At 36.8% G+C, this 52,869-nt stretch carries 52 protein-coding genes, 2 tRNA genes and 8 pseudogenes; 27 read left to right on the top strand and 35 right to left on the bottom strand.

The genetic code is table 11. The features are described from left to right. The 3 genes and pseudogenes from NPX99_RS07020 to NPX99_RS07010 form a co-directional block, all read left to right on the top strand. The coding region (locus tag NPX99_RS07020; RefSeq protein ID WP_329957945.1) for a type ISP restriction/modification enzyme at positions 1 to 1,471 on the top strand (1,471 nt) is incomplete at its 5' end. A gap of 1,366 nt (positions 1,472 to 2,837) precedes the next feature. Beyond that, positions 2,838 to 3,361: pseudogene (locus NPX99_RS07015) on the top strand (hypothetical protein). A 75-nt stretch (positions 3,362 to 3,436) separates the two neighbouring features. After that, complete coding sequence (locus tag NPX99_RS07010; RefSeq protein ID WP_269031158.1) at positions 3,437 to 3,967, top strand: hypothetical protein; 531 nt, start codon at positions 3,437 to 3,439, stop codon at positions 3,965 to 3,967. Between the two features lie 673 nt (positions 3,968 to 4,640). Here the strand turns inward: NPX99_RS07010 and NPX99_RS07005 are convergent. Further along, positions 4,641 to 5,402 (bottom strand): annotated as a pseudogene (locus NPX99_RS07005) (phage terminase large subunit); the annotation flags it as partial. Beyond that, on the bottom strand, positions 5,383 to 5,697 hold the full coding sequence (locus tag NPX99_RS07000; protein ID WP_269031157.1) for a hypothetical protein: 315 nt from the start codon (positions 5,695 to 5,697) through the stop codon (positions 5,383 to 5,385). The gene NPX99_RS07000 and the pseudogene NPX99_RS07005, both read right to left, overlap by 20 nt. Before the next feature lie 347 nt (positions 5,698 to 6,044). On the opposite strand from NPX99_RS07000, the gene NPX99_RS06995 reads away from it, so the two are divergent. Continuing rightward, a complete protein-coding gene (locus NPX99_RS06995; RefSeq protein WP_269031156.1) occupies positions 6,045 to 6,425 on the top strand; it encodes a hypothetical protein in 381 nt (126 codons plus the stop codon). A gap of 188 nt (positions 6,426 to 6,613) precedes the next feature. On the opposite strand, the gene NPX99_RS06990 is transcribed toward NPX99_RS06995, so the two are convergent. The 4 genes from NPX99_RS06990 to ssb are packed head-to-tail and all read right to left on the bottom strand — an operon-like array spanning position 6,614 to position 8,238. Beyond that, positions 6,614 to 6,940 carry a type II toxin-antitoxin system PemK/MazF family toxin gene (locus NPX99_RS06990; RefSeq protein ID WP_269031155.1) on the bottom strand — a complete coding sequence of 109 codons (327 nt, stop codon included), beginning with the start codon at positions 6,938 to 6,940 and terminating at the stop codon, positions 6,614 to 6,616. Beyond that, the gene (locus tag NPX99_RS06985) at positions 6,937 to 7,194 is read right to left on the bottom strand and encodes an AbrB/MazE/SpoVT family DNA-binding domain-containing protein (RefSeq protein ID WP_269031154.1); all 258 of its coding nucleotides are present in this window, start codon (positions 7,192 to 7,194) and stop codon (positions 6,937 to 6,939) included. The genes NPX99_RS06990 and NPX99_RS06985 overlap by 4 nt, the downstream gene beginning before the upstream one ends. Before the next feature lie 38 nt (positions 7,195 to 7,232). Next, a complete protein-coding gene (locus NPX99_RS06980) occupies positions 7,233 to 7,745 on the bottom strand; it encodes a hypothetical protein (protein ID WP_269031153.1) in 513 nt (170 codons plus the stop codon). A 52-nt stretch (positions 7,746 to 7,797) separates the two neighbouring features. Continuing rightward, positions 7,798 to 8,238, bottom strand: a complete 441-nt coding sequence (gene ssb, locus NPX99_RS06975; RefSeq protein ID WP_269031152.1) for a single-stranded DNA-binding protein — start codon at positions 8,236 to 8,238, stop codon at positions 7,798 to 7,800. 176 nt (positions 8,239 to 8,414) lie between these two features. On the opposite strand from ssb, the gene NPX99_RS06970 reads away from it, so the two are divergent. Continuing rightward, positions 8,415 to 8,714, top strand: coding sequence for a BrnT family toxin (locus tag NPX99_RS06970; RefSeq protein ID WP_269031161.1), 300 nt, complete (start codon positions 8,415 to 8,417; stop codon positions 8,712 to 8,714). Beyond that, on the top strand, positions 8,692 to 8,997 hold the full coding sequence (locus NPX99_RS06965) for a BrnA antitoxin family protein (RefSeq protein ID WP_269031151.1): 306 nt from the start codon (positions 8,692 to 8,694) through the stop codon (positions 8,995 to 8,997). The genes NPX99_RS06970 and NPX99_RS06965 overlap by 23 nt, the downstream gene beginning before the upstream one ends. On the opposite strand, the gene NPX99_RS06960 is transcribed toward NPX99_RS06965, so the two are convergent. Continuing rightward, positions 8,994 to 9,272 carry a hypothetical protein gene (locus tag NPX99_RS06960; protein WP_269031150.1) on the bottom strand — a complete coding sequence of 93 codons (279 nt, stop codon included), beginning with the start codon at positions 9,270 to 9,272 and terminating at the stop codon, positions 8,994 to 8,996. The two genes, NPX99_RS06965 and NPX99_RS06960, sit on opposite strands and share 4 nt — an antisense overlap. Before the next feature lie 156 nt (positions 9,273 to 9,428). Here NPX99_RS06960 and NPX99_RS06955 point away from each other — a divergent pair. Further along, positions 9,429 to 9,659: pseudogene (locus tag NPX99_RS06955) on the top strand (tyrosine-type recombinase/integrase); the annotation flags it as partial. 5 nt (positions 9,660 to 9,664) lie between these two features. On the opposite strand, the gene NPX99_RS06950 reads toward NPX99_RS06955, so the two are convergent. The 7 genes and pseudogenes from NPX99_RS06950 to NPX99_RS06920 all read right to left on the bottom strand — a co-directional run bounded on the left by NPX99_RS06950 (position 9,665) and on the right by NPX99_RS06920 (position 13,440). Then, complete coding sequence (locus NPX99_RS06950; RefSeq protein ID WP_269031149.1) at positions 9,665 to 9,964, bottom strand: HigA family addiction module antitoxin; 300 nt, start codon at positions 9,962 to 9,964, stop codon at positions 9,665 to 9,667. Between the two features lie 17 nt (positions 9,965 to 9,981). After that, positions 9,982 to 10,263, bottom strand: a complete 282-nt coding sequence (locus NPX99_RS06945; RefSeq protein WP_006924779.1) for a type II toxin-antitoxin system RelE/ParE family toxin — start codon at positions 10,261 to 10,263, stop codon at positions 9,982 to 9,984. A gap of 624 nt (positions 10,264 to 10,887) precedes the next feature. Then, positions 10,888 to 11,709 carry a DNA adenine methylase gene (locus NPX99_RS06940; RefSeq protein ID WP_269031148.1) on the bottom strand — a complete coding sequence of 274 codons (822 nt, stop codon included), beginning with the start codon at positions 11,707 to 11,709 and terminating at the stop codon, positions 10,888 to 10,890. A 141-nt stretch (positions 11,710 to 11,850) separates the two neighbouring features. Next, positions 11,851 to 12,849 (bottom strand): annotated as a pseudogene (locus NPX99_RS06935) (phage late control D family protein). After that, entirely contained in the window at positions 12,840 to 13,094 is a 255-nt protein-coding gene (locus NPX99_RS06930; RefSeq protein WP_269031147.1) for a tail protein X, read from the bottom strand. The pseudogene NPX99_RS06935 and the gene NPX99_RS06930 overlap by 10 nt, the downstream one beginning before the upstream one ends. Continuing rightward, positions 13,091 to 13,195: pseudogene (locus tag NPX99_RS06925) on the bottom strand (phage tail protein); the annotation flags it as partial. The pseudogene NPX99_RS06925 and the gene NPX99_RS06930, both read right to left, overlap by 4 nt. 169 nt (positions 13,196 to 13,364) lie before the next feature. Next, positions 13,365 to 13,440 (bottom strand) — tRNA-Lys (locus tag NPX99_RS06920). Positions 13,441 to 14,232: 792 nt separating this feature from the next. Between NPX99_RS06920 and lexA the strand changes: the two genes are divergently transcribed. Together lexA and rimO are read left to right on the top strand one after the other, a co-directional pair. Beyond that, entirely contained in the window at positions 14,233 to 14,946 is a 714-nt protein-coding gene (lexA, locus tag NPX99_RS06915) for a transcriptional repressor LexA (protein WP_269031146.1), read from the top strand. Between the two features lie 234 nt (positions 14,947 to 15,180). Further along, a complete protein-coding gene (gene rimO, locus NPX99_RS06910) occupies positions 15,181 to 16,494 on the top strand; it encodes a 30S ribosomal protein S12 methylthiotransferase RimO (RefSeq protein ID WP_269031145.1) in 1,314 nt (437 codons plus the stop codon). A 37-nt stretch (positions 16,495 to 16,531) separates the two neighbouring features. Here rimO and ttcA read toward each other — a convergent pair whose 3' ends face one another. From ttcA to NPX99_RS06890, 4 genes are all read right to left on the bottom strand, one after another. Next, on the bottom strand, positions 16,532 to 17,380 hold the full coding sequence (ttcA, locus tag NPX99_RS06905) for a tRNA 2-thiocytidine(32) synthetase TtcA (RefSeq protein WP_269031144.1): 849 nt from the start codon (positions 17,378 to 17,380) through the stop codon (positions 16,532 to 16,534). 295 nt (positions 17,381 to 17,675) lie between these two features. Continuing rightward, positions 17,676 to 18,293, bottom strand: coding sequence for a 30S ribosomal protein S4 (rpsD, locus tag NPX99_RS06900; protein ID WP_269031143.1), 618 nt, complete (start codon positions 18,291 to 18,293; stop codon positions 17,676 to 17,678). 182 nt (positions 18,294 to 18,475) lie between these two features. Further along, entirely contained in the window at positions 18,476 to 19,288 is an 813-nt protein-coding gene (gene murI, locus NPX99_RS06895) for a glutamate racemase (RefSeq protein WP_269031142.1), read from the bottom strand. After that, positions 19,281 to 20,117 carry an RNA methyltransferase gene (locus NPX99_RS06890; RefSeq protein WP_269031141.1) on the bottom strand — a complete coding sequence of 279 codons (837 nt, stop codon included), beginning with the start codon at positions 20,115 to 20,117 and terminating at the stop codon, positions 19,281 to 19,283. The genes murI and NPX99_RS06890 overlap by 8 nt, the downstream gene beginning before the upstream one ends. Before the next feature lie 306 nt (positions 20,118 to 20,423). Between NPX99_RS06890 and sfsA the strand changes: the two genes are divergently transcribed. Genes sfsA through radC form a run of 3 tightly spaced genes read left to right on the top strand, consistent with a single transcriptional unit; the run spans position 20,424 to position 22,775 of the window. Then, on the top strand, positions 20,424 to 21,140 hold the full coding sequence (gene sfsA / locus NPX99_RS06885; RefSeq protein WP_269031140.1) for a DNA/RNA nuclease SfsA: 717 nt from the start codon (positions 20,424 to 20,426) through the stop codon (positions 21,138 to 21,140). Further along, entirely contained in the window at positions 21,133 to 21,963 is an 831-nt protein-coding gene (gene map, locus NPX99_RS06880; RefSeq protein ID WP_269031139.1) for a type I methionyl aminopeptidase, read from the top strand. Before sfsA ends, map begins: the two co-directional genes overlap by 8 nt. Positions 21,964 to 21,980: 17 nt before the next feature. After that, complete coding sequence (gene radC / locus NPX99_RS06875) at positions 21,981 to 22,775, top strand: RadC family protein (protein ID WP_269031138.1); 795 nt, start codon at positions 21,981 to 21,983, stop codon at positions 22,773 to 22,775. 45 nt (positions 22,776 to 22,820) lie between these two features. Here the strand turns inward: radC and NPX99_RS06870 are convergent, their stop codons facing one another. From NPX99_RS06870 to NPX99_RS06855, 4 genes are all read right to left on the bottom strand, one after another. After that, positions 22,821 to 23,033 (bottom strand): DUF3126 family protein, encoded by a 213-nt coding sequence (locus NPX99_RS06870; RefSeq protein ID WP_269031137.1) that lies wholly within the window; start codon positions 23,031 to 23,033, stop codon positions 22,821 to 22,823. A 547-nt stretch (positions 23,034 to 23,580) separates the two neighbouring features. Then, a complete protein-coding gene (locus NPX99_RS06865) occupies positions 23,581 to 24,354 on the bottom strand; it encodes an alpha/beta fold hydrolase (RefSeq protein ID WP_269031136.1) in 774 nt (257 codons plus the stop codon). Then, positions 24,351 to 24,869, bottom strand: coding sequence for a DUF192 domain-containing protein (locus tag NPX99_RS06860; RefSeq protein ID WP_269031135.1), 519 nt, complete (start codon positions 24,867 to 24,869; stop codon positions 24,351 to 24,353). The genes NPX99_RS06865 and NPX99_RS06860 overlap by 4 nt, the downstream gene beginning before the upstream one ends. 219 nt (positions 24,870 to 25,088) lie before the next feature. Next, on the bottom strand, positions 25,089 to 25,664 hold the full coding sequence (locus NPX99_RS06855) for a cold-shock protein (RefSeq protein ID WP_269031134.1): 576 nt from the start codon (positions 25,662 to 25,664) through the stop codon (positions 25,089 to 25,091). A 339-nt stretch (positions 25,665 to 26,003) separates the two neighbouring features. Between NPX99_RS06855 and NPX99_RS06850 the strand changes: the two genes are divergently transcribed. From NPX99_RS06850 to NPX99_RS06830, 5 genes are all read left to right on the top strand, one after another. Then, positions 26,004 to 27,137 (top strand): ABC transporter substrate-binding protein, encoded by a 1,134-nt coding sequence (locus NPX99_RS06850; protein WP_269031133.1) that lies wholly within the window; start codon positions 26,004 to 26,006, stop codon positions 27,135 to 27,137. A 119-nt stretch (positions 27,138 to 27,256) separates the two neighbouring features. Next, a complete protein-coding gene (locus tag NPX99_RS06845) occupies positions 27,257 to 28,333 on the top strand; it encodes a branched-chain amino acid ABC transporter permease (protein ID WP_269031132.1) in 1,077 nt (358 codons plus the stop codon). Continuing rightward, positions 28,333 to 29,391, top strand: coding sequence for a branched-chain amino acid ABC transporter permease (locus tag NPX99_RS06840; protein ID WP_269031131.1), 1,059 nt, complete (start codon positions 28,333 to 28,335; stop codon positions 29,389 to 29,391). The genes NPX99_RS06845 and NPX99_RS06840 overlap by 1 nt, the downstream gene beginning before the upstream one ends. Further along, positions 29,388 to 30,170 (top strand): ABC transporter ATP-binding protein, encoded by a 783-nt coding sequence (locus tag NPX99_RS06835; RefSeq protein WP_269031130.1) that lies wholly within the window; start codon positions 29,388 to 29,390, stop codon positions 30,168 to 30,170. The genes NPX99_RS06840 and NPX99_RS06835 overlap by 4 nt, the downstream gene beginning before the upstream one ends. Beyond that, complete coding sequence (locus tag NPX99_RS06830) at positions 30,157 to 30,867, top strand: ABC transporter ATP-binding protein (RefSeq protein WP_269031129.1); 711 nt, start codon at positions 30,157 to 30,159, stop codon at positions 30,865 to 30,867. Before NPX99_RS06835 ends, NPX99_RS06830 begins: the two co-directional genes overlap by 14 nt. A gap of 108 nt (positions 30,868 to 30,975) precedes the next feature. Here NPX99_RS06830 and gatA read toward each other — a convergent pair whose 3' ends face one another. After that, entirely contained in the window at positions 30,976 to 32,460 is a 1,485-nt protein-coding gene (gene gatA, locus NPX99_RS06825) for an Asp-tRNA(Asn)/Glu-tRNA(Gln) amidotransferase subunit GatA (protein WP_269031128.1), read from the bottom strand. Positions 32,461 to 32,490: 30 nt separating this feature from the next. Continuing rightward, positions 32,491 to 32,778, bottom strand: coding sequence for an Asp-tRNA(Asn)/Glu-tRNA(Gln) amidotransferase subunit GatC (gene gatC / locus NPX99_RS06820; RefSeq protein WP_269031127.1), 288 nt, complete (start codon positions 32,776 to 32,778; stop codon positions 32,491 to 32,493). Between the two features lie 137 nt (positions 32,779 to 32,915). Between gatC and ruvX the strand changes: the two genes are divergently transcribed. Further along, positions 32,916 to 33,395: a Holliday junction resolvase RuvX gene (gene ruvX, locus NPX99_RS06815; RefSeq protein WP_269031126.1), complete on the top strand. Its 480-nt coding sequence runs from the start codon at positions 32,916 to 32,918 to the stop codon at positions 33,393 to 33,395. Here the strand turns inward: ruvX and NPX99_RS06810 are convergent. Then, a complete protein-coding gene (locus tag NPX99_RS06810) occupies positions 33,380 to 35,008 on the bottom strand; it encodes an acyl-CoA dehydrogenase family protein (protein ID WP_269031125.1) in 1,629 nt (542 codons plus the stop codon). The genes ruvX and NPX99_RS06810 overlap by 16 nt on opposite strands. A 128-nt stretch (positions 35,009 to 35,136) precedes the next feature. Between NPX99_RS06810 and NPX99_RS06805 the strand changes: the two genes are divergently transcribed. The 4 genes from NPX99_RS06805 to dprA are packed head-to-tail and all read left to right on the top strand — an operon-like array spanning position 35,137 to position 39,236. Further along, a complete protein-coding gene (locus tag NPX99_RS06805; protein ID WP_269031124.1) occupies positions 35,137 to 36,102 on the top strand; it encodes an aspartate carbamoyltransferase catalytic subunit in 966 nt (321 codons plus the stop codon). Next, a complete protein-coding gene (locus NPX99_RS06800; protein ID WP_269031123.1) occupies positions 36,099 to 37,403 on the top strand; it encodes a dihydroorotase in 1,305 nt (434 codons plus the stop codon). Before NPX99_RS06805 ends, NPX99_RS06800 begins: the two co-directional genes overlap by 4 nt. Before the next feature lie 8 nt (positions 37,404 to 37,411). After that, entirely contained in the window at positions 37,412 to 38,047 is a 636-nt protein-coding gene (gene plsY / locus NPX99_RS06795; protein ID WP_269031122.1) for a glycerol-3-phosphate 1-O-acyltransferase PlsY, read from the top strand. Beyond that, complete coding sequence (gene dprA, locus NPX99_RS06790) at positions 38,022 to 39,236, top strand: DNA-processing protein DprA (RefSeq protein WP_269031121.1); 1,215 nt, start codon at positions 38,022 to 38,024, stop codon at positions 39,234 to 39,236. The genes plsY and dprA overlap by 26 nt, the downstream gene beginning before the upstream one ends. Here dprA and NPX99_RS06785 read toward each other — a convergent pair. Next, the gene (locus NPX99_RS06785; protein ID WP_269031120.1) at positions 39,166 to 39,372 is read right to left on the bottom strand and encodes a hypothetical protein; all 207 of its coding nucleotides are present in this window, start codon (positions 39,370 to 39,372) and stop codon (positions 39,166 to 39,168) included. The two genes, dprA and NPX99_RS06785, sit on opposite strands and share 71 nt — an antisense overlap. Positions 39,373 to 39,637: 265 nt before the next feature. Between NPX99_RS06785 and topA the strand changes: the two genes are divergently transcribed. The 3 genes and pseudogenes from topA to NPX99_RS06770 form a co-directional block, all read left to right on the top strand. Further along, complete coding sequence (topA, locus tag NPX99_RS06780; protein ID WP_269031119.1) at positions 39,638 to 42,226, top strand: type I DNA topoisomerase; 2,589 nt, start codon at positions 39,638 to 39,640, stop codon at positions 42,224 to 42,226. Between the two features lie 3 nt (positions 42,227 to 42,229). Next, on the top strand, positions 42,230 to 44,506 hold the full coding sequence (gene rnr, locus NPX99_RS06775) for a ribonuclease R (protein ID WP_269031118.1): 2,277 nt from the start codon (positions 42,230 to 42,232) through the stop codon (positions 44,504 to 44,506). Positions 44,507 to 44,804: 298 nt separating this feature from the next. After that, positions 44,805 to 45,268: pseudogene (locus NPX99_RS06770) on the top strand (phage integrase central domain-containing protein); the annotation flags it as partial. A 534-nt stretch (positions 45,269 to 45,802) separates the two neighbouring features. Here NPX99_RS06770 and NPX99_RS06765 read toward each other — a convergent pair. From NPX99_RS06765 to NPX99_RS06730, 7 genes and pseudogenes are all read right to left on the bottom strand, one after another. After that, a pseudogene (locus NPX99_RS06765) lies at positions 45,803 to 46,197 on the bottom strand (hypothetical protein). 34 nt (positions 46,198 to 46,231) lie between these two features. Continuing rightward, a complete protein-coding gene (locus NPX99_RS06760) occupies positions 46,232 to 46,366 on the bottom strand; it encodes a hypothetical protein (RefSeq protein WP_269031117.1) in 135 nt (44 codons plus the stop codon). Positions 46,367 to 46,550: 184 nt separating this feature from the next. Further along, complete coding sequence (locus NPX99_RS06755) at positions 46,551 to 47,105, bottom strand: biotin transporter BioY (protein WP_269031116.1); 555 nt, start codon at positions 47,103 to 47,105, stop codon at positions 46,551 to 46,553. Positions 47,106 to 47,141: 36 nt separating this feature from the next. Further along, entirely contained in the window at positions 47,142 to 47,756 is a 615-nt protein-coding gene (locus tag NPX99_RS06750; protein ID WP_269031115.1) for an energy-coupling factor transporter transmembrane component T family protein, read from the bottom strand. Beyond that, positions 47,753 to 48,433, bottom strand: coding sequence for an energy-coupling factor ABC transporter ATP-binding protein (locus NPX99_RS06745; RefSeq protein ID WP_269031160.1), 681 nt, complete (start codon positions 48,431 to 48,433; stop codon positions 47,753 to 47,755). The genes NPX99_RS06750 and NPX99_RS06745 overlap by 4 nt, the downstream gene beginning before the upstream one ends. 37 nt (positions 48,434 to 48,470) lie before the next feature. Beyond that, a complete protein-coding gene (locus NPX99_RS06740; protein WP_442864054.1) occupies positions 48,471 to 49,901 on the bottom strand; it encodes an amino acid permease in 1,431 nt (476 codons plus the stop codon). Positions 49,902 to 50,966: 1,065 nt separating this feature from the next. Next, a complete protein-coding gene (locus NPX99_RS06730; RefSeq protein WP_269031113.1) occupies positions 50,967 to 51,173 on the bottom strand; it encodes a SlyX family protein in 207 nt (68 codons plus the stop codon). Between the two features lie 393 nt (positions 51,174 to 51,566). Here NPX99_RS06730 and NPX99_RS06725 point away from each other — a divergent pair. Beyond that, positions 51,567 to 51,642, top strand: a tRNA-Thr gene (locus NPX99_RS06725). 87 nt (positions 51,643 to 51,729) lie between these two features. On the opposite strand, the gene NPX99_RS06720 is transcribed toward NPX99_RS06725, so the two are convergent. Continuing rightward, entirely contained in the window at positions 51,730 to 51,933 is a 204-nt protein-coding gene (locus NPX99_RS06720) for a helix-turn-helix transcriptional regulator (protein WP_269031112.1), read from the bottom strand. Positions 51,934 to 52,005: 72 nt separating this feature from the next. Next, a pseudogene (locus NPX99_RS06715) lies at positions 52,006 to 52,290 on the bottom strand (lambda exonuclease family protein); the annotation flags it as partial. A gap of 165 nt (positions 52,291 to 52,455) precedes the next feature. On the opposite strand from NPX99_RS06715, the gene NPX99_RS06710 reads away from it, so the two are divergent. Continuing rightward, positions 52,456 to 52,869, top strand: a 414-nt coding sequence (locus NPX99_RS06710; protein WP_269031111.1) for an integrase arm-type DNA-binding domain-containing protein, incomplete at its 3' end; no start/stop codon positions are given.

Here is a 52,869-nt window from a genome sequence, read left to right as displayed (position 1 = left end):
GCGTGGAAAAATATATTTCTATGGTGTTGAAGATTATCTCACAAGAGAAGAAAAGCTTAAGTCAATTACGGAGTTTGGTAGCATTGACGGTGTTACACGTGAACACGGTTGGAAAATCATTACACCAGACGAGCATGGTGATTGGATAAATCAACGTGATGACAGTTTTGAAGCATTTTTAGCTATGGGTGTTAAGAAAGTCCATGGTAAAAAAATCTTTGAGATTTATTCTCTTGGTGTTTCAACCAATCGTGATGCATGGGCTTATAACTCAAGTCGTAAGATTTTAGCAAAAAATATGCACAATACGATTGCCTTCTATAATAGCGAAGTGGAACGTTTTAATGAATCCTATTCACTTGCGAACCGTAAAACACGTGAAAATGCTGTAAATGATTTTGTTAGTTCAGATGAGAAAAAAATAAGTTGGAGTAGTACTCTCAAAAAAGAATTTGTAAGAGGCCAATGTTCTGAATTTGAAGAAACTTGTCTTGTGCAAAGTTTGTACCGTCCTTTTACAAAACAATGGCTCTATTATAATCGCACTTTCAATGAAGCTCTCTATCAAATACCATATATGTTTCCTATGAAAAACATTACCGAAAATAGAGTAATACAAGTTACAGGTATAGGAGCAATGAAAGATTTTTCTGTGTTGATGAGTAATGCTTTACCTAACCATGATGCAATAGAGAAAAGCCAATGCTTTCCATTGTACCTTTACGAAGATGCTGCTGCTTCAAAAGGTAAAAATGCTGACCAATCTCATTTATTTATAAATTCTACAGAAGAAACTAAAGCCGCTGGTTTACAGAGGCGTGATGCCATCACTGATGAAGGATTAGCACATTTTAAAGCTGCTTATCCTTATGAAACCATAACAAAAGATGATATCTTCTATTATGTTTACGGTTTGCTTCATTCAGAAGATTATAGGGCTCTTTATGCTGATAACCTCTCTAAAGAATTGCCTCGCATCCCTTGCGTAAAGAGTGCTGAAGATTTTTGGATGTTTGTTACAGCAGGGCGTGAATTAGGCAATTTGCACGTCAATTATGAAACTGTAGAACCTTATCCCGTAACCTTTAAAAAAGGTGACCCTAAACTTACAGACATTCCTAATCCTGAAAAGTTTTATTACGTTACAGAAATGAAATTTGCTGGGAATGGTAAGGAAAAGGATAAATCTATAGTTATTTACAACAGCAATATCACAATAACAGATATTCCTAAGGAAGCTTATGAGTATATCGTGAATGGTAAACCTGCCCTTGAATGGGTTATGGAACGTCAATGTGTAAAGACCGATAAAAAGAGTGGCATTGTTAATGATGCCAATTGCTATGCTGTTGAGACCATTGGCAACCCTGCTTATCCATTGGAATTGTTTCAAAGGGTTATTACAGTAAGTTTAGAAACAATGAAGATTGTTAAAAACCTCCCCAAATTGGAATTAAGAGAAACTGAATAGACTTATAAAGCATGCTCACATTTCACATGATAGGCATGCTAATTACAAGGGGTATAGAGTCTATATCTATACTCTCTTGTTAAGGATGATTGTGTACACTCTTAAAAGGAGTGATTTACCATGCGCTATTCTAAAAAGAGAAGCCTTGCACTTTTAAACACTTTCATATTGCCTTTAAAAGATTATATCGCAATCTCAAATGATGCCTTTCATATCTTTCAAAAGCTCTCTTTAAAGAGAATTATGCGTATTGATAAGTTGTATTTATCAATAGAGATTATTTTTTGAAGCATTGATAAGACTTAATATATTGAAAAATAATGTTTTTTGTCTTTTTAGTGTTTTTTATCTAAAAACACGAACCTTCAAAACTCAACCCCCCCCTTCAAATTGAATAAGTTACTCTTTATAACATGCCTCATAATCACGAGCTGTCTTTTTAAAAGCTTTAAAGGATTATATACCCTCTCATAAAACATGGTTTAAACATGCACTCTAATCATAATAATTGTCTATATTACTCACATTGCTTTTATACGTGATGTTTCAAAATTTTGAAAAACACTAACATATTGAAATATAATGTTTTTATTTTATCTCAATTTTTTTAAATGGAAGGGGGGGTAAATCAACTGACAAAACTAACAAAAGAGACAAAAGCCCATTAAAAGGTATTTTGATAAGGATATAAGAATTCAAAATGTTTTATAACAAATCAAAACCGCATGATCATATTATCCTTTTGTAAGAATGATGCGGTGCTTATAGAGAATGAATCAAAACAATAGATTTGAATGAAAAGCGCTGCTTATAAAGGCGTGTTTAGTGAACTGATTATAACAAAAATTCACAAAAAATATTCACAAGGCATCTCATAAAAATAATCATGCTTTATAAAGTTAAAAATACGCATCATAAGAAGCGTTTTTAGTTCTTATGAAGTTTAAAAGAGAAAAATAACGCCATTGCGTAATATAGAGTCAAATAGACGCAATAAAATAGAAAATATTGATAGGCATATGACGCATATTTATACACAATATGATAAAAAATAATCATAAAAAAAATACAAAAAATAGCAAAATATAATTGACAATAAATACGTATTTTGATATATAAATACTCAAGTGATCAAAAACACTTAATGATAAGCGGATAGGTTACGATACAACCTTTCCAAAACTTTAAAAAACTGACTGTCTTTTATGCTCTTGTTAGTATATGAAGATTCTGTCGGGTGTGCTTACACCATACAATACCCTTGTGGGAAAAGTGTAAGCAACGGACTTATCACCGTGTTTTTGAACACCCGATGCCCTTATAGGGTTGTCAAATTCAAAAACAATATTGATAAAGAGACACTAGCATGGTTGCTACTGTTAATAAACAAACATCATCCAAAAAATATGAATTAACAACTGAAAACTTTACTTTTGAAGGAATTACTTTGCACCGCATTCGTGCTTTAAGGGATTTCGATGATGTAAAGGCGGGTGACCTTGGTGTTTTATCGAAAATGAAGAGAACCTCTCTCATGATGGCAACTGCTGGGTTTATGGGGATGCTCTGGTTTTAAACCCTGGTCATGTTTCTCAAGATGCCAAGGTTTTTAATAACTCTATTATCGCTGGTTTTGTTTATGGAAAGGCATGCGTTTTTGGAAAAGCTATCATTTTTGATCATGCTCATGTCTATGGTAATGCAAAAATTTATGATCATGCCCGTGTGATAAATCATCTCCATGTTTTTGAAAATGCCAATCTTCACGGCATGATTATGATTTTAGAAAAGACACGTGATGATATTGAAACAAGAGCTTATATCGAACAGTTTTCCCATAATGAATTAAGAATTTTCTGGCTGCGTAATAAAGCCCTTTTAAACATCTAGGGTAATGCGGGGCGCCCCTTTCTCTCAAATTTTCTATTCAAATTTTAACACAATCGAAATTGTGAGGCGTTTGTGATGTCTAAAAAATACCAATTAACCAATGAAATAAAACAATTTAAAAATAAAGTTACTAATAAAGTTACAATACTTTATCGCATACGTGCTTTAAGGAATTTTGATGATGTCAAGGCTGGTGACCTTGGTGGCTTTATTGAAAAGGAAATCAACCTTTCTCATGAGGGCAATTGTTGGGTTTATGATGATGCATGGGTTTATGGACATGCCCGTGTTTCTGAGAATGCAAAAATACGTCATCAGTCTCAAGTGTGTGGTCAAGTCTATGGTAATGCGCAAATTTGTGATCAAGCGTTCATTTCTCAATATGCAAAGATATATGACAATGCGCGTGTTTCTAAAAATGCTTATGCCTATGGCTCTGTTTATGGAAAGGCTCAGGTTTCTCATACTGTCAAGGTCTGGGGTCGTGTTTGTGGGCGTGCTAAACTCAATCGACAAAGTAAGATAAGAGAGGTTCCTCAAAATAAAGAAGTTTCTAAAAGTGATATTCTTATGGAAATTATTGAGAAAATTGAAACAAAGGAATAATCAACAAACGCGGGGGTGCTTTTATGTTTAATGCCATCTCAAAAAAGAAAGCAGTACCAATTTATAGGACGCGGCTTTAAATGGAGGTATTAATATGATTTAGTACAAAAGAAGTTAATAGCAAATGCATATATACAGAACGTATTATATTGCAAGCTCTCTAGTCTCTTTATAAAAACTTATCCAAGATAATATAAATGAATGCTTCTGAAAGCGCTCTTTTAGATCATCACATTTGAATGAAAAAAGCCTATTAGCTCTGTGATGATTTCAAACTATCAATAACAATGCCCTCATTTTTGAGGTGACTAAAATTAGCCAATCCAAATTTGGATTAACCCCTTTCAAAAGAAAACATTTCAAATCTTTGCATTTTAACAAGCTCTCATATTCAATTGCATTTTAACAATGCGATTTATTATGATGAAAAACGTCTTATAAAATTTATGAGATGTTATAAATGATATCTGCTTTTCATTTCATTTGAATGCTCCCATGTGTTATAACATTGGCATCATGATTTGCTTTTTATGCTCTGTTTATAGATGGCTATTGTTTATAAAAAATGGTCAATTGAATCGTGCATAAAAGTGTGGATTCTTAAGTGGATTCAAATAAAATAAATACACTCAAACTATTGACTTTATTGTGTTTTTATCTACAATATCTTATTCTGCATTAAAGGGTCACGAGCAACACGCCCTATCCGCCCCTCCTGCTCGGCTGCCAACATCTCTTTCTGATAGTAAGCACCCTGAACTGCTTTGAGATAATCCCCTTCCCAAATATGCTTATAGCTCTCGGGACGATTTCTTAGATCATCCAAACGCGCTTCATTCAAAATCTTTGGAAACTTCGGATTATCTGACCAGTTGATCTCAACACGCTTGATTGCCTCATTATCAGAAAAGCGAAACCGCTTCTCAACCGGCGCATTCTCACGCAATGGATTCCACGTAACCCATAATTCTGCACGCCATCCCTCACCCTCCTCACGTAAAGTCGGTATCAACGTTTGCCAAGCCGTCTCAGTCACCGGTTCCGCCTCATCAACCCAACAAAGCAAAATACGCCCCATCGACTTAATGCTTGCTATATTACGGTCTAGACCAGAAAACTGAAAGGCGATACGACCATTACGAGATTTAATTGAAGACTCCCCAACCTTATAATAATCCTTTAAGAAATCATGACCTTCAATGGCGCGCTTAATCTCCTCCAAAGAGCTCTCTGCTAGAGAATTCTGAAATTGACGTGCACAAAGGATAGTCCCTGATATCCCTGCCATACCAAATTGATAGCCCTTTAAAGCTGCCATCAAGGCAAATGATCTTGTCTTACCTGAACCCCGTCCTCCCCAAGCCGCACGAACCGCTGCCTTGCCCAAAAAGATTGGTATCAGTTTTGGTACTATATTAATCTGTGCTTTTGTCATCAACCAAAGGTGCAATCTCTACACGCGTTATCGTTTTTATCGCTCCACCATCCTCACCAGTAACCTGCAAAGGCAACACCTTACCAAGCAATGCTAAATAAGCAGCGGGGCATTTGATTGCCTGCTTTTCGAGGTAAGAGATCAAACCATCATCACCATATTTCTTACCAGCACGCTCTGCAGCTTTAAGCACTGCCTCTTTCAGAATGCGTGTCGTTTTGTTTGGCACGCCTTTTATCCGCCCTTGACCAGCCTTTGGTGGCGTTCTTTTTGCGATTTTCTCAGTAGTGTTCATGAGGATTTCTTTTTGTGAAAAGGATAACAAAAAACCCCGCGAATGCAGGGCTCTGAACAATCATATAATAATTCTTAAGAGAAGTTATATCTCCTTCCCTGTAATTTTAGACGCAACTCGACCAACTACAGCAGTGCCATTAAATACGACTTTTGACACATTGTCAACAAAAAAAATCACGATATTGTATATTTTTTCATTTTTTACCTAAATCTGGTATCTTGACTAACCAACAATTCATAATTGTATCATCTAATCGAATCAATTATAAGACCGAAAACTGTTAAGGGGGGGATTAAGAAGAATTTAAATAATATAAAGCATTTAAGAAAGAAAATGATACTGACATGACAGCCAAAAAACCACAAATATCAGAGACATTTCTTAAAGAACGGGGTGATACATATTCTCGATGGAAGGAAGTGCTCAATCTACAAAAAGAAATTCATGAGACAAGAAACGCTGGGGTTGTTTCAAAAAAAGAGATTATATTAATAGCCCTTATAAGCGTATGTTTGGGTCTTATTCTTTCAGTATTAGGCAATGCAGATAAAGACCAGATGGATGCCATAACCGCAATAGGGCTGGTGTGCGTGTTGCTCATATACGTTTCCTTACCAATCTCTTTGGTACTGTACATTGTGATCAAGAGAAAACTGAAAAAAGCTATTGAGCAACTAGACGAAGAAATTGCTAACCAAACCGCAGAAACAAGAAGGGAAAAATGACTATGGCAATACTTGCAATAATATTTTCTATTTTTCTTCCTTACTCTATTATTAAGCACCTAAAGCTGTACCGCAAAGTGACTAAAGCACGGAATTTATTGTTTCAGGAGAAAAATCTGCAGCACAACTGATCATATGTCTTGTCAATTTATGTCTGATTTGAAAGACTGAATCTCATACGTAATTGGTTAACTAAAGATCGTAACGACCTTTGCCAATACCTCATCCATAATAGCTGTTGGCAAAGTTTCTACTTTACGCCCATTGCGCACCACCAAATCGAGAACACGGGGTTGATCGCAACGAATAACACCTCTTGTTCTTGTACCCATAAGCGGCACCGCAAATCCAATACGGCGTGCAAAATTTCCACCGCTTGTGATCGGCAAAATAACGGGTAAACCTGTTGCTTGATTAAAATCATCAGGAGAAACAATGACGACAGGACGATACCCTCGCTGTTCTCGTCCTTGGATTGGTTCCAAATCTACCATATAGATGTCACCACGCCTCATATAAGCTCGCCCCCAATAGCAGGGGCATCAACCCACTCACGGTCTTCAGGTGATTGCGGCTGCGAATAATCAGAAGCAGCTAATAACTCAGCCATCGTGTAGCGCGGCTGGACTGATGGTTCAACAACAAGACGACCATTATCAATAGCCAAACCAACTTCAGTATTTTCAGTCAAGTGAAGAACATCAAGCAATGCAGGCGGAATAGAAAGCATCACTGATCCTCCAACTTTACGTAATTTTGTTGTGTGCATAAAACACCCTCTCTAATATTATATAGAAATATAACATTCTAAAGACTATTTTTCAATGATTTGTTATGCTTTTGCATAAAATATTTCTGTAGCGCATTAAGAACAATACGCAATGAATTTACAAGATGTGGTAACTCTTGATCTTCTATAACAAGATATTGTATTGCTGCATGAAGATTAAGCTGTCGATTTGAAGCTTGTACTTCTTTTATCACTGCTTGCATGCTTAAAAACTGTTTGGTTGCAAATTCGACCCATTTCTCTCTTGCTTTGTCATCAGAAGAGGTTGGCATCTCATCATAAACAGCGCTTGGCAAACCTTTTGCACACGAATAGTCATTTCTCACTTCAAGATATTTTTGCGCGGCATCATACTGGTCTTGAGTAAGCACGCCTTGCAAACAAAGCCGCCCAATATAGGTACTAGCAAGCGGATTTTTAGCCTCTTCTATGGACAAGCCAAAGCGTTTAGCACGCATTTCAATTGCCAATTGATCAACAGGATCTTGACGTACTTTCACCTGTGAAATGTAAGCATTTTTCTCTCTCATACATCCCCTAATCTGTGGAGCCCACATTTTCCCTTTTGTCACATGTTTTCAATCAAAATGGCATGCTGTCACTAAGAGATATACCATAATCAGAAGCACCTGAAGCAGTGGCATAACTTTGAAAAGTGACAGGTGAAGAAGATTGCTCTTTCTTTGCATCAAGCAAATACAATTCGCCTTTGAATTGTGGTAAGATAATCTCTGTTGAGTAACGATCATGACCGTTTTTATCTTGCCATTTGCGTGTCTGTAATTTGCCTTCTACATAAACCTTTGAACCTTTATTCAAATATTGAAGCGCTATTTTTGCCAAATGTGGATTGAAAACTACAACGGAATGCCATTCTGTTTTTTCTATTTTTTGATTGGTCTTTTTATCAGTATAGCTCTCAGAAGTCGCCATACGAAAATTGACCACCTCAGTACCATTATTCATTGTTTTGCTTTCGGGATTAGTCCCCAAATGCCCGATTAGCATCACTTTGTTCAGCATGTTTTTTACCTTAAATTTGTGCTTTAATACGTGCTAAATCTTAGCATAATTTTTATACTTATTCAATTATTTCAATTATTAATAACAGTTTTTTAAAGTGTTGCATTATATTAATTGTGCAAAAAAACATCAATAGTTCAGTTTATTTAAAACTCTTGATATACATACAAAAATGTATTAACATAAGATATGAGTGGGATAAAAATAAAGCAAAAAGTAATCTTAGAAAACACCATGTGAGTTTTGAAATAGCCGCACGTGTTTTTGCAGACCCATTCGCCATGGTTAGACAAGACCGTATTGAAAACGGAGAATATCGTTGGCAAACTTTGGGACTTGTGGATGGTTTTTTACTGCTGCTCGTAGCGCATACTGTCCATGACGATAAAGAGGGCATAGAGGTAATCCGTATTATTTCAGCGCGGCGAGCCAATTCGAAAGAAAGGAAACGTTATGAAGAAGAAAGTTCGTTATGAAATTGATGTAGGTAACTTATCACCTTTGACAGATGAACAGAGAGTTGAAATTGATAAACTGGCTGTAATGCCGGATAGTGCAATTGATCATAGTGATATTCCACCACTCAATGATGCATTCTGGAAAAACGCCGTTCGCAATCCATTTTATAAACCAACGAAAACTGTTACAACAGTACGTGTGGATTCAGACGTGTTAGCATGGCTTAAAAGTCAAGGAAAAGGCTACCAAACACGGATCAATGCTATCTTACGTGATGCTATGATGCGTTCAATACGTTAATATCCACTCCATCTTTTAAGCTTTTCAAAAGACAAAACTTCTATATAGGTTTTGTAGTTCTTATTGTAACCAAAATATCGCATGCCATCGTTTGTTTTAGTTAGATCAAAAAACTTGCAAGATCTTCTCATACTTTCAGTTAAATCGCAGACAATATAGCAGAATCCAGGAATATTTTGAGATGGCGGTATTGGACATCCATTCATCGTAAAAGCTTCACCTTTACGAACTTTTTCTAAATAATCAAAAACATGCGTAACTGGGCTTTTATCCATTGGGTCTATTTCATTTTCTGTTGGTTGTTCGATATTTACGATTATAATGGATTCAAGTGGAAAAGACTTGGTCTCAGAAACTAAAAAAGGACCGTTGTATATATGCTTAAAGTCATAAAAATCAGTTTTTATAAAACTATTATTTTTTTTCAGATAAGCTTTGGAAATGCATTTCGATATGCTTGTAACGCGGTTGGAATAAAAAAATCAGCACACGGTTTGAGAAAATTGGCGGCAACGCGCGCAGCAAATGCTGGTGCTACAGTTTCACAAACGAAAGCGCTTTTTGGCTGGACAGAAGATAAAATGGCTTCACTCTATACCAAAACAGCAGATAGAAAACGGCTAGCAATAGAAGCAATAAAAAAGCTTCAAAAAAATTATTGATGAAATCAAAGCGGCGTTCGAACAGAATCAGAAACCAGAGGACAAATGGGTGGTTGTACCCGTTGCATTGTTTGCCATAAATTATAGTTTGTTTGCATATCTAACCAAAATTTTGCTTTACTAAAACCAGCTAATTCTAATTTAACTGCAAGCTCAGTGCTTATAGAAGCACGACCGTTAATAACTCTTGATAGAGAAGCCCTTGTCATATGGAGATGGTCAGCTAATTTCTGTATTGTTAGCCCCATTTCTTCCAAGAAAGCTACTTTTAGAACTTCACCTGGGTGGGCGGGGTTATGCATCATCCTTTTAATTCCTTTCATCAATGGTAATCTTGATAATCAACAAGCTCAACATCTGTTCCAATAAAGCGAAAGGTAACACGCCAATTGCCATTTACCCATATAGAATAATATCCAGTAAGTTCACCTTTAAGAGAGTGCATTTTAAAAGCAGGTGCATTTAACATTTCAGGGCATGTAGCACTTGTCAAAGCCGTTAAAATAACACGTAACTTTTTTGTGTGGGCTGGTTGAATAGCTTTTGTAGAACCAGTCGTATAAAATAGTTTCAACCCTTTATGTTTAAAACTCACAATCGCCATTACCATTCCTATTCGTATACTATTACTATACGGAAAATGATAATAAGTGTCAAACAGAAAACTGAAAATTCTGATTCCATATTTGAATAAAATGGATACAGATAAGCGATAAAAAGGTTCGGGATAGACAGGAAAAAAGTTAAAAGAATCAATGGAATCAAAATTCCCGAACTTTTATATAACCTATTGATTACATATAAATATAACGCTCCCACCCCCTCCGCCACTTAGTTTTTTCTAACCAATAACTTATTGATTTCACATATGTTTTTTGTAGCTTGCCACTAGGTTTTGTATAATTTGACAGTAGGTTTTGTACCAATTTATTTTTTTTCAAAGGTCTTTTTAAACGTCTCTCAGAGCCGCTTTCGTGAGTCTTATTTTGCCCTGCCCAGAATCATAATTTAAGATGATTCATTTCTTCCAGCAATCTCCTTATTTGACAGCTAAAATAGATAAAATATGCATGCAGAGACCAACAAATTTTGTCTAATTCGCATCATATTTTGTAAAAATAACCTTCTTTTCAAAGGATTTTCATTTTTTCAAAGGGCTCTCAAAGGGTCTTCAAAGGCCTTTCAAAGGTCATTTAAAGCCCCCTTTCATGAATCTTTTTTTCTTTTCCTAAAGATCGCAATTTGAGATGATCAGTTCCTTACCGGGAATCGCATTATTGGAAGAACAGCATGAATAAACTATTCTCACTTCTTTTAATGTAAAGTGACTAAAAGTTTTTCGGATCTCTGGCACATCATTAAGAGACAGAACAAACTTTCCCTTTAATTGGGCAAGTAGTGTGGACATTTTCTGGTAATCCTCTCGCTTAAACAAATCTTTTCCGTAGTAATCTTCAATACCCCAATAAGGTGGATCAAGATAAAACAAGGTCGTTGGCCGGTCATAACGCCTGATAAAATCAAACCAGTCTAAATGTTCAATGGTCACGCCTGATAAACGCCGATAAACAAGCTTTAATAAGCCTTCAAGTTTCAAACTATTAAACCGTGCACCACGGTGGGGATCAGCTCCAAACGTACGCTCTGCAACCTTCCCACTAAAACTCAAACGTTGTAGATATAAAAACCGCAAAGCCAGCTCTAAATCCGTGAGCGTCTTTGGATCTTGCAACGTAAAATGTTGAAACGCCTCACGGCTGGTGATTTGGAACTTCAATAGATCCATAAAAGGATGATAATGGCGTTGTAATACCCGAAAAAAATTCACTACATCACCTGAACGATCATTGATAACTTCAATCGGTGGAATCAATTTCCGTCTAAAGAATATTCCTCCCATGCCAACAAAAGGCTCGGCATAAATGCTATGGGGAATGCCTTCTATAATTTTGGTAATGGTTTTTGCCAACCTGCTTTTGCCACCAATATAAGCAGCAGCTGGTATAATGGGATCAACTGATTTTAATGTTTCCTTGGAAAGTGTATCCATAATTTTTTAATACTCTTTCATCTATACCAGCCCTCTTCTCATTGCTTCAAGTGATAAGAAGTGGCTGCGATGTTAAGAGCTCTTACATCGGACGGGTGTGAATCAAACTAGTCCCGTTGGCTGGGCAAACCAGCCCAGCCTCTATTCTTCTTTGTTGCTTTCCTTTCCCTTCTCTGGTGCCTCTAAGGTAATTTCTGTGGTATAGCCGCTTTGTTTTTCATAGCGGTGAGTCACGGTTGCGGCTTTCCATGGTCCATTGATTTGCTCCCGGAACCCTTGCAAAATGAGAGGTTGATCGGCCATGATTTCTGGACACCCCTCTAAAACCAAAGAACCACTGCCCATGCTACGGCACAGCCGGTCTGATTCTGAGGCGGCAGCGGCTAAAGCTCCCTCTTTACAAGGATAGCAACCACGCAAACGCCGTGTGGGACCTTTGAGATTCGTTTGATATTTGACAGACAGCTGCTTTCCTTGCGAGCGATCAAAGTAGGTTGATTCAACGCAGCCATATTGGGTGCGTGGCTCGAGGGTAAATTCTCAACTGGAACAATCATGCTTGGCAAGAGTGATTGCCGGTAAATTGTTGCCGCTTAAAAATAAAAACTTATTGTCCTTGATTAAAAAACGTGCCTGCATACGCTCTGCAAGGCGGGTTAAAAAATCAATTGTAGATTGATCAGTACGCACCACATAAGGCAAAGCTTGCTTATAAAATTCTTGGTCGACTTTGGCTTGATAACCATGGCGCTTGGCTAAGCTTTCAACAATCTCACCAATGGTTTTATTGTCAAAATGCTCACTTGTCTGTTCTTTGAGTTCCCCACGCATGGCACTTTTGCCACAAAGGCGCAAAATCTCTCCATCACTGCCCCCGATACTGACAACAGATTCGACAACAAAACGCCCCATAACCGCACTGATGCTGTCCTGATAACCAAACATCACCTGCAGGGTGCTGTTCTTTTGCGGAACCTGTAAATCATTGCCACGATCGTCAAACTCTGCTTCAAATCTATCGGCTTCATTGCCAGCATGATCAGTAATGGTCGCATTTAAAAGACGCTGGTAAAAAACCTCATGCACGGGTTTGTCTCCAACCTTAACCACAATAAAAGGATAGGTCCGCCTTAATCCCATAACCGCTTCACTCTGCTTTGAGGAGGAACAAAGACAAATTCAGGCAAGGTGATCTCTAACCCCCGTGGCAAAACAGCACCATATTGGGCAATCCCTGGATTGGCTATCAAGGTGGCTTCGAGATAGCCGTTGAATGCCCAAACTTGAGAACGGTTCTCTAACAAAGCCATGGCATGTTGATAATAAATGAGATCGAGAATCATATCCTCTAGCTCTACAACAACATGCTTTTCTAGTAGCTTCATGGTGTATATCCCACCTGATGTTTTCCTTGCGGTCTTACCCCATCAAAAAGTGGCAACAAACTGATGGAATAGCGAATGTACTGTGATTGACCAGAGCGGCTAAATAATTACCCTAAACTGGCAAATCTGATTCCATAGATGAGCAAAATAAGTGAGAATAAATGATTAAAAAAAACCGCGAGAAAGATCAAAATCAATAAAAATAAATCCACTGAAGAAAGAAATTAAGATTCCCGCACTATAACATAACCCATTGATTTCATTTGAAAGTGGTGAGCGCGCAGGGATTCGAACCCTGGACCTACTGATTAAAAGTCAGTTGCTCTACCAGCTGAGCTACGCGCTCCCACACAAGCTATTTCACTTGCAGAAATTGAGTGAAACATACGGTCGACTTTTCATTTGGTCAACACCTTTCGGAAAAAAATATTATTTTCGGTTCAGTTATCAATACTTTTCTGTTTTTTTTCCTTTCATCAACAGTGTAATATATAATTTTTCTCTTTTTTGAGTTTCAATAAAAAGAATATTTAAGCATAAAAATGATTCATAATTTCTAAAACACAAAAGAGTGAATATCTTAAAATTATGAGAGATCTAGGAATATATGTAAAATAGGAAACTTGGTTTTATAAATAATAAAAAAAATAATGGATTTACTGTCGTTGAGTATATAGATATCAATCAGAAGTCCAACATAATTGAAATGATATTAAAAATATCACTCATGACGATAAAAAACACAGCTAATATTTTAGCTATAAATAAGTGCACTGAAAATAAAAGGATAAAGATAATATATGAAATGATTTCGAATATATAATGAGGCTAGCATCTTTTTTAAATCAGCGGAATTCGTTTAACTAAGCTCCTTATAACAGAGATTACAAAATTATCTTTCCAGAGGAAGTAGATAATTCTTCTCCAAAGCGAATTTATAAATTTATCTTAAGAAAATTCATCACATTAAAAAAATAAATCATAATTTAAATATATTTTAAAAATAAAAAATTTATATTATAAAATACTTATTATTATTTTTAATTATAATTAAAAATAAATTATTTTTTATCTATAAAATTGTAAAATATTTTCAGATAAAATACATTTTATATCATGTTTTTAATTGGAATATTGAATGCTGACATGTAAACAATATGAGCTCCTCTTGTTTATTCACAATCATATGAAAGAAACAGGTATTTCTCCTTCCTTTGAGGAAATGAAAATTGCATTAGAGCTTTCTTCAAAGTCTGGCATTCATAAACTCATTATCGCATTAGAACAAAGAGGTTTTATACGCCGTTTGCCAAATCGTGCCCGTGCAGTAGAAGTGATTCGACTTCCTGAAAAAATAACCTTTAATCTTTCTTTAGCGCGTAAAATTTCTCCTAGTATGATAGAAAAAAATAAAAGAAGAATATCAAAAAGCTTTAACGCTCTTGATAATTTTGAAGTAGAAGAGAAAAAAAGTGTCATTATCCCTATTATGGGGCGCATTGCTGCAAGTGTGCCTGTCTCCGCTGTATCACAGCAAATAAATACGCTTTCTTTACCAGAAGATATGATTCATTCCGGTGAGCACTATGCTTTAGAAGTCAAAGATGATTCTATGATTGAAGCTGGTATTCTTGATAAAGATATTATAATTGTTAAACGTCAAACGACAGCAATATCAGGTGAAATTATTGTTGCATTTATTGATAAAGAAGAAGCAACTTTAAAACGTTATCGACGAAACGGAGCCTCTATTTCTCTAGAAGCTGCAAATCATCACTATGAAACACGAATATATGGATCAGAGCATGTACAGATACAAGGTAAACTTATCGGACTTATTCGCAAATACTAAATAATAAAAATATTTTCCTAACTATAATTCACACATTCAGTAAAAAATTATTTGGTATTCTTTCGTATTATACTACACTCCTTGATATAAATATTGCACGCATAAAACATTATAAAACCAAATGACGTCGTAAAAAATTGTCTTGCATATCTATCAAAGATAAAGCACATTTTTATTCTTAATGAAGTGAAAATAGCCAACAAAATTTATTGTTATAAAGTTGCAGGATTTATCATGGCAGCACCCCGTATTAGTTTTGTTTCTCTTGGATGCCCAAAAGCACTGGTAGATTCTGAGCGAATTATTACCAGACTCCGATCTGAAGGTTATGAAATTTCACGTAAACATCAAGGTGCTGATCTCGTTATTGTGAATACTTGTGGTTTTCTTGATTCTGCACGCAATGAATCATTAGCCAATATCGATGAAGCTCTCAAAGAAAATGGAAAAGTTATCGTAACTGGGTGTCTTGGTGCTGATCCTGATGTTATTCGTCAAACACACCCTAATGTGTTAGCCATTACGGGTCCACAGGCCTATGAAAGTGTTATACAAGCTGTTCATACAGCAATTCCTCCAGTTCACGATCCCTTTATTGATTTAGTTCCTCCACAAGGTATTCGCTTAACACCTCGCCATTATGCTTACTTAAAAATTTCTGAAGGATGTTCTAATCGATGTAGTTTTTGTATTATCCCTATTCTACGCGGTAATCTTACTTCACGCCCCATCAAGGATGTTCTTCACGAAGCTGAAAAACTTGTGCAGGCTGGTGTAAAAGAGCTTTTGGTTATCTCACAAGATACGAGTGCTTATGGCGTTGATATTAAATATCTCGAAAGTTCTTGGAAAAAACGCACAGTAAAAACCAAATTTTTCGATCTTTGTCGCGAATTAGGTAATATGGGCATTTGGATACGCATGCATTATGTTTATCCTTATCCTCATGTTGATGAAGTTATTGAGCTTATGGCGGCAAAAAAAATTCTTCCTTATCTGGATATCCCTTTTCAACATGCATCACCAACAGTTTTACGTAACATGAGACGTCCTGCTCTTATGGAAAAAACAAATCGTAGAATTGAAAAGTGGAGAAAAATTTGTCCAGATCTCACCTTACGATCAACATTTATTGTAGGTTTTCCAGGTGAAACGAATGAAGATTTTAATATGCTTCTCGAATGGCTAGAAGAAGCAAAAATTGAACGCGCTGGTTGCTTTAAATATGAACCAGTAAAAGGTGCTATCGCAAATGATTTAGGATTAGAAAAAATTGCCGAAGAAATGAAAGAAAATCGCTGGCATCGTTTTATGGCAAAACAACAACAAATTTCTACTCATCTTTTAAAGAAAAAAGTTGGAAAGAGACTTCAAGTTCTCATCGATGAAAGTAAAGGAAAAGTTGCCAAAGGTCGCAGTCAATATGATGCTCCAGAAGTAGATGGTGTTGTACATATAGCATCACGACGACCATTACGTGTTGGTGAATTTGTCTCCGTAAAAATTGAAAAATCAGATGCTTATGATCTTTATGGTATTGCAGTTTAAGGGGCAGGTTTAGGCTTATTATGCTTAGCAGTTAGCATTATAATAAGCTTTTAAAATCAAAAAAATTCTTATCAAGTAAATGGCTTGGACGAACATTTGTCAAAGCCCGAATCATAGTATCCTTCCGTCCTGGCATTCTTCTTTCTATATCTTTGAGCATTTCTTTCATTGCATTGCGTTGTAAACCATCTTGGCTTCCACAAAGATTGCAAGGAATGATAGGAAATCGCATAGCTTGAGAAAATTTTTCCATGTCTTCCTCAGCAGCATAAACAAGAGGGCGCAAAACAAAAAGATCTCCTTCGTCGTTTATAAGCTTTCCAGGCATGGCAGCTAATCGTCCACCATGAAATAAATTCATAAAAAATGTTTCTAAAACATCATCACGATGATGTCCAAGAACTAATGCAGAACATCCCTCTTCACGTGCAATACGGTATAAATTACCACGTCGTAACCGAGAACAAAGCGAACAATATGTTTGCGTATCTGCCAATTTATCTGTGACAATAGAATAAGTATCCTGATACTCAATGCGATATGGAATTTTATAAGAGTTTAAAAAGTCTGGAAGAATATGCTTTGGAAAGCCCGGTTGTCCTTGATCAAGATTACAAGCTAGAATTTCGACAGGTAAGAGACCGCGCCATTTTAAATCAAGAAGAAGTGCTAAGAGCCCGTAAGAATCTTTTCCGCCCGATAAAGCAATCAGCCACTTTTTTCCTGAAGAAAGCATGGAAAAATCATCCAATGCTTGCCGCATATGGCGTAAAAGCCGTTTGCGCAATTTATTAAATTCTACAGTTGAAGGAGCAATCCGAAATATTGGATGACAATCATCAGCTTCCCTCGCCAAAGAATTAGTTTTTTCTACATTCTTTTCCATTGCTCGATATTCGACTTAAAATATTACCCATCATACCATCATTCTGCACATAAATATCTTGTTCTGCAAAAACAACAGAAATAACATAGTCTAAACGAATGTCCATTGAGCGATAAAACGAGGTCTGTAAAAAGGAATGGAGCTACATCAAACGACGCTGTTATAAAATATAACAACAAACTTGACATAGCACCATTCACAAAAAAACTCGTTAGCTTTTAAAAAATACAAAGCAGCACTAATATTTTCGAATGTATAACAAAACGAAAGAGAACAACATTCCCTTATAAAGAATTTAACGAGAATAAAATTCAACAACCAAATTGGGTTCCATCTGCACAGCATAAGGAACATCCGCAAAAACAGGAATACGCGTAAATGTTGCTTTCATTTGATTATGATCTGCTTCAATATATTCGGGCACATCACGTTCTGCTAACTGCACGGATTCCAAGACCAAAACAAGCTGTTTTGATTTTTCACGCACCTCAATAACATCACCTGGTTTACAACGATATGATTGAATATTCGTGCGCCGGCCATTCACATTAACATGACCGTGATTGATAAACTGGCGAGAAGCAAAAATTGTAGGCACAAATTTTGCACGGTAGACAACAGCATCCAAACGCGATTCTAAAAGCCCAATAAGATTTTCACCAGTATCACCGCGACGCCGGGCAGCTTCTTCATAAGTTTTACGGAATTGCTTTTCTGAAATATCACCGTAAAACCCTTTCAACTTCTGCTTAGCACGTAACTGTACACCATAATCAGAGAGCTTCCCTTTACGGCGCTGACCATGTTGACCTGGCCCATAATCACGACGATTCACAGGAGACTTTGGACGTCCCCAAATATTTTCTCCCATACGCCGATCAATTTTATATTTTGTTGTTTCGCGTTTACTCATCGCATTTCCTTTAAAAACAGAACATAAGATCATAGTAAGATCTCAAGGAAACGCGCCCTCCTCTGCCTTCAAATCAAAAGACTGACAGGATAGCTTAACATATAATTAAGTAAAGCCACCCACGGGACACGTTAATTAATGCCATTTCCTCGAAAGAAAAAGCTAGAGTAGCTTTATTGATCTCAGATCCCAAAGTCAACTCCTGTGATGATATTTAAGTTAAATCTTTTTAACAAATGTTCTGTTGAAGAAGTTATATTTTGTGTTGTAAATAACGCGAAGTCTTTATGCTTCTTTATAATTTCTGACTGCACTCTTTCCGCTAATAATGATCTTGTGTGTTTGGCTACAGCTTTTGCCGGATCAATCCATTCAACGGGCCATAAAGCTTGTTCATGAAAAAAATGAATTAAAAAAGGGTAATGTGTACAAGCTAAAACAATAATATCCGTATATTTACCATTTTTTTCAACAAAACAGGGAAGAATTTCATGACGTAATTCCTGCAAATTAATAGGTTTTCCGCGCAAATAATCTTCAGCAAATCCAGCAAGTTTTTTACTTCCAACAAGCTGAACATGACATTGAGCAGCAAAAGAATTGATTAATTCATGTGTATAAGAACGCTTAACTGTTGCAGGAGTGGCTAATACTGAAATAAAACCAGATTTTGTTTGTTCGGCTGCTAACTTAATTGCAGGAACTGTTCCTACAAAAAGGATATGAGGAAATCTCTTTCGTAAATCTGCCATTATTAGTGTAGAAGCGGTATTACATGCGATTACACATAAAACAGGGTTATAGAGTGTTAAAAGATTTGCAAAAATCTTTAAAATGCGTTTTTTTAAAATATTTTCTTCCCAATTTCCATAAGGAAAACCCGCATCATCAGCAACATAAATAAATTGTCTTTCAGGAATAAGAAGTCGCACTTCTCTCAACACTGTTAAACCACCAATACCACTATCAAAAAAAAGAAGAGGCCGTTCATCCATCAGTTTTCACACTTGTTTTTATTTTTTTACGTTCACGATCTGCGGGCGCACCACTTCCTCGTGGGAACTTAGGCGAAAAATGATCCAATGAAGATATAATTCCCCGTAGCAAACGAATCTCAGATTCACTAAAATGAGCGCGTGTAAAAACAGAGCGCAGATTTGTAAGCATCACCTCTTTGCGTTCTTGAGGTCTAAAATACCCACGGATATCCAACGCGTTCTCTAACTGAGATAAAAAACCATGAAATGTTGCTTTATTCGCTGGCTCCATCTCTACTGCACGAAAAGCCGTATCGCTCATGTCTTTTAAACCTGATTTCATCCATTCATAAGACATCAACAAAACTGCTTGCGCAATATTGAGTGAGGCAAAAGCAGGATTAACTGGAAAAGTAATGATTTCATCGGCTAGACTGATTTCATCATTTTCTAGTCCCCACCTTTCTCTTCCAAATAAAATACCCGTTTTATGCCCAATATTTTCACGCTGACGTAATACACTTGCTGCTTCAACAGCACTTTTTACAGTTTTAAAACCACATCTTTCACGTGCGGTTGTAGCAAAAACATAATGCAAATCTGCAATTGCATCAGGTAACGTATCAAAAATGACTGCATCGTTAATGACATGATCTGCTTTACTCGCAGCAGCTATAGCTTTTTCATTTGGAAAAACTTCTCGAGGCTTGACTAATCGAAGCTTAGAGAGCCCAAAATTTGCCATCGCCCTTGCTACCATACCAATATTTTCAGGCAACTGCGGTTCAACTAAAATAATAATTGGACCATTTGTCAAATTTTTACGATTCTTATTGGTTCCAGCCATCAATTCTCCCTAACTTCACGTATTATGTTTTTATTATTATTTTTTTGAACATAACCTTCTTTTAAAATACTCCCTCAAATAACCTTTTTAATAACAAATTATGGTCAATATTATTTTTTGATTCAAATTTTATTGTAAAGCAACAACTTTAAAAATTAATAACGGTTTATGAAGAAAAATAAACTTTGTCGCTTAGAGTAGTTAGGTAAATTTTTATGCATTTTAAATGCCTTATTGAAGCGTGTTCTAAAACTTATAAATAACAATCTGGTTGAATTATAAAAACATAAATTCTAAGAAAGGAATATGCTCTTTATTTCCAAACTTTTTCCTGCAAAACTTATCCGTCGTTATAAACGTTTTCTTGCCGATGTTAAGTGGAAAGGTCAAGATATCTTTACCGTTTCAGTTCCGAATACAGGATCGATGCTTGGCTTGACGAATCCTAATTCTAATATTTGGCTTTCATATAACAATAATTCCAAGCGAAAATACGCATATCAATTAGAAATTGTTGAAACAAATAATACTTTAGTTGGTATTAATACGATTTTATCCAACAAGCTTGCATTAGAAGCAATTCAAAAGGGTTTATTACCAGAATTGAATGGATACAAAACTATTTTGAAAGAACAATACTATGGTACGCAATCACGCATTGACTTTCTTCTGTGCGATGGCATCATCCCTGATTGTTATCTAGAAGTCAAAAATGTTCATTTTATTCGCCAAAAAGGATTAGCAGAATTTCCTGATACAGTGACAAAACGTGGTACACGGCATCTTGAAGAGCTTATAAAAGTTGTGCAACAGAAAAAACGAGCTGCTATGCTTTTTGTCATTCAACGGGAGGATTGCTCAACTTTTACAATCTGCCATGACCTTGACCCAACCTATGGACGTACATTTGATTTAGCGCTAAAATCTGGAGTAGAATTTTATGCTGTAAAATGTCACGTAAGTACAGAAGGTATTTTTCCGATTCATCGAGTAGAAATAGAAAATAGAAAAAGTAATGATTGACTATATTGAATATAATAAAATACCCCTAAATTTTAACGGACAAATTCGTATTTTTGATGATTACGCTTTTACTAAAATGCATGAAGTTGGTCGTATTGCTGCGGAATGTCTTGATTCACTTATAGATGTCATTAAACCTGGTGTAACGACACAAGAAATTGATGATTTTGTCTTTACTTTTGGAGCAACGCGAGGAGCCCTTCCTGCTGACTTGAATTATCACGGATACGGACATTCATGCTGTACATCCATCAATCACGTTGTTTGTCACGGTATCCCTAATAAAAGACCCTTACAAGAAGGTGACATTGTTAATGTTGATGTGACCTTTATTCTCGATGGATGGCATGGAGATTCAAGCCGTATGTACCCTGTTGGAAAAATTAGACGAGCTGCCGAGCGTCTCCTAAAAATAACCCATGAAAGTTTGATGAGGGGAATTTCTGTAGTTAAGCCGGGAGCAACCACTGGTGATATTGGTGCCGCCATTCAACAGTACGCAGAATCTGAACGCTGCTCGATTGTCAGAGATTTTTGCGGACATGGAATTGGCCAGCTATTTCATGACGCGCCCAATATTCTCCATTATGGAAATCCTGGAGAAGGAATAGAACTAAAACAAGGCATGATATTTACAATTGAGCCAATGATCAACCTCGGTAAACCACAGGTTAAAATTTTATCTGATGGTTGGACAGCTGTTACACGCGATCGATCTCTTACTGCACAGTATGAACATACAATTGGTGTAACAAATGAAGGATGTGAAATTTTTACGCAATCTCCTAAAAATATTTTTTATATTCCAAATTCATATGCCTAAATAAATGTAGAAATGTCATGGCTAAAAAAACAAATAAAAAGGAAGACATCCAGAGCAATCATTTTGCATTAACACCAAGTTCTTCGCTTAATCCAATACCAGAAATAAAAAATAAAAAAGCTCAGAAAAATTTACAAATACATAAACATTATCAAGGACATCGTGAACGTCTCCGTAAACGCTACTTAAAATCAAAAGGAAATGCGATTGAAGATTATGAATACCTTGAATTATTGCTTTTTCGCACTATCCCCCGAGCAAATACAAAACCAATAGCCAAGAGTTTGATCGCACGTTTTGGTTCATTAGCCGATGTATTGGGTGCTGATATTGATCGGCTTCAAGAAGTCGAAGGATGTGGTCCGGCAACTGCAACCGATTTAAAAATTATTTCAGATGTTGCTGGACGTCTTGCTCGTGCAGAATTATTTAAACGTGATATTTTTTCATCATGGGATAAAGTATTAGCTTATTGCAAAGCTGTCATGGCTCATGAAACACGTGAACAATTTCGTGTCTTATTTCTCGATAAAAAAAATGGTTTACTGGCTGATGAAGTGCAACAAACTGGAACCATCGATCATACTCCTGTTTATCCCCGTGAAGTAATCTGCCGAGCTTTGGAATTGTCCGCATCAGGACTTATCTTAGTGCACAACCACCCTTCTGGTGATGCCACGCCTTCTCAAGCAGATATAACTATGACACATAGAATAAAAGACGCAGCAAATGCATTAGGCATTATTGTTCATGACCACCTTATCATCGCACGAAACAAACATACGAGCTTTAAAGCATTAAGACTTATATGACTTTCATTTAAATAAAAAAGACTTCATTCAATGATTTGCAACGAATCAATTTTCTAAATCAATATCCAATATAGCCATTGAAAAATTGTATGATAGTTCATCCTCATCTTCATCTCGATAGATAACACCTAAAAACTCATCCCCAATATAAACTTCACAAGAATCATCCTTTTTAGGCCGTGCCTTCACTTGTAATGCTGAATTTTGGAATGTGTTTTTTAAATAATTATCAAGTTTTTTTATTTCATCAGCATTCACAATGCTCTCCTGTTTTTTGAGACTTTTAAATTAATGCCTAAACAGTTAAATAAGCTACTCTTAAAATTCTATAAAAATAATAAACAATCTTAGTTGCAATTTTTACTTATATTACCTATATTTGAAATAATATTATTTTGGTGTATTGACTGAGGGGTCTTTATTAAAGAATCCTACGGTCGTTAAATATATTCGTATAGTTTCAAAAATAAAAAATACAGTTAGAAAACCGCAATTTCTAAATAATTTTTATTTTATCCCCAATTTTGGCAGTTACACTTACAAGCATTTTTCGAACAAATATTGAAAATATATCTTTTACAACTGCTTTATTGATCAAAAGATTCTATTACATCATAAAAAATAATTTTCTTTAACTATTTTCAGAACACGCTTGTTAAAGCTATAAGAAAAAATCTCATTCTACACAAATACATAAAACAAACTAACAAAAATTTATTATTATTCCTTCATCTATCTTAATCTATCTTACCCAAAATAAAAAATATTGGGTAACTTTGCAAACTCCAAAAATTGCGAATAATTCTTATACGATAGGATAACGAGAAAGAAAATCGATAACGCCCTTTTTATAGACCTTATCTCCCACAGCAAGCATATGATCTCGATCTGGGATTGGCAATGCTTCACCACAGGGCAATAAAGCTGCTAATGGCTCTGCTTCACCACCAATTTCATCTAATGAACCAACAGCAACAAGTGCAGGCTGTTTTATTTTATAAATCTCAGATGCTGTTAACTCCTGCTTTGAGGTGATAATACAAGCAGCAAGAGCGCGCCTATCACTTTTAGTGTGGTCTGCAAATTTACGAAACATCAAAGCACGTGGATTAGTAATCGTGGAAAGCTCTTCTGCTAAAAGAGCCTCAGCGACAGGTTGCCAGTTTCCTGCTCCTGTCACCATACCAATCCCTAAACCACCAAAAATAACACTGTGCACATATGTTGGATACAAAAGAGCCATAAATGCGCTAATTCGAGCTCCCATAGAATATCCCATAATATGTGCTTTAGGTATTTCCAAATGCCGCAATAATTTCATGGCATCGCCTGCCATGGCTTGAGGTGTATAAAAGCAAGGATCATAACTTTTAACCGAATCCCCATGCCCGCGATTATCAAGAGCGATCACACGATATCCGGCTTCCGTAAGAGTACGAAACCAACCTGTTGCATACCAATTCACACGTGCGGAGGATGCAAAGCCATGAATCAATAAAATGGGTGTTCCCGTTCCCTCTTCTCGATAAGCAAATCGCAAACCATCATATTCGAAAAAACAAATATCCTCCGCTGTCATTTTATATGATCCTCACACTTTCCACAAATAGCGGGATGGAAAACACGCTGTCCCTTCTCTATTTGTTTTTCAGAAACTTCACCAGCATTAACCTCAATTGCAAAAGCAGCAGGAATTTTTGATGAAATAACATTTGTTGAAAATGGGATCGTTTTTTCAACAATCGACACAATAACCCCCTCAGCATTTAAAAAAATCATATCTAGAGGTAAAGGTGTATTTGCCATCCACAAAGAAAATTCTTGTTTATCCTCTAACGGATTATTTCCCTGCTGTTTAAAGAGCATTGCGCGATCACGTGGGAAATGAGTACGATACATTAAACCAGCCATTCCCTGAGACCGCGTAAAAGCAACCTCTACTTTGTAAGAGACCATCCCTTGCTTTGTTTGTATTTTTAAAGGAACTGGATCAACAGGGATCTCTATAGGTTTCTGTGCTACAGTCATACCCACTCCTAATGCGAAAAATAGCGACAATGTAACGATAATTCTTCTTCTAAAAAGCTTTAACATTTTTATCTCCACAGAAAACAATTCGCTAACTTTGTTTTACAAAATAAAAATACAAAGATTGACCTTCTTATCGCACTCAATGCAATATCTAAATCTATCTAAATTTGATTTATAGCTTCATAGATACAGATGCTCTTACTCATCTGATTTCATATTGCTTACGGATACCCATCTCACTTAAAAAAGAAAGAGAAACATATGACTTCACAGTAATGAAGTTTAATGTGTCGCAAATGGAGCCCCTATATCTGGGTAGATTTCCGCCGTCATCAAGCCTTTTTCTCCTTTACCAAAACGTACAAGAACAACTTGACCAGAACGAAGCTCTGCTAAACCAAAACGGCGCAAAGTTTCCATATGAATAAAGATATCTTCTGTGCCTTGCCCACGGCTAAGGAAACCAAACCCTTTATCGCGATTAAACCACTTAACAATTGCGCGCTCTAAGCCACTTTCCGGAGTAACAACAACATGCGTACGGGCTGGAATTTCTGATGGATGAATTGCTGAAGAGCAGTCTATGGATTTTACCTGAACGCATTTCAACCCTCGTTCAGTTTTTTCCACAGCACAAATAACTTTAGCGCCCTCCAAAGCCGTTTGAAAGCCATCCCTCCGCATTACCGTAACATGTAGTAATATATCGGGAAAATGAGGCAAATCAGGTACAATAAACCCATACCCCTTACTACCATCAAACCACTTAATGACACCACTGATTTCAATAATCTCACCACAAGCACCTATACTGTCCTCAGATAGGGAACAATCCTTTAATGCATCCTTAATCGTCATAATAAAACGTGATCCTGTAGTTCTAAATTGTACGACATTGATTCTCTACGTTTAAGTAAACATTGCTCTTGCCTCAACACGCAAGCCCCAAGATAAGATTTCCCCATATTGTCATACCTCCACTGTTAATATCAAAACGAATATTCGTAAAAGTGTTTGCTCGTACGCCTTACATATTTTACAAGAGATGTCTTACAATAAAGAGATAATATAAAAGATTTTTCATCAATGCTATTTTCATTCATGGGTAACTTGCATGTTTCATTCATGGGTAACTTGCATGATGAAGAACTTCAAGATAAGGTGCGAAAACCACAACTCAATTCAGGAAAGTGCACAATGTTATTAAAGAAAATCCTTACTACAGTTGCAGCTACCATGGCACTTGTAACAAATGTCTATGCGAATGAGCCTATCAAAATCGGTGTTTACCTTCCGTTAAGTGGTCAAAATGCATTTGGAGGTCAGCTCGAAATTAGAGGTATAGAATTGGCACATAAAAAGGTCCCAGAAATATTGGGACGTAAAGTAGAACTTATTATTATTGATAATAAATCTGATAAGGTGGAAGCAGCTAATGCTGTCATGCGTTTAACCGCAAGTGAAAAAGTGAGTGGAATCATTGGCACTTATGGCTCTTCACTTTCATTGGCTGGTGGAGAAATATCTGAAAAAGCAAAAACTCCAACCATTGCAACATCTTCAACAAATCCACTTGTTACACAAGGTAAAAAATATTACTTTCGCGCTTGTTTCATTGATTCCTACCAAGGCATCGGAATTGCAACTTATGTGCGTCAAACTTTACATGCAAAAAAAGCGGCTGTTCTCAAAGATATCTCAAGCGATTATGCAATTGGGCTTTCCAGTTATTTTACGCGTGCTTTCAAAAAACTAGGTGGTGAGGTTATCTCAAATTTAAACTACAATTCTGGAGATCAAGATTTTTCAGCTGTTCTTACACAGATTATAGCGCAAAAACCTGATATCTTATTTATTCCATCTTACTTTTCTGAAGGTGCTATTATTATGAAGCAAGCGCGCGAACTAGGTGCAAAGTTCAAAATTATGGGTGGGGATGCTATGGATAATCCAGAAACCATTACGATTGCAGGAGAAGCTGCAGAAGGTTTCTTACATACGACACTTCCCTATAGTGAAGACATGCCGAATATGTCAACAGCTGCACAAGAATTTACAACTGAATGGAGAGAAGCTTATCCTGATAAAGAACCAAATATCAATTCTGTTTTAGGATACACGAGTTATATGATGTTTATGAAAGCTATTGAAAATGCTGGTAGTGCTGATCGTGAAAAAATCACTCTAGAACTTAGCAAATTAAAAGATTTTCCAACACCTTTTGGTGATATGTCTATGGACGAAAATCATAATCCTAAGATTCCTATTGGTATAATTGAAATAAAGGGGGGAAAACGTGTCTATTTAGATGAAATCAAACCTGCTTTTTAAAAAATCAGCAATTTTTTTAGTTAAAATTCGAGAAATAGTTGAGGGTTTTTCCTCAATGAGAACTTGATGGTTTCTTGTTCTATATCCTGTATGAATGAACAAATGTGGAAGGATGAGAGATGAGCACTGAAATGTTCATCCAGTATTTTTTTAATGCACTGGCATTGGGATCTCTTTATGGACTTATCGCTATTGGTTATACTATGGTGTACGGTATATTGAGACTCATTAATTTTGCTCACGGTGATATTTTTATGCTGGGAGCATATTTCGTTTTCTTTTCCACAATTAGCTTTATGCCTGCTTGGGCTGCTATTCTCCTTCTTCTACTAGCAGTCCTTACTTATTATGCGGTGTTTATAGGATTCAAAAGGCGCCCTTCAACTTTTTGGAGTGGTGTTTTTTTAATCCTTGTTTTAGGGTTTATTTATTATTTTAAAATTGCCCCTCAAAACTTTACACCGATTTGGATATTGTCCTTGTGTTTTTCCATTTTTATCACAAGCGCGGTGGGTGTTACTGTTGATCAATTCGCTTATAGACCTCTACGCCATGCTCCTCGTATCTCAGTGCTTATCGGTGCAATAGGAGTTTCATTTTTTATTGAAAATCTCGCTACTGTACTCTTTAGTGGCGTCCCCAAAGGTGTGAAACAACCGGATTTCCTTGTAACACCATTTCTATGGCATTTAGAAGCAGGAGCAGGTGGAATCATTAGGATTGCTCCCATGTCTTTGATTGTTCCCATGGTTTCGTTTGTCCTCATTGTTTCTCTGTTATGGATTATCCATAAAACAAAACCTGGTCTTGCTATGCGTGCAATCTCACATGATATTGAAACCACGCGTTTGATGGGGGTTTCTGTCAATAAAGTCATTGCATTTACATTTGGCATAGGTTCAGCACTTGCTGCTATCGCGGGGATTATGTGGTCGTTACGCTATCCTCAAATTCATCCTTATATGGGTGTTCTTCCTGGACTTAAAGCCTTTATCGCTGCCGTTATTGGAGGCATTGGCTCTATTCCAGGAGCGATGTTGGGAGGATTATTATTAGGGTTTATTGAAATTATGATTATTGCATTCTTTCCCGCATTATCTGGATATCGAGATGCTTTTGCTTTTGTTTTATTGATTCTGATTTTATTAATAATGCCTACCGGATTAATGGGCAAAAAAAGTCAGGAGAAAATCTAATGGTAAAATCAGTAACAACTTTTCTATCCTGTATCAGTATTTTGATTCTTATTGGTTTTTTATTTTATGCTGATAACCATTTTAATGATTATACACTTCGTATCATCAATCTTATTGCTATTAATGCGATATTGGCCATTTCGCTTAATTTGATTTACGGTTTTACCGGTATGTTTTCTCTAGGGCATGCTGGATTCATGGCCATTGGTGCTTATGTATGTGCGATTTTACTTCTTTCCCCTGAACAAAAAGAAATGATGTGGATTCTTGACCCTATTGCTGAACCATTACATCATCTACAGTTTCCTTTTTTTATTGCCGTTGTTATCAGTGGTCTTTCTGCTGCAATTGTCGGTCTATTAATTGCTCTTCCTGTCTTACGTCTAGGTGGTGATTATCTTGGAATTGCAACATTGGGTTTTGCAGAAATTATTCGTATTGTTATTACGAATGCCTCATCTATAACAAATGGCTCTTTAGGAATTAAAGGAATCCCTCAAAATGCGACATTATGGTGGAACTATGGTTGGTTAGCCTTTACAGTTCTCTTTATTATCCTCTTACTACGAAGCAATACTGGTAACGTCTTACGTGCTATTCGTGATGATGAAATCGCTGCAAAAACAATGGGAGTTAACGCTTTTTTTTACCGGAGCTTTTCCTTTACTGTTGGTGCATTTTTTGCAGGTATAGGAGGAGCATTGATGGCTGCTCTTATTTCAACGATTGATCCAAAAATGTTTAATTTCCTATTAACATTTAATATTTTAATGATTGTTGTTGCTGGTGGACTTGGTTCAATTACAGGAAGCATTATTGGCAGTATTATTATTACCGTCATGCTTGAATGGCTTCGCATTATTGAAAGTCCTTTTGACTTAGGTTTTATACATATTCCAGAGACACCTGGGCTGCGTATGGTTGTTTTCTCTCTTTTATTGCTCGTCATTATTTTGTTTTGGAGAAAAGGGTTGTTGGGACAACATGAATTCTCATGGAATGGAATTTATAGCTTTTTAACACATAAGAAACTCTCTAATACTGAGGGAAAACTATGAACGACACCATTCTTTCTCTTAATAATATCGTAATGCGTTTTGGCGGCTTGGTTGCTGTCAATAATATTAATATGGCAATTAAACGAGGAACAATTACTGGATTAATTGGTCCGAATGGAGCAGGAAAAACAACCGTTTTTAATATGATTTCTGGGTTTTATGCTCCAACAAGTGGAACGATTCTTTTTGATGGTAAAAAAGTTTCTGGAGCTCCCCCTTATATTATCTGCAAGCGTCATATTGCACGAACATTTCAAAATATTCGCCTTTTTTCAGGATTAACAGTTTTGCAAAATGTTATGGTAGGAGCACATGTTCGACAAAAATATCCATGGTTTTCTTCCGCGTTGTTTTTTCCAAAAGCAATAAAAGAAAAAAGAGAAATTCGTAAAAATTCAATGGAGCTTCTTGAGCGACTACAGCTTGATCATCTTGCCAATCAATCAGCAATGACCCTGCCCTATGGTGTACAGCGACGCCTAGAAATTGCCCGTGCGTTAGCCACAAAGCCAAAACTGCTGCTTCTTGATGAACCCGCTGCTGGTATGAATCCACAGGAAAGCGAGGATCTTAGAAAATTCATAGCAAAAGTGCAGAAAGACTTTGATCTTACGATTCTCCTTATAGAACATGATATGAAAGTTGTTATGGGACTTTGCCAATATATTTTGGTAATGGAATATGGCTGTTGTATTGCCAATGGCACACCAGATGAAGTTCGTAACAACCCTAAAGTTATTGAAGCTTATCTTGGCGGAGATGTTTATGGATATTCTTAAAATCAAAAACCTTCACGTTCATTATGGTGCTATTAAAGCTATCCAGAACCTTTCTATGTCTATAAAAAAGGGAAGTATAGTAACTTTAATCGGCGCCAATGGAGCCGGAAAAAGTAGCATTGTGCGCTCTATTGCAGGACTTAATCGATCTGTTTGTGGAGAAATTACCTATAAAGGCGAATCAATTATTAAAAAATCACCAGAAAAAATTCTACGATTAGGAATTGCTCTAAGTCCTGAAGGGCGTCGCATCATGCCCCACCTTACTGTTTTAGAAAACCTACACCTAGGCGCTTATATTCGCCATGATAAGATAGGGATTGCTCGTGATATTGAATGGGTCTTTGATCTCTTTCCGCGTCTACGTGAAAGAGCAAAGCAACTAGGAGGTACAATGTCTGGTGGTGAGCAACAAATGCTTGCTGTGGGCCGTGCACTCATGAGTAATCCTGATATGGTAATCTTAGACGAGCCCTCCCTAGGTTTAGCCCCCCTCCTTGTAAAAGAACTTTTTTCGATTATCCAAAAAATTAATAATATGGGAAAAACCATTCTTCTTATTGAGCAAAATGCATTTGCTGCGCTTTCTATTGCTGACTATGCTTATATTCTCGAGGTCGGACATGTTCTATTTCATGGTGAAGGTAAAATGATGCTCTTTGATCCACGTGTTAAAGAAGCATATCTTGGCGGATGAAAACTGTACAGTCTTTAAAAACGAAGAGCATCCTTTTTAAAACCTCTCCTTGATTCAAAAAAATAACGCTTTTTGATAAAATTTCTTTCATAAACTCCTAAGAGCTCTTTATGACCACCATTTCTTTGCGCTAAACACGCCTGCTGCTTGTTCTATAATATGTGCTATCTGAAAAATCACTTCTTCAGCAAAAGGCTTACCAATCAATTGTAATCCAAGTGGTAAACCATTTGATGAGAGACCAGCAGGAACAGAAATGCCTGGTAAACCAGCCATATTAACAGGTACAGTAAAAATATCATTGAGATACATTGCTACAGTATCATTTTTTATTTTTTCATCAGCAATACTAAAAGCAGCGGTTGGTGTTGCCGGTGTGAGGATAGCATCAATACCAGAAGCAAAACATTGATCAAAGTCACGCTTTACCAATGTTCGCACTTTTTGAGCTCTTAAATAATAAGCATCATAATAACCTGATGAGAGAACATAAGTACCTATCAAAATACGACGTTTTACTTCATCACCAAAACCAGATGAACGGGTCTTTTCATACATTTCAATAACGTCTTTACCTGGTATACGAAGGCCAAAACGGACACCATCATAGCGTGCCAAATTAGAAGATGCTTCTGCAGGAGCAACAATATAGTAAGCAGGCAAAGCATATTTTGTATGGGGTAATGAAATATCGCTTATTTCAGCACCGGCTTCTTTTAAGCAACTTATTCCTTTTTGCCAAAGATCAATAATTTCAGAAGACATTCCTTCCATATAGTATTCTTTCGGAATACCAATTTTCATTCCTTTGATTGATTGACCAAGATAGCTTTCATAATCAGGAACTGGTAAATTAACAGAAGTGGAATCTTTTTCATCAAAAGAAGCCATAGATTTAAGCAAAATAGCACAATCGCGGACATCTCGCCCGATAGGGCCTGCTTGATCAAGCGATGAGGCAAAAGCGATAGTTCCCCACCGTGAACAACGCCCATAAGTTGGTTTAATTCCTACCGTTCCAGTGAATGCTGCTGGTTGACGTATTGAACCGCCTGTATCTGTCGCCGTTGCACCAGCACAAATCTGTGCTGCAACAGCAGCTGCAGAACCACCTGAAGAACCGCCCGGAACAAGTTTTTCATCGGAATGATTTTTCCTCCATGGACTAATAACCGGACCATAATATGACGTTTCATTGGACGATCCCATAGCAAACTCATCCATATTAAGTTTACCTAACATAACGGCTCCATCTTGCCATAAATTAGCGGTCACCGTTGATTCATAACGCGGTTTAAAACCATCAAGGATATGCGAACAAGCTTGAGTATGAACACCATACGTTGCAAAAAGATCTTTAATCCCCAACGGAATTCCTTCTAAAACTCTCCCCTGCCCTCTACCTAATCGGCTCTCTGATTCAGCAGCCATTTTTCTTGCTTGTTCTGCTGTTATTGCCACATAAGCGTTCAAAGTTGGATTAGCCAATTCAATCGCCTTTAAATAAGCTTCTGTTAATTCAGTTGCTTTAAACTCTTTTTTTATGAGAGCATCACGGGCTTGTGCAATTGTGAGAGTTGTTAAATCGGTCATATTGATTCTCAAGTTTTTAAAAGACAAAAATTACTCAACGACTTTTGAGACAAGAAAAAAATTTTCTTCCGTAACAGGTGCATTTGCTACGATATCTTCTGCTATATCCCCATCTGTGACACTATCCTCTCGCATTCGTAAAGCCATTGGTATCACGGATGTTAATGGTTCAACACCACTGATATCGACTTCACTCAATTGTTCTACAAAACCTAAAATGACATTGAGTTCTTTTGTCATACGTTCAGCTTCATCATCATGGACAGCAATACGCGCTAAATGTGCTACTCGCTTGACTGTTTCCTTATCAACAGACATACTGTGCCTTTCTGCTTCATTTATTTTATCTTATATTGGCTATACAAGGCTGTGTTTGTAAGCGCAAGAATATTGATAACACAAACAAAGAATATCAGTATAAACTTGAAAAGAAAAAGGCTTAAATTAGAAACCATATGGCTATTATTGATATAAATGAAGTTATGACACATCTTTTGCCTGGACAAACAATAGCAGGTTTAGATTTGGGCACAAAAACCATCGGAATTGCAATTTCTGATAGGGGGTTAACTTTTTCAAATCCACGTCCTGTATTTCAACGAAAAAAATTTATGGAAGACGCTCACACACTTATAAAAATTTTTGATCGTGAAAACGTGGGGGTTATTATCATTGGTCTGCCTCTTAACATGAATGGAAGCAGAGGCCCTCGTGCTCAAGCAACCAGAACTTTTGTAAGCAATATGGGAGCACATACACAAATTCCATTTGTTTTTTGGGACGAACGCTTATCAACAATCGCCGCAGAACGCTCTCTTCTCGAAATGGACGTCTCACGTGCTAAAAGAGCAACCCGAATTGATTCGGCTGCTGCCGCTTTCATATTGCAAGGTGCTCTCAACAGAATTAAAAACCTTCATCATATGGAAGGATAGAGAACATTTAACAAATGTCCTGCATTATATCGTGCAATGAGCATTCCATAAGATGATCTCCATTGTCCTCCAAGACGGCTTTCCATATAGGCATTTGCCACATGCTCTATATCTGTAGAACGTAATGAGGCAGCAGCTGCTGCATAGGCTACTTGTTCGACAAAAAATCTTCCTGCTCCCTCATTTGCCGTTGCCATCTCTACAGCAGATTTAATAATCTCCATTGCCCGTGGACCCGCTGGCCCAATATCAACAGCAATTTTTTCTAACAATTTCTGAAATAATCCCGGTGCTTTTTTAGCAATGAGAATTGCATCCTTTACCAATTGATTAGCAGAATTATTTCTCACAATCCGTGCAGGGGCATTACACAACATTTGTGATAATGGATTGCCCTCTATAAAGCTTTCAATACCAAGTTGTGCAATAATTTCGCCAATAATAGGTATAACTAATTGGCTTACGTGATAAGCAATAATAGGAGTCATAATCCGTGCAAAAGCTGCTTCAGAGCGATCATTTGCAGCATTGTCAAATGCACGTGCTAAACGTAAAACCAAGGCTTGTGCCGCAGCAATATCCAGTGCAATATCTGCAAAAATACGTTCTGTCAGTGGGGGCAAAGGTTGATCTGGCATTTTTTGCCGAAAGAAATCTATGCCAAATTGAAGTGCAGCTCGCAAAACACCTGCTGATACGATAGATTGATCAAAACGCATCATTGTTTCAATATCTTTAATGACTTTAAGCCCTTCTCCAACATTTCCCAAAAGCCAACCGTAACTCCCCTGAAAATCAACAACACCTTCTGGCGTTAAAGATTCTCCAGAACGCTGCATCAAATGACGAATTGATATAACACCATTTAATGTACCATTTTCTTGCATACGTGGAACTAAAAAGCAGCTTAAATGGCCATCTAATTCTGCACTAACAAGATATCCATCAACTATAGGATTAATAACATTGGTTTTTGAAATATTTAAACGATATAGATCACGCCCAACTTTTTCATCGAAAGAAATTTTCTTAACAGTTGGAAAATTAAAAGCGTGTTTTTCACGTTGTTCGACATCATCAAAAGCATAGGTCAGTGAAGCCGCTTTTTTGCTGTTAATCGGCTTGGATGATAAATCATATTGACGTGACAAAAGTACATTTTGCCATTTTTTGAAGAGCTCAACATCACTAATTAAAACTGCTATAGCGGCACTTGTTATAAGAACCTCATTTAAATGCCCTGTTTCTAAACTAGCCGATAAAGCCAAGCGAATAGCACGCGCTTGATAGCGTACCCCATTTTCTGAGGAGGTATTTTCCCAAAGTGAAGTAACCAAACCTGCTTGTCTAGAATATTGTTGAAGAGCTTGATAAGAGAAATGTATCTCTAATTTTTCTGTTGGCTTCCCCCACTCATCATTATAGCGCAAGACTGGTCGATAACGATTCGCTAAAGAGGCAAGTTCCCATGCTTCACGACTTGCTACAAAATCTCCTATTTCTTCAAAACTTGCTAATAAAAATTTAGGCAAAGTAGAAGCAACACGAAACATAAGCGTATCACTGAGAAACGCATTTTTTTTGCGGATATTTTGCGCAGACACAGCACTCATAGGCATATTCCTATTATTCAAATCATTCATATCATAGACTATTTGTCGTTTTGCAGTTAAAAAACATTTACTATATTCAAACAAAAATGCTTGTTTAATCTGTTTAGAGAGAGATAGAAAAGAATGCTATGACTCAAGATACTTTTTTTCCCCTTTTCCCCCACCAACATCTTTTAGGCATTAAAGGTTTGCGTGTGCAAGACCTTAACACATTGCTTGATCGTGCAAATGCAAATGTTCACCTCTCTCAAAAAATTGATAAAACAAAATCTATATTATATGGACGCACTCAAATTAATCTTTTCTTTGAAGCTTCCACGCGCACACAATCCTCTTTCGAATTAGCAGGCAAACGGCTAGGAGCAAACGTGATGAGTGTGGCTATTGGCACCTCATCTGTAAAAAAAGGGGAAACATTGATTGATACAGCCACAACCCTCAATGCGATGAAACCAGATATACTCGTTATTCGCCATAGTTGTGCTGGAGCAGCTGCCTTGTTAGCGCAAAAAGTGGATTGTTGTGTCATTAATGCGGGTGATGGAGCCCATGAACACCCTACACAGGCTTTATTAGATGCTCTCACGATTAAAAGAACCAAAGGTCGTATTAAAGGATTAACTGTTGCAATTTGCGGAGATATTTTGCATTCACGTGTTGCGCGTTCTAATATCCTCAGTCTCAATGCTTTGGGAGCTCAGGTTCGTGTCGTCGCACCTTCAACACTCTTACCTATAGGAATTGCCGATATGAGTGTTGAGGTTTTTAACACGATGAAAGAAGGTCTTAAAGATGCTGATGTCATTATGATGCTACGCTTACAACATGAACGTATGACCGGTTCTTTTATTCCCTCTATTCGTGAATATTTCCATTATTTCGGCTTACATAAAGAAAATCTGGCTTATGCCAAAAACGATTGCATCATTCTGCATCCTGGCCCAATAAACCGTGGTGTAGAAATTGCATCTGACATAGCAGATGGACCACAAAGTATGATTCACACACAAGTAGAAATGGGGATCGCTGTGCGTATGGCTGTCATGGAGACTTTATTGGCTTCACGCCTTAAAGCAAGTGGAGAAAAAAAATGACCAAGCCAATTGTTTTTCAAAATGCTCGCATTATTGATCCATCACGTACAATCGATGAAATTGGCACTGTCATTGTTGAAAATGGACTGATTACAGCCGCTGGGAAAGAAGCCTTTAATCAAGGAATCCCCGAGGGGGCAGAGGTTATTAATGCACAAAACAAAGCAATTTTACCTGGACTTGTTGATGCCCGTGTTTTTGTTGGAGAACCAGGAAATGAACGCCGTGAAACAATTGCGTCAGCAAGCCAAGCGGCAGCAGCTGGTGGTATTACGTCTTTCCTTATGATGCCAGAGACACATCCCGTTATCGACAATGTAGCGCTGGTTAAATTCATTAGGCATACAGCACAAGAAATGTCATCGGTTAATATCTATCCCGTTGCTGCGATCACTCAAGGTTTTCAGGGACAAGAAATCACCGAATTTGGCCTGCTAAAAGATGCAGGGGCAGTTGCCTTTTCTGAAGGGAAAAAAACACTCCAAAATTCATCTGTTATGCGGCGTGCAATGACCTATGCACGTGACTTCGATGTTCCACTGATGCACGAAACACAAGATAGGGACCTCTCAGAACAAGGCGTTATCAATGAAGGACTTCTAGCAAGTTGGCTCGGTCTTTCTGGAATCCCTCGTGAAGCAGAAGTCATCTCACTTGAAAGAGATTTGCGCTTGGCCGCATTGACACAAACCCGCTATCATGCCGCACAAATATCGACAGCACTCTCTGTTGATGCACTTCGCTTAGGAAAACAACGAAGTGAGAAGATTTCAGCTGGCGTATCCATTCATCACTTGTCTCTTAATGAAAATGACATTGGTGAATATCATACTTCTTTTCGTTTTATGCCTCCATTGCGTACAGAAGAAGATCGTAGAGCAATGATTGAAGCAATAAAAGATGGAACAGTGGATATTATTGTCTCTTCTCATGATCCTCAGAGTCTTGATACAAAACATTTACCATTTAATGAGGCATCTGCTGGTGCCATTGGTATGGAAACCTTATTGAGTGCTGCTTTACGCCTTTATCATGATGAAAGCATCTCCCTTCTACGTCTCACTGAACTTTTGTCAACGACGCCCGCAAAACTCTTTGGACTCAATGCAGGAACACTCAAAAAAGGTGCTTATGCAGACCTTATTTTACTTGATCTTCATGAACCATGGGTCGTTTCTACAGAGAAGTTGTATTCATGTTCAAAAAATACACCTTTTGAAAATGCCCCCTTCCAAGGACGTGTTCTTGAAACCTTTGTCAAAGGGCGATCAATTTTTAAAGTCGATCAACAAACGAAATGAGATTTTTCATGAATGAAGGTGAAATATTTTTTCAATTTTATACATGGTTTGTTTTTCTGTTGTCTTATCTCATTGGTTCTATCCCATTTGGTCTACTTTTTACGCGTTTGGCTAAACTTGGCGATGTGAGAACTCTTGGTTCTGGAAATATTGGAGCTACAAATGTTTTACGCACAGGAAATAAAAAAGTTGCGGCTCTTACACTTGCTTGCGATATCTTGAAGGGAACTGTTGTTGTTCTTATAATAAAATTTTTAAGTAATCCAATAGAGAATGGTATTGTTATTTCACTGGCTGGCTTTTTTGCCTTCTTGGGACATCTTTTCCCCATATGGCTTAAGTTTAAAGGCGGCAAAGGTGTTGCTACCTATCTTGGTGTGTGCTTAGGGCTCTACTGGCCAGCAGCAATTGTTTTCATTGTTGTATGGATGGTGATTTTTTTATGCACACGCTATTCTTCATTATCCGCACTCATTGCTGTGGTTATCACTCCAATCTTTTTTTATTTTTCCTATCCTTATTTCTATGCGCATTGTATGCTGCTGTCTATGAGTATATTGGTGATTATAAAACATCACGCCAATATCGTTAGATTATTAATTGGGAAAGAAAACAAGATTGGCACGCAAAACGGGGACAAATAAAGGAATCCTGCTCACAGATCGTCAACGCCTAAATTGGTTACGGTTGTTGCGGAGTGAAAACATTGGAGCAGTAAGTTTTCGCAATCTCATTGATCATTATAAAACAGCAGAAAATGTTTTAGCTGCACTTCCTGAACTGAGTAGAAAAGGTGGGCTTTCTACATCTCTTCGGATAACAACGATAGAAGATGCAGAAAAAGAAATGCAAGAAGCCGAACGATTAGGTATTCGCTTTATCGGTATAGGAGAACCAGATTATCCAGCCTTTCTTAAGGTGATAGAAACATCACCACCGCTTATTGCCATAAAAGGTAATGTTTCCGTTTTTCAGAAACCTTCTGTTGGTATTGTAGGATCTCGAAATGCATCAGCAGCCGGAAGAAAACTCGCTGCTCAATTTGCTCATTTTCTTGGAGAGGCTGGTTTTACAACAATTTCTGGACTTGCTCGTGGAATTGATAGCATTGTGCATCAAGCAAGCCTATTAACAGGCACAGTCGCAGTAATGGCTGGTGGTATTGATCATATCTATCCTCCTGAAAATAAAAAACTCCATGAAGATATTATCGCTCATGGAGGAGCAATTATTAGCGAAATGCCTATTGCTTGGAAACCCCGCGCTATCGATTTTCCAAGAAGAAACCGTATTATTGCAGCTCTCTCACTTGGACTGTTGGTTGTAGAAGCAGCTACACGATCAGGTTCCTTAATTACCGCACGTCAAGCTGCCGAAATGGGACGTTTGATCTTTGCCATTCCAGGATCTCCACTTGATCCAAGATCTATTGGCACAAACAATCTTATCAAAGATGGCGCGTTGCTCACCACACATCCTTCTGATATTATAGAAGCACTTACACCATTAACCCCAACTCCTACACATTCTCAACTCAATTTTTTTGAGGAATCAGCTTCTTTACAATTCGAAAAGGAGTGTTTTAATTTACCTGATGAAAAAGCCTGCAGCCCCTCTCCATTTCGAGATGATAAAGAACGCACAGCTGTTCTTTCCGCTCTTTCAACAACACCAATTGATTTAGACACACTCAGCACCCATTCAGGTGTTTCACTCCCAAATCTTTACCTCTTGCTGGTGGAGCTCGAGCTTGCTGGAAAACTCATTCGACACTCTGGTGGTTATGTGTCATTGTCGAGTTTGGATCTTCTCCAAGAGCCTCAGCACTATTAATAATGCTTTGTCCTTCTTTGGCAACCATATCCAAAAGCAACGCCAAAAGCGGGCTATGTGCTTGACGCGCCATTTGATTCATTTGCTTCGACATATCTGTAATATATTGGATAACTTTTAAATGATTTATAAACATAATCCTCTATCCCTGAGTATTTCCCCTCCTGTTTCTCAATAGACGTTATCTTAGTATTTCGCCGTATGTTATTGTATTAACAGTGGAAAATAAATCGTGTAATTCTATATAGGGTGTATTTTAATAATAACAATTACAAGTTGTACAATATTAATGTTTTTTATATGGCTAATGTTTTTTTATGTGCTCTTAATAAATTGCCATTAGCTATTCCTATGAAAGGAGTTTATAAGGAAGATTTTTATTTCAACATTCGGGTAAAATTATGAATATCGTTATCGTTGAATCTCCAGCAAAAGCAAAAACAATTAATAAGTATCTTGGATCTCAATACAAAGTCGTCGCATCATTTGGACATGTTCGTGATTTACCTGCAAAAGATGGCTCCGTTTTACCCGATCAAGATTTTTCTATGAAATGGAGTGTAGATTCTACTGCTACTAAGCGCTTAAATGAAATAGCAAAAGCCGTCAAAGAAGCCGATAGTCTTATTTTAGCAACGGACCCTGATCGTGAAGGGGAAGCCATTTCATGGCACATTCTGGATATTCTTCGTCAAAAAAAAGTTTTAAAGGATAAACCTGTTAAACGGGTTGTCTTCAATGCTATTACCAAAAAGTCTGTCCTTGATGCCATGAGCAATCCGCGTGATATTGATACATCACTCGTGGATGCCTACCTTGCACGTCGTGCTCTTGACTATCTTGTTGGTTTTACACTTTCTCCTGTTTTGTGGCGTAAACTTCCCGGTGCACGTTCAGCTGGTCGCGTTCAATCCGTTGCTTTGCGTATTATTTGTGATCGTGAGTCAGAAATAGAACATTTTATTAAAGAAAATTATTGGTCTATTACAACAAACTTAAAAACTATTCGAAATGATGGTTTCCAGGCAAGATTAACAATGTTTAATCAAAGAAAGATTGGCAAGCTTGACATTCAATCTCAAGAACAAGCAGATCAAATTCGCATTATGTTGGAGGAAGCAAAATACCGTACACTCAGTGTTGAAGCAAAACCAACAAAGAGAAATCCTTCTCCTCCATTTACAACATCCACTTTACAGCAAGCAGCCTCTTCAAAACTAGGATTTTCAGCCTCTCGTACTATGCAAGTTGCTCAAAAACTTTATGAAGGTATTGAAATGAATGGTGAAATGGCAGGGCTTATCACTTATATGCGTACTGATGGTGTACAAATAGCACCAGAAGCCATTGAGACGGCACGAAAAGTGATTCATGAAACCTTTGGTAATGACTATATTCCTGAAAAAGCACACCTCTATTCAACAAAAGCAAAAAACGCACAAGAAGCGCATGAAGCTATCCGCCCAACAGATTTTCAACGCACTCCCGATCAAGTCCGAAATTTTCTTGATAGCGATCAAGCAAAACTTTATGAGTTAATATGGAAGCGCGCTATTGCTAGCCAAATGTGTTCTGCTGAAATTGAACGTACAACGGTTGAAATTGAAGCACAGAAAGGAGAAAACTGCGCAAATTTACGTGCAACGGGCTCTGTTATTCGTTTTGATGGCTTTATTTCTGTCTACGCTGATCAACGAGAAGAAGAAAATAATGAAGAAAATGAAACAGCACGTTTGCCGCAAATTAACGTAGGCGAGTCGCTTACAAAAGAAAAAGTTGAAGCTATACAACATAGCACAGAACCACCTCCCCGTTATTCTGAAGCTTCCTTAATTAAAAGGCTTGAAGAACTAGGAATTGGCCGACCTTCAACCTATGCATCTACATTGTCCACACTTTGTGATCGTGGATATATTGTTATGGATAAACGAAAGCTTATCCCTGATGTGAAAGGACGCATTGTTACCGCCTTTCTCGAAAATTTCTTTAATCGCTATGTAGAATATGGTTTTACAGCAGATCTTGAAGAAAAACTGGACCTTATATCGGATGGAAAACTTTCTTGGAAAGATGTAATGCGTGATTTTTGGGATGAATTTAACGCATCTATTACCAATATAAAAGAACTCCGTATAACCAATGTTCTTGACGTTTTAAACGTAACATTAGCACCTCTCGCCTTTCCTATCCGTGAAGATGGAAGTGATGTCCGTTCTTGTCCGCTTTGTTCAAACGGTCAGTTATCTTTAAAATTAGGCCGTTATGGTGCATTTGTTGGTTGTTCTAATTATCCTGAATGCAAATATACCCACCAACTTGGAACAGACACAGGAGAAGAAACTGATGCCATGCGTCATGATGAACCACTTATGCTTGGTATTGATTCTCAAACAGGAAAAGATATTTCTCTTCGTAATGGTCGTTTTGGACCCTATGTTCAACTTGGTGAAGGCAAAGAAGCTAAGCGTGCGGGGCTACCAAAAGAATGGAAAACAGACAATATAACTCTTGATAAAGCCTTGTCCTTACTCTCCCTCCCCCGTGAAATTGGTGCGCATCCTGAAACAGGAAAAATGATCACAGCAACCATCGGACGTTATGGCCCCTATCTGTCACATGATGGCAAGTCTGCTCCTCTTCTTCATACAGATGAAGTTTTTGATATTGGTATTAATCGCGCTGTTACAGTGCTTGCTGAAAAACAAGAGAATAAAACAACGCGCAGCAGAACATCCCCCGCAGCACTTGCAACATTAGGGGAGCACCCAAATGGAGGCGCTGTTACCATACGCAATGGACGATATGGTCCATATGTTAATTGGGGCAAAATTAATGCAACATTGCCAAAAGATAAAGAACCAATTAGTGTAACACTCTCAGAAGCGCTAGAACTTATATCAGCAAAAGAATCTGGTAAAAAAACAACCGGGAAAGCTTCCAATAAAAAAATAACAACAAAAAGGGTTTCTTCCAAAAGAAAAGAGAAATGAATTTTGGCTACAGGCGCAAAAAAAACAAAACATTTACAATCAGTTAATGTGAATCCCCTGCCCAGCAAGGCGGAAATTCTTTTCTTTATTAATGAGAATCCTGACCGATCAGGTAAACGTGATATCGCTAAAGCTTTTAACTTAAAAGGCGATTCTCGTATCTGGTTGAAAAGTGTATTACGTGAGCTAAAAGATGAAAACCTCATATCAAAACAGCGTAAAAAGGCAATAAACAAAGGAAAGTTACCACCGATTTCTTTGGTAAAAATTAGTGGACGTGATAAAGATGGAAGTTTGATTGCACAACCTCTTGAATGGGAAAATGATGAAAAACCAAATGTTGAAATACATTCTTTTCATCGCATAAAAGGAACAAGTGTTGGTGTTGGAGATCATGTTCTTGTAAAAATTTTTCGTAATAAAACGGACTCCTCTTATACAGGGCGTCTTATTCGTAAGGTTGATGTATCACCAAAGAGTATATTTGGGGTTGTGCGAAAATTAAAAACGAATCAATGGCGCCTTGACCCTATAGATCGTAAAACGAACGAGCTTATTATTGATATCTCCGACACATCTTCAAAAGTAAAGATAGAATCTGGCGATTTTGTTGAAGTCGAAATTAAAAAAAATACTGGTTATGGACTGAAAAGCGCACAAATAAAGAATATTTTAGGACATATTGAGAGTGAAAAAACGCTGTCAATGATTTCTCTTCTTTCAAAAGGAATTCCCTATATTTTTCCTGAAGATGTTCTTGAGCAAGCAAAACATATAAAACCTGCCAAGATAGAAAATCGTGAAGATTGGCGACAATTGCCGCTTGTTACAATTGATCCTCCAGATGCAAAAGATCATGATGATGCCGTTTATGCAACAAATGATAAAGATCCTGCAAATCCTGGCGGTTGGATTATTGTCGTCGCAATTGCGGATGTTTCTTACTATATAAAAACGGGAAGTGCTTTAGATAAGGAAGCATTAAAACGGGGAAATTCTATTTACTTTCCTGATCACGTTGTGCCAATGCTACCAGAACAAATTTCTAACAATTTATGCTCTTTACGTGAAGGAAAAGAAAGACCGGCTTTAGCTGTTCGTATGATTTTTGATTCAAAAGGTCATAAACTAAGACATAGTTTTCATCGAATTATGATGCGTGTGGTAGCTAAGCTCTCTTATCAAGAAGTACAATTAGCCACTGAGGGAACAATAACAAAAAAAACTGCTCCTCTTATAGAAAATGTCTTACAACCATTATGGCAAGCTTATGGGTGTTTAAAAATCGCACGAAATCGCCGGCAACCGCTGGAACTAGAGTTAGAAGAAAAAAAGATTATTCTTGATCAAAATGGATGCATCAAAGATGTTGTAAGTGAGGCATATCTAGAAGCACATCGTTTGGTTGAAGAATTCATGATACAAGCGAATATTTCCGCTTCTGAAACATTAAAAGAATATCATCAGCCCCTCATTTATCGTATCCACGATAAACCCTCTCTTGCAAAACAAGAAATACTGCGAAATTTCCTTCAGAGTTTAGGTATATCACTCTCTCGAGGTGTAGAACTTACATCAGCACGCCTGAATAGCATTTTAGCAAAAGTCATGAATACCCAACAACAAGAATTGGTCAATCAGGTTATTTTGCGTACACAATCTCAAGCCGAGTATAATCCTAAAAATATCGGACATTTTGGTTTGAACTTATGCAACTATACACATTTTACATCACCGATCCGTCGTTATGCTGATCTTATTATTCACCGCGCACTCATTAAAGCCTTAAAATTAGGGAATGATCCATTAACGGAAACACAAGAACAAAATCTTGCTGAAATAGCTACCCAAATCTCTTTATATGAACGTCGTGCAATGATAGCTGAAAGAGAGACCATTGATCGGCTTATTGCACATTATTTAACCAACAAAATAGGTCGTATTTTCACAGGCCGTGTTTCTGGTGTTACAAAAGCGGGTCTTTTTATCTCACTAGATAAACTCAATACGGATGGTTTTGTGCCTATTTCTACTCTTAAAAATGATTATTATTATTTTGATGAAGTACAACATATTCTTGTAGGAAAGCGTAGCCACAAAGGCTATCAACTCAGTGATAAAGTAGAAGTGAAACTGATAACAGTACAGCCTTTTGCTGGTGCTTTATGCTTTGAGCTCTTAACAAAACCTCGACCCATAGCTTTTTCATCTACATCCTACCATAAGAGCAAATTCATAACGAAAAAACGAAGACAACACTTTTATGGGAAAAACTATTAATTAAATATAAAAATAATAAAATAGAAAAAATTTAAACAGATAAATAATATTAAATTTATTTTTTATGTATAAAATTATATTTATATTATTGAATTAAAAATAATATAAATATAGATGAGATTTATCTGTTAAATAAATTGAAAAATATATGTTTATTTCATTATAAATAAAAACTTTACATCAGTCGAATGAAAAAAAGCATAATGAAGCTCTCTTTATACTAAAGAGTTTTGAAACTTCTAACTGATTTTTTATCTGCAACCATTACAATCATTGGTATTATTAGAAGAGCATTGAACAAGACATTGCTTTAGATACTTTTGAACATCGTAAAGCAGAACTCAAACATGATAGTAAAGATAGAGGCTGGTTTCACATTTAAAACTTCATATTCTTCCCAAATTAGGCTGTCTACCGGTTTCAGAAATTACACAAACCGATATACGCAATATGCTTACCCCTATCGGCATCAAAAGCTGGAGTAGCTCGTGCTGCACTAAACCATCTTAATCTTTGTTTCAAACATGCTGCTGCATCGGGATTGGGTGTTGATTTACAAACAACAGAAAAAAACTCTCTTAGGGAAACAACGCCATAAAATCAAAAATATACCTGTTATGGATTGGAAAAGATATACTGGCTTTTTATAAAACACTTTGCAAGACATCAACTATAACACAACTTGTTTCGCGATTGCTTCTTACAGCTGTTCATAGCAAACCCTTGTATCATATCCATAAAGATCAAGGTGAAGATGATATATGAACCATTCCTGCTGATTGTCTCCAACCAAAGTATTAAAGGCTTATCTATAGAAATTGAGATTCGTATTGTCAGCTAACCATGCACACCTTCTTGTTTGAAAAAATACAGCATATTCCCCAATACCATGCCACCGCAGCTGGTCCATAAAGTTCTAATCCCGTTTTATCATAATCATACACCAAATCTTTTTCTTCTTGTGTGGAATTGGTCAAACCCCAAAAGTTATTTTCCAAAAACTTTTGATACCCTGCGACCATCAGCCCTGATATAGCAAGTCTGCTTGAGGAAAGATAACAAAATAAATCGGATCATTTTTATTTTAGCATGTTGAACCGCATAAACAGCGGCCTTTTCAGGCAGTGTAAAATCCCATCAAATGAAACAGGAACCGTGCCATCAGCGTTCTGTAAATGCTGCTTATCCTCAGCTGTTAAAGGATGCGATTGGAGAAACAATCCTGCCATTTTAAGCGAAAGCAAAAATAGCAGGGCTGTGCATTATCACCAGTAAGACTTAAGGTGCGCATTCATCTTATTCTGGATGCTTTTTACAATAAGGGCTATTCAAACGTCTTTCAACACTTCTTTGAGGCATAACAGCACCAGACAGCACCAGGGCGATAAACGGGAGGTTGTCCTCTTTAAAAGTATAACACCACACCCCTCTCCATCATCTTTATAGCGGAATCCTGCTTGAATCATACAAGCATCAATTATTGCTTTTGCATTAATGCTTAGCTTTCTATTTTCTGGTTCATCATCATAAGGCGTTGGCATTCCACATTCTAATAGAGCTTTTCCTACCGCAGTAAAATCTGCACTTGGTTTCTACCACATACTCAGAGCTCCTAGAGCAGGCTGAGCGATATTAGATCTAGCGATACTTAATAAAGTGCGTGTACTTAATAGTTTAAACGGTATATTCATTTTTTTCTTCATCAATAACCTAAACCTACATTATCTAAAATCGAATAAACTGAATAAATCGGTAGAGTATGAGAGGTTCCATAACGCCCATACACTCTTTACTCGCCTTACCATAACAATTATCGGTACTAGGATCAGCACCAAATATCGTTTCCCCTTGCTCTTTCATTGGAAGTGCTAGTGGAAATAATAAATAAAGTGGATTGAACTCCACCTTATAAATAGTCGGCGGATTGTGGCAAAATCCTATAGCAATGGGATTAAATAGATGATTTTGTAAATAAATATGATCTTTTTTCCCATCACTTACAACATGTTCTTTTATCTTACATATTTTCTTTGTTTAAGTGAAATTACCCTTTTCTGGATACAATAAGAGGGACAGATTTTTTAACTGTAAGCGCTACAAAGGATGCTATCAACACTTTCAGAAAATCGCCAATCAAAAAACCTGATGTACTTATTAAAGCTGTCAGCAAAGGAGTCTGAGTAACATAAGCCATCCATGGTATTCCAAAAAGGAAAACAATCCCAACACCACCTACAGCATTTATTACAAACAATGTTATAAAATTTAGCCGCCGCCAAAACAACTCAACCATAAAACCAATAAAAAATGCAGCAAATGGAAAACCTATCAGATAACCACCCGTAGCTCCTAAAAAAACACTCATTCCACCACGACCATTAGGCAAAAGAGGTAACCCAATTGCAATAAGAACAAGAAAAAGAAGCGATGCTAAAGCGCCTCTTTTTGCTCCGAGTATAGATCCTGCTAGCATCGGTCCCATCGATTGTGCTGTAATAGGAACTCCAAGAAGAAAAGGAAGGAAAATAGGAGGAAATAAACCCAAAACTGCATAAATAGCAGCAAATAGGGCGATATAAGATAAATCTTTTGTATTCATTAAATTATTCCTTTACTGTAAATGTTTATATCGACACTAGACTTTACTATCAGTAGTACTGTCATAACAGCGTGCTTCTAAGGCTTCAGCTACCTCTGAAGCCATCTTGATAGTTCGTATAATAAGGGGCATTGCAAGAGCGAAAATGTTGCTATCAAATCCGCGCGCGCGCTGTGCTTCACGTACTTCATAAAATTTCTCACTCAAAAGAGGGATAAACCTGATCGCCATGGAGATAACCATACTTACTTTTGATGGGTTTATACCAAAACAACGAAAATGCTGAAGCCCTACTTGAATCGAGTCAACCATATCTGAAACTTTTGTCGTGAATGAAATAAGTAGTGATAAAGAAAAAAGAATAATAAGGCGTAATACAACCTCAACACCTTCAAGCCAATTCTTAAAAAAAACTTGAAAAACAAATATAAGTATTAAAAATAAGCTCATAGATTTAAGCTGTTTTACAACATTGTTGAAAGAGATCTTTGCAACTCTATACAACAAAGCCACAAACAATAAAAACAACGAGAGCACAGCTACAGATGAAACCATGAATAGAGTGGTTCCACATACTGCAAGAAATAACAATTTAATACTTGGTCTAAGCCTATGCAGAAATGTATCTTGATGAAGATATAAGCCAATCACGACATTCTTCTCGTATATTCTTTGATAGCAACAAAAGGTACATCATCAACAACTATTTCCCCCTTATCAAAAACCAACACTCTATCAAACTTTTTCAAAAACTCCAAATCATGTGATACGACAATCGCCGTTTGTGATAATTCTTCTATAACTTGCGTAATACGACGCTTATTTTGCAAATCAAGTAATGTTGTTGGCTCATCAAAAATAATATAATCGGGTTTCATCGCTACTACACCCGAAATGGCAACTAATTGTTTTTGTCCACCACTTAATAAATGAACCGCATGATTTCTGAAAGCTTGGAGATCATAGCGTTGTAGAATTTCATCTACACACTCTTTAATTTCATCTTTACTAAGTTTTAAATTCTTAAGACCAAATGATAAATCTTCTTCTACTAATGGCAAAACAATTTGATTATCCGGATTTTGAAAAACAAATCCTATTTTACGCTTTACTGCTTTTGCATCACGCTTTGTATCAAGCCCATCAACGCTTACAAAACCATGAGATGGTAACTGCAACCCATTGATAAGACGAACAAATGTACTTTTTCCAGAACCATTTGCACCAATAATAGCGATTCGTCTTTCTGTAAGCTCTACAGTAATATCTCTTAAAACGCACAAATCACCAAAAATTTGTGTAACATTATTAAATTTTATGATCCCCAAGGCTTCTTCCAATCACTCCCCTTATGTTACTCTAATGCTATCTCTTAAGCTTATAGCCTAAAAGCAAAAGCAAACACCACAGAGGAATGATAATAACCGACAAGCTCATATCAGGCATCTGTGCAGGAATATATGATTCAAAAAAGGTTACTCTCATTCCTAACATATCAAAAATTTGAACCATTAACCCATCTTTTCCAAAGCCACTTAAAAACATAATGCAAAATAATAAAGCAAGAAAGAAGAGGCAAAGATAGTTAGCGTAAGGATATAGGCCAAACGCATAAATAAACGATCCTTCTTTGTCCTTATGTGCTCTTCTAAACTTTAAATGAACGATAACAATAATAGCCCAAGTAATAACTGCTGCTGCGGTTGCAAGAGCCATAATCCGCATAAAACTATTATCGGGAACAAGAACATTAACAACAACAATTATCGCAGTACACAACGATGAAAAAAGGATCGCAACATAAGGAATATGAGCAGCATTAAGCTTACTAAAAATACGTGGTGCATTTTTTTGTATTGCTAAACTATAAAGCATGCGACCATTGGAATAAATACCACTATTATAGACCGAAATAGCAGCCATAATCACCACAAAATTCAAAATATGTCCAGCTGCGGGAATTCCAACAGTTGTAAAAATAGTGACAAAAGGACTACCATCTTTTCCAATCGTATTCCACGGACTTATCATCATAATGACGCCAATAGAACCAACATAAAAAATGATAATTCTCCACATTACTTTACGAATAGCAATGGGTATTGTCTTTCGTGGATTTGATACCTCTCCCGCAGCAATACCAATTAATTCTGTTCCTCCAAAAGAGAACATCACTACGCATGTAGCCAAAACAACCCCTGTTACACCATAAGGAAAAAAACCACCATGGGCCCAAAGATGATGAACTCCCACTTGATATCCATCTATTCCGGTGAGAATAAGAAAAATTCCAAAAATAATCATACCAACAACGGCAATCACTTTAATCAAAGCTAGGAAAAATTCAAATTCGCCATAAAAACGAACATTCAACAAATTAACCAATGTTACAAGCAAAAGAACGATAAAAGATGACTTCCAGTGATCAATCAAAATCCAATGATCAAGATAAAATCCCACAACCGTAAGTTCAGTCATACTAACAAGAATATAAAGAAACCAATAATTCCAACCTGTTATGAAACCAGCTATCCCCCCCCAATATTTATAGGCAAAAAAACTAAAGGCACCTGATGTTGGCTCTTCTACTGACATCTCACCAAGCATTCGCATGATGAAATAAATAATAAGTCCTCCAAAAAGATATGCTAGAATAGCTGAAGGTCCAGCTAATTTTATAGACTCTGTTGACCCATAAAAAAGACCTGTTCCAATAACCCCACCTAAAGCAATCATTTGAATGTGACGATTTTGGAGATTACGCTTCAATTCATTGTGCTTTTCCTCAAACATCATTCCTCCCTCATCATCTTTGTTATCTTTATCTTTGTTAAATTTAATCTAAATTTTTAAGATAAAATACCCCTCGCTTTTACGCATCTTTTTCAAGAAAATAGGAGCAATGTAAACTTTTTTGGGATCATAATGCAACCCCTTATTTTCCTATGTATTATGTAAATATTCCGCTAAAATTATAGGAAGAAGTATGCTCCGCCCTTTATTCAAATTAATGACTTTAATTTTCTTTACACTAACAATTATAATATTCGCTATTGATAGTATACACTCTGTGAGAACATCACATTGGGTCACCACCCCTTTTAATAAAGTGCTAGCAAACTTTCTGCAAACAGACATCTATTGTCTTAACCAATTTCTACATAATACCGTACCAACTTTTTTATCTTCAATTTGTATTACTTTTACTTGTTTACCAGCATGGATTATCTTTAGTGCTTGCGCAATAATATGTCGCATCTTGAATTACGAGAAACATAAACCTTTTTATAAAAAAACATATATAGAAGGAAAATATATTTAGAATTGAAAAAATTCCTTTAAAATTTATTGTATCATATACAACACACCTTTGAGAATTTTATTCTATCAAAATGGCTGAATAGGAATAACTTAAAAGCGCCTTATTTGCATAATATCCACTCAGCTCATAATTGCTATAGAGAACTGCAATGTTTACTCATTTTCATTAATTTTCTGTATTTAATCTTTTTATTCCATCTATAAGGAAAGCCTGTACAGAGAGAAAATATGTTAAGAGCTGATTACTAATTTCCTCCTCGAAAAGTTTATTCTGTTTTTCAGTACCATGAATTGCATATGGGAAATGCCTTCCGCAGTAAAGTTAAAATTTTTTTCAAATAATGAAAGGAAATTCTGAATTCTTATAAAAGGCTATCTTATACTCTTAATAGAGCGCTTTAAATAAAAAACTGGGCACTAAATAACTATAATTGCGACGAAAATTCACATCATTATAGTTTGCACTTTATTATATTTTGAAAAAAATCAAAACGTGATTACTGGAAAAATTTGAAAACTTCAAAAAAATATCTAACACCTCTATTGATGAGATGAAGATAGAATAATATCCTCAAAAACTTTCTGTTCTTCTAAATCCGAAAATTTCTTCATTAAAACATTAATTTTTTTAGATACCTCATTCAAACTTTTCCATTGTTCCGTTACCACGTAAGAAAGCTCGTCAATAAGCTTTTCCTGATAAGTTAGCTTCGTTTCTAATTCTATTAGCCTATTTTCATCCGACATGACTTTTAACTCCATCTTAAATAGAAAAACATATTTAAGTTATTAAGTCCTCTTTTTATTCTTATTTTTATAAGAATGAGAAGTCATTTTTCCACTCATTCCACTGATCTTATCTTCATATAATAAAGGTTGATGATATTTTTTACTCCCCTAATCATTCAGTCAATATTTTTTTCTTTGATAGAAGAAAATATCTTTATAAAAATATCCTGCCATCATTTTCTCCTCTCCAAAGAAAAATATTGTTCTGTTCTTAAGCCCTTGTATTTCCTTCCTCCTCCCTCAATAATTACAGCATATTATAAATTATTGAAAAAAATGCATACTTGCTTTTGTATGTACTTTTGGCTATTACCCTCAAACTGGCTGTTATCTCATTATATATAAACCTAGGCCGCATTAGCTCAGTTGGTAGAGCACATCATTCGTAATGATGGGGTCGCTGGTTCGAATCCGGCATGCGGCACCACTTTTTGCTTTGAATATATTGAAATATATAGATTTTTTCTTTAATTGGCAATTTTCAGACCACCTTCTACAATTTATACAACTTTATCTATATTGTTCTTATTTGCTCCTTATTTTTCTTTGGAGTGAATGCCAAAATCTCTTTCTTTCTCCACCTCACTGCTCTATCTAGTTTATAGGGTTCAGGAAATGCTCCTTGAAGCACCCAATTGCGAATCGTTGTTGTTGATACGCTAAAAAGCTCTGCACATTCGCGTGTCGTCACATATCTATCGCCATCATCAAATATCATCTCATGACCTTTCACTCTTTTATGTTATATAATGGGTGGGGGTGCTGGGAGGAGAGAGCACCCCCCATAGAGTTAAGCAGCTTTTGTCAAAATCTTTTTCATGTCTTGCTCTATTTCTGCTAAAAAGGCTTCAACAGCTTTATTAATCTCCTCAATGTGTTCTTCATCACGGAGGATGCGTTTGATTTTCATTCTCAAACCAGTAGATCTGCCTAAAAATTGCAGATTATAACTAATGAAATGACACCATTTGCGTCCTGTGCATGCCATTTGGAATTGCATCCGTGCGTGATATTCAGGCTTGATTTCGTCATACATAAAAAAACGAAGATGCGTCGTTGACTGTGAACAACGCATTGATTTATAAAGATAATTTACTGTTTTGCATATTGAATTAGACCCCCGAATATCCTAAGATTCTCTCATCTCAAATCATTTCATTTTGAATCAATCAAAACCATCCCCTTGCACATCACAAGCGGGGCTGATGTGTGGGTAAAAACTCTAAAGAAAGGAGTAAAAATGCCTCTTATGAATCGTCTTAATGCAAGGGCTGTCGCAACATTGGGGGCTGGCAAATATAATGATGGTGCCGGCTTGTTACTTCATAAGCGTAAAGATGGTGGTGCTCAATGGATTTTACGTTATACCATTCACGGTCGCCGTCGCGAAATGGGCTTGGGTACTTTAAGAGATGTCTCTTTAAAACAAGCCCGTGAATTGGCAACTGGGTGGCGTTCTGTTTTGCGTGAAGGTCGTGACCCCATTAAAGAACGTGAGAAACAAAAACGCGAAGCAATGCGTAATCTGCATTATTTAAAAGATATTGCTTTAGATACTTTTGAAACGCGTAAAGCTGAATTAAAAAATGATGGGAAAGATGGAAGTTGGTTTTTACCTTTAAAACTTCATATTCTCCCCCAATTAGGCTGTCTG

This window comes from Bartonella sp. 220B, assembly GCF_026930205.1.
Lineage (GTDB): Bacteria > Pseudomonadota > Alphaproteobacteria > Rhizobiales > Rhizobiaceae > Bartonella.
The sequence above is the reverse complement of the archived record's forward strand: the minus strand, read 5'-3'. Positions and strand labels throughout refer to the sequence as shown.

Bases quoted from the DNA above. Each gene is read 5' to 3' on its own strand.
- NPX99_RS07010 (WP_269031158.1), top strand. From the start codon at position 3,437: ATGTCTAAAAAATACCAATTAACCAATGAAATAAAACAATTTAAAAAT.
- NPX99_RS07000 (WP_269031157.1), bottom strand. From the start codon at position 5,697: ATGAACACTACTGAGAAAATCGCAAAAAGAACGCCACCAAAGGCTGGT.
- NPX99_RS06995 (WP_269031156.1), top strand. From the start codon at position 6,045: ATGACAGCCAAAAAACCACAAATATCAGAGACATTTCTTAAAGAACGG.
- NPX99_RS06990 (WP_269031155.1), bottom strand. From the start codon at position 6,940: ATGAGGCGTGGTGACATCTATATGGTAGATTTGGAACCAATCCAAGGA.
- NPX99_RS06985 (WP_269031154.1), bottom strand. From the start codon at position 7,194: ATGCACACAACAAAATTACGTAAAGTTGGAGGATCAGTGATGCTTTCT.
- NPX99_RS06980 (WP_269031153.1), bottom strand. From the start codon at position 7,745: ATGAGAGAGAAAAATGCTTACATTTCACAGGTGAAAGTACGTCAAGAT.
- ssb (WP_269031152.1), bottom strand. From the start codon at position 8,238: ATGCTGAACAAAGTGATGCTAATCGGGCATTTGGGGACTAATCCCGAA.
- NPX99_RS06965 (WP_269031151.1), top strand. From the start codon at position 8,692: ATGAAGAAGAAAGTTCGTTATGAAATTGATGTAGGTAACTTATCACCT.
- NPX99_RS06960 (WP_269031150.1), bottom strand. From the start codon at position 9,272: ATGGATAAAAGCCCAGTTACGCATGTTTTTGATTATTTAGAAAAAGTT.
- NPX99_RS06950 (WP_269031149.1), bottom strand. From the start codon at position 9,964: ATGATGCATAACCCCGCCCACCCAGGTGAAGTTCTAAAAGTAGCTTTC.
- NPX99_RS06945 (WP_006924779.1), bottom strand. From the start codon at position 10,263: ATGGCGATTGTGAGTTTTAAACATAAAGGGTTGAAACTATTTTATACG.
- NPX99_RS06940 (WP_269031148.1), bottom strand. From the start codon at position 11,709: ATGGATACACTTTCCAAGGAAACATTAAAATCAGTTGATCCCATTATA.
- NPX99_RS06930 (WP_269031147.1), bottom strand. From the start codon at position 13,094: ATGAAGCTACTAGAAAAGCATGTTGTTGTAGAGCTAGAGGATATGATT.
- lexA (WP_269031146.1), top strand. From the start codon at position 14,233: ATGCTGACATGTAAACAATATGAGCTCCTCTTGTTTATTCACAATCAT.
- rimO (WP_269031145.1), top strand. From the start codon at position 15,181: ATGGCAGCACCCCGTATTAGTTTTGTTTCTCTTGGATGCCCAAAAGCA.
- ttcA (WP_269031144.1), bottom strand. From the start codon at position 17,380: ATGGAAAAGAATGTAGAAAAAACTAATTCTTTGGCGAGGGAAGCTGAT.
- rpsD (WP_269031143.1), bottom strand. From the start codon at position 18,293: ATGAGTAAACGCGAAACAACAAAATATAAAATTGATCGGCGTATGGGA.
- murI (WP_269031142.1), bottom strand. From the start codon at position 19,288: ATGGATGAACGGCCTCTTCTTTTTTTTGATAGTGGTATTGGTGGTTTA.
- NPX99_RS06890 (WP_269031141.1), bottom strand. From the start codon at position 20,117: ATGGCTGGAACCAATAAGAATCGTAAAAATTTGACAAATGGTCCAATT.
- sfsA (WP_269031140.1), top strand. From the start codon at position 20,424: ATGCTCTTTATTTCCAAACTTTTTCCTGCAAAACTTATCCGTCGTTAT.
- map (WP_269031139.1), top strand. From the start codon at position 21,133: ATGATTGACTATATTGAATATAATAAAATACCCCTAAATTTTAACGGA.
- radC (WP_269031138.1), top strand. From the start codon at position 21,981: ATGGCTAAAAAAACAAATAAAAAGGAAGACATCCAGAGCAATCATTTT.
- NPX99_RS06865 (WP_269031136.1), bottom strand. From the start codon at position 24,354: ATGACAGCGGAGGATATTTGTTTTTTCGAATATGATGGTTTGCGATTT.
- NPX99_RS06860 (WP_269031135.1), bottom strand. From the start codon at position 24,869: ATGTTAAAGCTTTTTAGAAGAAGAATTATCGTTACATTGTCGCTATTT.
- NPX99_RS06855 (WP_269031134.1), bottom strand. From the start codon at position 25,664: ATGACGATTAAGGATGCATTAAAGGATTGTTCCCTATCTGAGGACAGT.
- NPX99_RS06850 (WP_269031133.1), top strand. From the start codon at position 26,004: ATGTTATTAAAGAAAATCCTTACTACAGTTGCAGCTACCATGGCACTT.
- NPX99_RS06845 (WP_269031132.1), top strand. From the start codon at position 27,257: ATGAGCACTGAAATGTTCATCCAGTATTTTTTTAATGCACTGGCATTG.
- NPX99_RS06840 (WP_269031131.1), top strand. From the start codon at position 28,333: ATGGTAAAATCAGTAACAACTTTTCTATCCTGTATCAGTATTTTGATT.
- NPX99_RS06835 (WP_269031130.1), top strand. From the start codon at position 29,388: ATGAACGACACCATTCTTTCTCTTAATAATATCGTAATGCGTTTTGGC.
- NPX99_RS06830 (WP_269031129.1), top strand. From the start codon at position 30,157: ATGGATATTCTTAAAATCAAAAACCTTCACGTTCATTATGGTGCTATT.
- gatA (WP_269031128.1), bottom strand. From the start codon at position 32,460: ATGACCGATTTAACAACTCTCACAATTGCACAAGCCCGTGATGCTCTC.
- gatC (WP_269031127.1), bottom strand. From the start codon at position 32,778: ATGTCTGTTGATAAGGAAACAGTCAAGCGAGTAGCACATTTAGCGCGT.
- ruvX (WP_269031126.1), top strand. From the start codon at position 32,916: ATGGCTATTATTGATATAAATGAAGTTATGACACATCTTTTGCCTGGA.
- NPX99_RS06810 (WP_269031125.1), bottom strand. From the start codon at position 35,008: ATGAGTGCTGTGTCTGCGCAAAATATCCGCAAAAAAAATGCGTTTCTC.
- NPX99_RS06805 (WP_269031124.1), top strand. From the start codon at position 35,137: ATGACTCAAGATACTTTTTTTCCCCTTTTCCCCCACCAACATCTTTTA.
- NPX99_RS06800 (WP_269031123.1), top strand. From the start codon at position 36,099: ATGACCAAGCCAATTGTTTTTCAAAATGCTCGCATTATTGATCCATCA.
- plsY (WP_269031122.1), top strand. From the start codon at position 37,412: ATGAATGAAGGTGAAATATTTTTTCAATTTTATACATGGTTTGTTTTT.
- NPX99_RS06785 (WP_269031120.1), bottom strand. From the start codon at position 39,372: ATGTTTATAAATCATTTAAAAGTTATCCAATATATTACAGATATGTCG.
- topA (WP_269031119.1), top strand. From the start codon at position 39,638: ATGAATATCGTTATCGTTGAATCTCCAGCAAAAGCAAAAACAATTAAT.
- NPX99_RS06760 (WP_269031117.1), bottom strand. From the start codon at position 46,366: ATGAAAGAGCAAGGGGAAACGATATTTGGTGCTGATCCTAGTACCGAT.
- NPX99_RS06755 (WP_269031116.1), bottom strand. From the start codon at position 47,105: ATGAATACAAAAGATTTATCTTATATCGCCCTATTTGCTGCTATTTAT.
- NPX99_RS06740 (WP_442864054.1), bottom strand. From the start codon at position 49,901: ATGATGTTTGAGGAAAAGCACAATGAATTGAAGCGTAATCTCCAAAAT.
- NPX99_RS06730 (WP_269031113.1), bottom strand. From the start codon at position 51,173: ATGTCGGATGAAAATAGGCTAATAGAATTAGAAACGAAGCTAACTTAT.
- NPX99_RS06720 (WP_269031112.1), bottom strand. From the start codon at position 51,933: ATGATATTTGATGATGGCGATAGATATGTGACGACACGCGAATGTGCA.